Origin of the sequence: Mesorhizobium sp. M1409 (assembly GCF_040317535.1) — a bacterium.
In the GTDB taxonomy this organism is placed as follows: Bacteria; Pseudomonadota; Alphaproteobacteria; order Rhizobiales; family Rhizobiaceae; genus Mesorhizobium.
Genome location: NZ_JAMYKV010000047.1, coordinates 1 through 55,344, shown reverse-complemented (window position 1 = coordinate 55,344; position 55,344 = coordinate 1). Strand labels below are relative to the sequence as shown.

The window sequence follows — 55,344 nt, the reverse complement described above, 5'->3', positions numbered from 1 at the left end:
GGCCTCAGCCAGAGCGCCCTAGCGTTATTTTAATTCGGCTACTGCGCGTCTTCGCGAAACAGAATGGCCGGTTTGCTCAATATTCTGGCAGAAAATCCCAGGAAATTGAGCTTTCTGCATATGTTTTGGCAGGTTTGTGCTTACCCGTGCCCAAATCGGCGGCAGATTTGCGCGGCTTATAATTGGAATTTTTACTTCTAATTTGGCGGGCAACGCAAAAAATATATCCTGCTCTCAAGCAGACAGCCAGACATCGAAGGAATGTGGATTGCCGACGACAGGTTCGACATACAGGGGAAGGGTTTGACCATGAAACAGGTGAAAGTCTCGACGAATTCACTGACCAGAAGAAAGTTTCTTAAAGGTAGCGCGGCCGCTGCTGGGGCTGCCGTCGGATCGTGTGCGATCGGCGGGTTTCCAACGATCTGGGCCCAGGAGATTAAGGATATTGAATTGCGCCATCTCGGCGTTTCGTACTCGGTGGTGAAGGCCATCGGTGACCAGGCCGCCAAGGACCTCGGCTTCAAGGTGACGATGCAGAATCTCGACACCTCGGCAGCCATCAATCGTTTTATCACCCAGCCGAATTCGGTCGACATTGCCGATCTCGAAGGCTGGCAGGCCAAGCTCGCTGCCAAGCGCGGCGTGATCCAGGGCATCGAAGCCAAGAGGATCAAGGAATTCGACAACTTCCTGCCGATCTTCACCAAAGGTGAACTCGACGGGCACAAAATCCCGCGCCAGGGTATCTCTCCCTATGAGGCGCTCTACATCGAGAAACCGGGCTCGACCGAACTGCATGACGGCGTCACCGAATGGCTGACGAATGTCCCGCAGGTCTACAATGCCGATTCCGTCGGCTACCGTCCCGATCTGGTCGGCCATCCGGTCACCGAATGGAAGGAATTGATCGACCCGAAGTTCAAGGGCAAAGCGGCGATCCTCGACGTGCCGGCGATCGGCATCATGGACGCCGCTCTTTGTTTTGAGAGCGCCGACCTGATAAAATACGGCAACAAGGGAAACATGACCAAGGCCGAGATCGACTTCACCATCGACAAGCTGATCGAACTGAAGAAGTCGGGCCACTTCCGGGCCACCTGGACCACATTCGACCAATCGGTGCAGTTGATGGCGGCTGGCGAGGTGATCATCCAGTCGATGTGGTCGCCAGCCGTCGCCGCTGTGAGGGTCAAGGAAATTCCTTGCGTCTATGCCCCGGTAAACAAGAAGGGCGACAAGGAAGGCTATCGCGGCTGGTGCAACGGCATGGGCCTGATGAAACATCTTACCGGAAAGAAGCTCGACGCAGCTTATGAATATATGAACTGGTACATGTCGGGCTGGCAGGGTGCCTTCGTCAGCCGCTACGGCTATTACAGTCCGGTCCCGTCCACTGCGAAGAAGTTCATGACGCCAGCCGAATACACCTTCTGGTACGAGGGCAAACCGGCACCGGAAGAGGTCAAGGATCCCTATGGTGTGCCAATGGAGAAGGTGGGCACCGTGCGCGACGGCGGCTCCTTCGTCGAGCGCGTAACCAATATCTCGTGCTGGAACACGCTGATGGACGAGGCGGCCTACATGAACAAGCGCTGGAACGACTTCAAGGTCGCCTGAGGCGCTAGCCGTAACCGGGCACGCCGTGCCCGGTCGTACCTTCATCCGAAATCTTCGGAGTTCCGCGATGGCGCAAAGCGCTGCGTTGAAGCAAAATCTGGCCGGATGGGCTTACGTGGCTCCACTGGTCGTCGTGCTGATCCCCTTCTTCGTGCTGCCACTGATCGCCGTGGTGGCCGCGAGCTTCTTTGACACCGACGGGTTCGGGGGATTGTTGCCGGCCTTCAACCTCGACAACTACACCGAGATCCTGACCTCGGGACTGACGTTCAATCTCTATTACGAGACGATCAAGTTCACCGTGCTGACCTGGTTCTTCAGTCTCCTCATCGGCTTCTTCGTTGCCTATTTCCTCGTCTTCCATGTCAGAAACCAATTGCTCGCGCTTGGGCTGTTCCTGCTCTGCACGGTGCCGTTCTGGACCTCGAACATCATCCGGATGATTTCCTGGATCCCCTTGCTTGGCAAGGAAGGGCTGGTCAACGAGGCCTTGCTCAAGCTCGACTTGATCGACCAGCCGCTCGAATTCCTGCTGTTTTCGAGCTTCGCGGTGGTGGTCGCCTATGTCCACCAACTGACCATCTTCATGATCGTGCCAATCTTCAATGCCATGGGGCGGATCGACAAACGCATCGTCGAGGCCGCGCTGGACGCCGGCGCCAGTCGTTTCGACATCATGCGGCTGATCATCGTGCCGCTGTCGAAGAGTGGTATCGCGCTGGGCTCGATCTTCGTCATCTCGATCGTCATGGGCGATTTCTTCGTGGTCAAGGTGATGTCGGGCGGCGGTTCGGCCTCGGTCGTCGGCGCCTTCTACGAGGACATCTCTGTGCTGCAGTATCCGACCGCAGCCGCAAGTGCGGTTCTGCTGACGACAATCCTCGTTGTCACGGTCGGCCTGATCCTGCGCTTGGTCGACATTCGCAAGGAGATCACGCGATGAGCCTGGCCCGTGTCTCGGACGCAACCGTCGCCAGCGCACCGGCGCGCAGAAGCAGGGCGATCGCGCCGGCCAGTGGACGCCGGCCGTGGACCTTCTACGTGCTTGCCACCCTGTTCACCCTCTATTTGATGGCGCTCTACGGTCCAATGGCCTGCATCTATATTCTTTCCTTCCAGGATCTGCGCGGCGGGCTGGTCTTCCCGATGAAGGGCCTGTCGCTGCACTGGTTCGTCGACCTCTTCACGCAAGTTCGCACCGGCGATGTCAAAGGCTCCTTCGAGCGCTCGTTCGAGCTTGCGATCGTGGTCACGGTGCTGACGGTGGCCGTGTCCTTCTTGGCCGGGCTCGGCTTCCGCAAGCGCTTCGCTGGCGACACGATCATCTTCTACCTGATGATCGGCAGCCTGGTTGCTCCTGGCCTGGTGCTCGGCATCGGCGTCGGGCTCATCTTCAACGCGGTCGGCGTCGAGGCAAGCCTGTTCACATCGGCGCTTGGCGCGCAGCTTTCATGGACGCTACCTTTCGGGGTGCTTGTCATGTTCGCTGTCATGTCGCGGTTCGACCATGCCTGGGAGGAGGCCGCGCGCGATCTCGGCGCCTCGCCCTGGCAGACGATCCGCCTCGTTGTGATCCCGGTGCTGGCGCCCGGCATTGTCGCTGTCGCGCTGTTCGGCTTCACGCTGTCTTACGATGAATTTGCCCGGACGCTGCAGACGGCCGGCTCGCTCAACACGCTGCCCCTGGAGATCTGGAGCATGACGTTGAACATCACCTCACCGGCGCTCTATGCGCTCGGCACTGTCACAACGATCGTCTCCTTTGTTGTCATTGCTGCGAGCCTGGGCACGATCGCCTCCATGCGGAATCGGCGCGAGTCGCGCCCGTCTGGCCAGTTGGGAGGCGCGGCATGAGCCTCGGCAAGGGCCATATCGAAATCGCCGGGGTCGCCAAGAGCTATGACGGCTTCACCTATGCGGTCGACGGCGTCAATCTGAAGATCCCGGACGGCGCCTATTGCTGCATTCTCGGCCCGTCAGGCTGCGGCAAGACCACGATCCTGCGCATGATCGCGGGCCATGAGGATCCGACCGTCGGCGAGATCCTGATTGGCGGCGAGAATGTCGTCGGCCTGCCGCCGGTCGAGCGCCGCACGGCGATGATGTTCCAGTCCTACGCGCTGTTTCCGCATCTCACGGTGCGCGACAACATCGCCTTCACGCTCAGGGTTCGCGGGCTTTCGAAGACGGAGCGCTACGCCAAGACCGACGCCATGATCGAGAAGGTGCGGATGGCCGAGTTTTCCGACCGCCTCCCGGCGCAGCTGTCTGGTGGCCAGCAGCAACGCGTTGCGCTGGCCCGCGCCGCCATCACCGAGCCGCGGGTGCTGCTGCTCGACGAGCCGCTGTCGGCGCTCGACGAGCATTTGCGCATCAGGATGCGCGCCGAGCTGAGACGCATGCAGCGCGAACTCGGTATCACCTTCGTTCATGTCACGCACACCCAGCTCGAGGCGATTGCGCTCGCCGACATGGTCGTCGTCATGGAGAACGGCAAGATCAAGCAGTCGGGTCCGGCCCGCGAAATCTATGCCGCACCGAAGGATCGCTACGTCGCGGAGTTTCTTGGCGGGCAGAATGTCCTGAGCGGCAAGGTCGGCAAGATCAACGGCACGCGGGCGATGATCGCGAGCCCCGAGATCGCCGGCATTCAGATTCCAGTGCACGCTGGTGCCCGGCTTGAGGCCGGCCAGGCAATCGACATCGCGGTGCGGCGCGACGATGTCGAGCTCTTCCGCCAGGATACGGTACTCTCCGAGGACATGGCATCGGTGCCGGCGACGATCCTCGGCATCGAGTACCAGGGAAACTTCGTCAAGGTGATGCTTGACGCGGCCGGCGAGACGGAATTCGTCGCCTATGTGCCGGAGCGCCGTTTTTTCAAGAATCCGTTCGATGTGGGCGACAACGTCCTTGCCGCATGGCTGATCGACCGCGCACATTTGCTTGCCTAGCCCGGAGCCCGTGATGGAAATCAATCTTACACTCAACACACGCCCGATCAGCGTCTCGGTGGATCCGGCGACGCTCCTGGTTGAGCTTCTGCGCGAGCAGCTCTCGCTCACGGGAACTCATGTCGGTTGCGACACCAGTCAATGCGGTGCCTGCCTCGTGCATTTCAACGGCGAGTCCGTGAAGAGTTGCACCATGCTGGCTGTCTCGGCCGATGGTGGCTCGGTGATGACGGTCGAAGGCCTGTCGGTTGCCGGGCGTGCCAGTCTGCATCCGATGCAACAGGCCTTTCATGAAAACCATGGGCTGCAATGCGGCTTCTGCACGCCGGGCATGTTGATGAGCGCGGTCGATCTCGTCGGACGCGATCCCGACCCGACCGAGACGAAGGTGCGCGATTGGTTGGAGGGCAATCTCTGCCGCTGCACCGGCTACCACAACATCGTCAAATCGGTGATCGCCGGCGCTGCCGCCATGCGCGATGCGAAGTGAGGGGCTTATGAACATGTCAAACGTGGTCGGTATCGGCGCGTCGCCAAAGCGCAAGGAGGATCTGCGCTTCGTTACCGGGCGCGGCAACTACGTCGCGGACATGAGGCGGCCGGGCATGTTGTACGGCGCGTTCCTGCGCTCGCCGCATGCGCATGCCCGGCTTGGAGCGATCGATGCGACGGCAGCGCGGGCCATGCCGGGCGTGGCGGCGATCTATACCGGCGAAGATCTTAAAGCCGACAATGTCGGCGGACTACCGGTCGGCTGGGGCATCCACGGCAAGGACGGCAACCCGATGAAGGAGCCGCCACACCCGCCGATCGCGCATGGCAAGGTGCGCCACGTCGGCGACGCCGTCGCCTTTGTGGTGGCGGAATCGGTCGAGCAGGCGCGGAGCGCCGTGGAGGCGATCGAAGTCCAGTACGAGGTCCTGCCCGCCGTGGTCGGCGTCGTCGAGGCCCTGCAGGCGGGGGCGCCCGCCGTCCACGACGAGATCCCAGATAATCTTTGTTGCGACTGGGAACTGGGCGACGCCGCCGCCGTGGAGGCGGCTTTTACTGACGCCGCGCATATCGCCAGCATCGAACTCGTCAACAACCGCCTCATAGGCAATCCGATGGAGCCGCGCGCGGCCATCGGTGAATATGATTTCGCCACTGGCCAGCATACGCTGTGGACCACCAGCCAGTTTCCGCATGTGGTGCGCTTCTTGATGGGCGAGTTCGTGCTTCATATCCCCCAGCACAAATTGCGCGTCGTGGCGCCAGACGTCGGCGGCGGCTTCGGCGTCAAGCAGTTCCACTATGCCGAGGAAGCCGTCGTCACCTGGGCAGCCGCCAAGCTCGGCCTACCGGTCAAGTGGGTATGCGAGCGGTCGGAAGGCTTCATCTCCGACGCCCATGGCCGCGACCATTTCACCGAGGCCGATCTGGCCCTCGATGAGAGCGGCAAGTTCCTGGGTTTGAGGGTGCGCACCCTCGCCAATATGGGGGGCTACCTCTCGACCTTCGGACCCAATATCCCGACCAATCTTTATGCACCGCTGCTATCGGGGGTGTACCGGATGCCGGCCATCCACTGCTCGGTCAAGGTGGTCTTCACCAACACCGTTCCCGTCGATGCCTATCGCGGTGCCGGGCGGCCGGAAGCAACCTTCGTGTTGGAGCGTCTGGTCGACGTGGCGGCGATCGAGATGGGTATTGATAAGCGCGCCATCCGACGTCTCAACATGATCCCGACAGAGGCCTATCCCTATCAGACGCCGGTCATCGTCGAGTATGACAGCGGCGACCCGATGGGTTGCCTCGACCGGGCCGAGAAGCTCGCCGATGTGGAAGGATTCGAGCAGCGGCGGCTGGAATCGGCGCGCCGCGGCAAATATCGCGGCCTTGGGCTCTCCACCTACGTGGAAGCCTGTGGGCTTGCGCCATCGCGGCTCGCCGGTAGTCTCGGCGCGCGCGGCGGCCTCTATGAAAGTGCCACGGTGCGCGTGCATCCGACCGGTGCCGTCACCGTGCTGATCGGCACTCACAATCACGGCCAGGGCCATGAAACGACGTTCGCGCAGATCGTCTCGGATCGCCTTGGGGTACCCTTCGAGGATATCGACATCGTCTGCGGCGACACCGCCAAGGTGCAGTTCGGCATGGGCACCTACGGCTCGCGCTCGCTCGTGGTCGGCGGCGCGGCACTTTCGAAGGCGGCCGACAAGGTGATCTTGAAGGGGAGGAAGATCGCGGCCCACCAACTCGAGGCCGATCTAGGGGATATCATCTTCGACGCGGGGGAGTTTTCCGTCGCCGGCACGGACCGCAAGAAGAAGTTCACCGAGATCGCCGGCGCGGCCTATGTACCGTTCGATTATCCGTTGGAAACGCTCGAACCCGGGCTCGAGGAGCAATCCTTCTACGACCCGGTCAATTTCACCTATCCCGGCGGCGCGCATTTCGCCGAAGTCGAAATCGACCCCGACACCGGCACGGTGACGCTCGAGCGCTATACCGCCGTCGATGATGTCGGCACGATCATCAATCCGATGATTGTCGAGGGCCAGTTGCAAGGCGGCATCGCCCAGGGTGTCGGTCAGGCGCTGTTTGAGCACGGGGTCTATGACGAAAGCTCCGGACAACTGCTCTCCGGGTCCTTCATGGATTATTGCATGCCGCGCGCCGACAATTTTCCGTCGATCATCGTGGCGCCGCATTCGACGACCTGTACCCATACGCCGATGGGCGTGAAAGGTTGCGGCGAATGCGGCACCATCGGTTCGCCGGCTGCCGTCATCAATGCCGTGGTCGACGCCCTGCAGCCACTGGGCATCACCCATGTCGACATGCCGGCAACGCCCAACCGGATCTGGAACATCATCCGCAATTCACGCGCCGCGCTTGCAGCCGAATGAGGGGGCTTCGATGAAATCCTTCGCCTATCTGAAGCCCGAGACGACCGTTGCGGCAGCCGATCTGCTTTCCGAGCATGACGACGCCAAGATCCTGGCCGGCGGCATGACGCTGCTACCCACGATGAAGCAAGGCCTGGCCGCGCCGGCAGCGATCATCGATCTCTCAGCGGTAGCGGCACTTCGCGAGATAGCATTCGAGGAGGGTGCCCTGGTCGTCGGCGCAATGGCTCGTCACTACGACGTGGCGGTCTCCGTTCTGGTGCAGACGCATATCCCCGGCCTGGCCTTGCTCGCCGGGCAGATCGGCGACCCGCAAGTGCGCCATCGCGGCACGATCGGCGGCTCTGTAGCCAACAACGATCCAGCCGCCGACTATCCGGCGGCGATCCTCGCGCTCGATGCGACTGTGGTCACGACCAGACGGACCGTTGCCGCCGACGCGTTCTTCGTCGATATGTTCGAGACGGCGCTCGAGCCTGGGGAAATCGTCACCGCTTTCCGAATCCCGGTTCCGGACATGGCAGCCTATGCGAAATTCCGCAGCCCGGCGTCGCGCTATGCGCTTGTCGGCGTGTTCGTCGCACGGACGGCCGGAAAGGTGCGTGTCGCCGTCACCGGTGCGGCCTCGTCGGTTTTCAGGGCGCTCGACGTCGAGGCGGCGCTGCAGGAGCGGTTCGATCCGGATGCGCTCAACCGCGTCTCGATGGATCCATCGGGACTGAATTCCGATATCCACTCGGATCGCGACTATCGCGCCAATCTGGTGATGGTCATGGCACGCCGAGCGGTAGCGGCTGCGCTTCGAAACGCCGGCCAGGGTGCAACAAAAGGACAATAGCGGCCGGCCGGCGCGGTTCGGCCGCGCGAGTCCGGCCCGGGAGGGCTTATGACCGTCAATCCAGCCAATTTCGGCGCGGCCAGCGCGCCGGGCGACCTTGCGCGTCTTTCCGCCGCCGACATGGTCGCCGGCTACAGAGCAGGGCGTTTCGACGCTGTCGACGTGATCGACGATACGGTGTCGGCACTGCGCCGCGCGGACGCTGTCTGTGACATCGTGGTGACCGACCTTTATGACGAGGCTGTTTCCGCCGCCAAGGTGATAGCACAACGCTACCGAAAGGGCATTGAGAACCGTGCGCTGGCGGGCGTTCCTGTTACTGTCAAGGATCTCGTCTTCGTCGCCGGCAAACCGGCGAAAGCGGGCGCACCTTCGCTCGCCGGTTTCGTGCCTGAGGTCGACGCGCATGTCGTGCGCCGCCTCCGTGACGCCGGCGCCATCGTAACCTGCAAAACGACCACCTGTGAATCCGGCTACAAGCTCACCGCCGACAGTCCGGTCAGCGGCATTACCCGCAATCCCTGGTCACCGGACCGCACCAGTGGCGGCTCAAGCGGCGGTGCCGCCGCCGGTGTCGCCGCCGGCTGCGGCCCGCTGGCGATTGGCACCGACGGCGTCGGTTCAATCCGCGTCCCGGCTTCGTTCTGCGGGGTCTTTGGTCTGAAGCCGACCTTTGGCCTCGTTTCGCGCGCGCCCGGCTTCTTCCCGCCGTCATGGGGATCGCTCGCGCATACCGGCCCCATTGCTCGAACGGTCACCGATGCGGCCCTGCTGCTCGAGACAATTGCGGGCTACGACGTGCGCGACGCCGCCTCGCTCGCCCTGAAGCCACAGGAATATTCGAGGATACCGCCGTCAGCGAAGGGCCTGCGCGTCGCCTTCTCGGCCGATTTCGGCTACGCGCCGATCGACCCGCAAGTCCGGGCGGCGTTTGCCACCGCAGTGGATATCCTGGCTTCCGCCGGCGCCGAACTCGTCGAGTTCCCTTTTACCCTCGACCCGCAGATGCTGGACAAGGTGCTCAAGCCGATCGCCTTCACCGAACAAGCGGCATCGGTCGGCGACCGCGGTGAAGAGGCGTTTGTCGGTTCGGACGATGCGTTCCGCGCGGTTCTTCAAAAAGGCCTTGGCTACAGTGGCGCGGACTACATGGCGGCAACGCATCTGCGCACAAGGCTGAGGAGCCAGTTCGTCGAACTGTTCGGCACCGTCGACATATTGCTGACGCCGACGGTCGCAGTCACCGCCTTCGCCGCCGGCACGCTTGGCGCATCCTGCGTCGACGGGCGTCAGGTCGACGCGCATCTGGGCTGGTCGCCCTTCACCTGGCCGGTCAATCTGTGCGGCCTGCCGGCCGCGACGGTTCCTTGCGGGCGCGATTCCTCGGGTCTGCCGATTGGCCTGCAGATGATCGCGCCATGGATGCGGGAGAGCTCCGTCATTGCGCTGGCGGGAGCCTTCGAGCAGGCACGGCCTTGGGCTCTGGAATGGCCGCCGCTCAACTTCCAGTGAGGGGTTCTTCGCTTTCAGCTTCACGCATGTCCGGCATCAGCACACCGCCGATCTCGCGGCTGATATCGAGATAGTGCGAAAGATAGTCGTACAGTGCCTTGGCGGCCGGCGTGGTCGCGCCTTGCGCCTTGTAGAGCAGCAGGTCCACCTTCGGCAGTGTCGGAAATTCGCCGCTAGCGACGATCTCGCGCATGCCCGAAACGAGCGCGCTGCGGCCGAGCACTGTGATGGCCATACCCGAAAACACCGCGGCCTGGAGCCCGCTGACGCTTTCACTGACGCAGGCGATGCGCCAGGGGCGGCCCGCCATTTCTAGGTGCTCGATGGCGTGGTCGCGATAGATATTGCCAGGCGGCAGCAGTGCCAGCGGCAAGGGTGTCTCGATATGCGCCGTTGAGTGTTCCCCGGTGATCCAGACGAGCTGTTCCTGACGCACGACCCGCCCGCCGACGAAGTCGTTCATCCGCGTTACCAGCGCGATGTCGATTTCGCCGCGATGGACCTGCGCGACCAGCGGCGTCGACAGCGAACATTGAAGCTGGACCTGGACACGCGGGAAGGCGCGCTGGAATACAGCCAGGATCGACGGCAGCAGATAGGCCGCGTAGAGATCGGGCGTACCGAGAATGACCTGGCCTTCGATGTCGGGCGACGAGAGGCGCGACAGCAGCTCGTCGTGCAGGCGCAGGATCGAATTTGCATAGGAAAGCACCAGCCTGCCATCGGAAGTGAGCACCATCTTGCGTCCGTCATGACGGAACAGGTTGCAGCCGCAAATGTCGTCGAGTCGCTGAAGTTGCAGGGTAATGGCCGGCTGTGAGCGGCTGAGGCGCCGCGCCGTCTCCGTAATGCTGCCGGTTTCCGCGACACATTGCAGCGATCGGAGCATTCGTATGTCGACGCTGATGAGGTTCATATTCGTGCCCGAGCCAGATCCAATGCGCCCAGCCAATTTCAAGCAAGATTCATTCCAAATCTGATGCGCATGCATATGGCTTCCACCCACGAATATGAACGCCGAGATGCGGCCGGGTCTGACTGCGAAGAAGCAGATGGCCGCAGCCCGATCACCGTGCATGACGGCTACTAGCGAGCGGTCGGCTGGTCGATCGCCACGGGGCTTGCGGGCTGGACCAGATCTGCGAACGCAGGGTAGCAATTTGATCCCAGTCAATGCGAGGTGCCGGGTATTCGGGGTTAGAGTCGGGGAGTCGGGAGAGCGCTACCGCCTTTCCCCCCACTCGGAGAGCATGCGATATGTTCCACAGTGTCGGGCGTGATGGGCCTGTCTCGGTGCTGCAAAGACCGGTAGGGAACGGGAGAGTCTGACCCGAAAGCTATCCACGACGCGAACGGCAACTTCGCGCCTGATTTCGGTCGTAGAGGCAAACTTTGCCTTCGACGAAGCTGCGCGTCTTGGACGGCCGCGTGAGATTGCCTGAGAAGCAGACGACGGTGGGATTTGTCATGGCAGTCACCGGGGTTGCGGGTCCAGTATGACCGGGCAGCTTTCGTCTTTCGCCCAGTCGGCGAAGCTCAGATAGTAGGCGCGGACGTCGTCATATCCGGCTCGGACCGCGGCGGCGGCCGCGAGTGCCGCCCGGCCACCACCGTCGCAATGGGTGATCACGTGACCCCCGGCCTGGAAGCCGGCCTTGGAGAGGAGATCGCGAAGAGCGCTGGGCGACTTCAGGCGGCGATCGTCGAGCAGGTCCGCATGCGGAAGCGAGCGCGCGCCCGGCAAATGGCCGCCCCGAGCGTTACGCCGCAAGTCGGTGCCGGCAAACTCGTCCGCCGTTCGAGCGTCGAGAAGTTGGACGCTGTCCAGGTCGGCCTTCAGCATGTGCCGATCGACCAGCCCAACCGATCCGGCTCCCGGTCGAGCTTGGAACGCCGCTACTTCCGAAGCTTCGCGTGCCTTTGCCAGAAGTTCCGCGCGTTCGCGGATCGCAGGCCATCCGCCGTTCACGATCAGCGCCTCGGCGCCGAAATACTGCAGGACGAACCAGACGCGGGCGGCCTCCGTCATGCGCCCGTCGTCATAGATCACAGCGGGCCGTGGGCCGCCGACGCCGAGATCGGTGATCGCCTGCTCCCAGTAGGCGACGTTCTCAAAGGAGGTCTCGCCCGACTTCGCGGCGGCCTCCCATTCTTCGATTGGCACGCGAACGGCCATCGCCGGGTGATCGGCCTCGAAGGACGCAGGCTCACGTACGTCCAGCAGACGAAACTCGCCAATTGATGGCAGCGCGTCGGGCTCGATGATGGGATCGTGTGGCATCAGATTCTCTCTGACAGGAGGCGCGGCGCCGAATTGTGCCGCAACTGCATTTTGGGCGAGTACTGGCATGGATGCGCTAGACCTCGACCTTGGTGCCGTCGAAACGGGCGAAGCTGAACCCCTCGAACGGCTCGCGATATGTTTGCCGCTCGTTGCGGAGAATGCTGATCGCGAGCTCTTCGCCGAGCGCCAGCGACGCCGAGAAATCCGAGCGCCAATGGATGCCGGCCCAGTCGCGGCCGACGCCGTAGTTCCAGGCAAGCTTGTTGAGCTCGCCTCCGACAGTGAGCGGCCCACCCCGGTAGGGGATGAGCTTAGTCGGATCCTTGGGATCAGTCTGAACCGGGTTCGAAATCACGGCGTCCTCATCGAAGAGCGCCTTGAGGATCGTCACGTTGGACGCGGCGATCTGGGCGGCTCCGCCGGGATAGCTCGAGTGGATCGGCGCGCCCTCGGGGTAGACGTGCGACAGGAGATGTCTGCCGAACTTGCCGACGCTTCGCGCCAACGCAGCCGAGTTCAGGACGTCGCTGTGGACCGGATAGACGTCCACCTTGTTGGCGATACGGTGATGGATCAGACCGCCATACGCTTCCGGCCGTAAAGTGCGGTGGACATAGAACTTCTGCCAGTACGCAACGCGAATGGCCAGCGAGGCGGTGATCGGCAGCAGGCTCTGCGCGTAGGGCAGCCCGAACGTGCCGTAACCGCCGGTCTGCGTCTTCGACTTCACATACGGATTGGATTTGCTGAAGGGGATTCCAAAACCGCCATAGTCCGGATTGGCCTTGTCGGGTGCTACACCAAGGAGCAGGGCTGCCGACCAGAAGGCGGCCGGGTTGTTGTGGACGTATTCCGCGAGATCGCGGCCGGTTGCGATGTAGCGCGGCGTCGGGTCGAAGCTGGTCGGCTTGGCGGGCGGATTGCCGTTCTGGATGGCGAGCCACTCGTCGTAGCCGGTGAGGAAATCGGTCCCGGCCGCGGCGGTGCGAATGCGGGCGGAGATGAGTTGGCTGCCGTAAGGAGCGTCCTTGAGCAGGAATTGCGAGATGTAGGGACCCTGAAGTGTGCCGGGCGGCGTCACATAGCGACCGGTTCGCCGCGACGGATCAGCCACGTCGACGTAAAGCGCCGTCCCACGAAACAGCGACTGTGGAGTAATGCTTCCGTTCCTGCGCGGCCCCTTGAAGGCAGCGAGCTTGCTCAACTCTTCAACCGCGGCGAGCACGTCCTTGCTGCTGGTGTCGTCCGTCAGCTCCGACAGCGGAACGTCGCGCAGGATCGACTGCCAGTAGAGTTCGACAGCCTCGCTGGCCCGCGCCACGCTGTCGAGCGCAGGTGCCGGCGGGATCGCGAACTGCGGACCGACGCAGCCCGTCAGGTTCACGGCAAGGGAGCCGATCGGATTGAGCTGCTTGCGCTTGCCGCCGAGCGGTATCGCCTCGAAGTCGGCCGGATCACCCGAGGCGTAGGCCTTCAGCGTCGCGTCGAAGGCTGGTCTGTCGACTTCACCGCGTTTGTCGTGCGGCAGGCCGCGCGTATCGGAACCGATGAGAGTTGGGTATTTCTCTTCGTCGCCACTGACCGGATGCGGCACGACCGCCACCGCGAAATCCGTGTCCGCCGCGGCGCTCCGCACGACAAAGGCGTGTTTGCGGAAAACAAGGTGGGCGTCCGTCGTCTCCTCGCCGGCATGCGCCCTGGCCGAGCGGACGACCGCAAGGGAAGGCAAGCCTGTGACCGCTATCGCCGCGACGCCTCCGGCTGCTCCAAGAAAGCGGCGGCGGCCGCCGTTGTGGACATCTGCCCTATCCGGTGCGGATGCCTCACGGCCGGTCTGGCCGTCGCCTTCTGATCCGTGATCCCAGTGCGTCATTGCGATCTCCTTGTTTCGCCGAAGCGCTGCATTGATCGAAGGTGTGCCGCGCCTAAACCTCTTCGAGAATTCGCGCTTGCAGGGCGACGGCCGACGTGTCCGCGGCCTCGCGTCGAGGGCGAGGGAGATCGACCGGATTGTCGAGCGCTATGGCGCCGTCGCGGATGACAATCACCCTGTCGGCAAGGGCCACCGCCTCGGCGACATCGTGAGTGATGAGAACCGTCGTGAAACCGTGCTCGCGCCAGATGCGCTCGAGCAGACGATGCATCTCCATGCGCGTCAACGCGTCAAGAGCCCCGAACGGCTCATCGAGGAGAAGAACACCGGGCCGACTCACCAGGGCACGGGCAAGGGCGACGCGCTGACACTGGCCCCCCGACAAGACCGCGGGCCAATCGTTTGCCCGGTCCGCAAGCCCGACATCGGCGAGCGCTGCCGTGGCGGTCTCGCGCCAGCCATTCGCCCGTGCGATTCCGACATTGCCGAGAACACGATGCCAAGGGAGAAGCCGCGCGTCCTGGAAGAGCAGCCGGACGTTCGACTGCAGCGATTGGACCTTCGCGCCGCCGACCGAGACGGTCCCGCTCGTGGGGCGGTCGAGGCCGGCGATCAGGCGAAGGAGCGTGGACTTGCCGCAGCCGGAGCGACCGACAATCGCCAGCAGTTGCCCCGCCGGAATACTCAGACCGAACTCGGACAGCACCCGCCTTTCTCCGAACGACTTGGACAAGCCGTCGAGCAGCACGGCTTCTCCGTTCGCTGAGCGCTCTTCAAGACCACGCTCTGCGAATTCGCGGAGCGTCTCGGTACGAACCAGGACGGAATCCGTTTCCTGGAATACTGTGGGGCCGCCTTCGCGCAGCCGGAGCGCGGTTGCAACTTCTCTCATGGTGCTGCCCTGGTGGCGGCGGGTTGGTACGCCGGATGCCAGGCGAGAGCGCGCGCCTCGATCAGCCGGGTGATCGCGTCGGCGAGCTTGCCGAGCAGCGCGTAGACGATGATGCCGAGGACAACGATGTCGGTCTGAAGGAATTCCCGCGCATTCATTGTCATGTAGCCGATGCCCGAGGAGGCCGAGATCGTCTCGGCGACGATCAGCGTCAGCCACATGATGCCGAGCGAGAAGCGCAGGCCGACAAGAATCGACGGCAACGCACCCGGCAAGATCACCCGCCAGAACAGCGCTAGGCGGCCGAGCCCATAGACGCGCGCCATCTCGATCAGCTTGACGTCGATGGTGCGGATGCCGTGAAAAGTATTCAGGTAGATCGGAAACGCGGTCCCGACCGCCACCAGAAAGATCTTCGCCTCCTCACCGATCCCGAACCAGAGGATGACGAGGGGAATCATGGCCAGGTGCGGCACGTTGCGCAACATCTGCATCGACGAGTCGAACACGGTCTCGGCCGGCCGCGAAATTCCGGCCAGAACGCCGAGGACGAAACCGATACTGCCGCCGATAGCAAGCCCCTTCAGCGCCCGTTCCGTCGAGATGGCGGCATGGGTGAGAAGCGTCCCATTGCGCAGGCCTTCCCAAAAAGCGGCGGCCACCGCGCTCGGAGCTGGCAGCAGGCGGGTCGACATTATTCCGCTGCGCGAAGCAATTTCCCATACGACCACAGTGCCGATCGGCAACGCCCAGGACGCGAGGATCTGCAGTGCCGCTGCGCCTGCGTTTCGAAGCTGCGTCGGGTGAGCCACGGTCAGGATGCCCTTGGCGGCGCCGGGCGCAGATACGGCAGGTCTGTGGCACGCCCGTCAGTCGCTGTGCCGAGGTACCTGCCGTCTCCATGAGACGGCAGGAACCACAGCACGTTGACGCGGTCGGGAAAAAGCTCGTCGGCGACGTTCACGACTGTGGCTTCCTCACGGCATCGGCGATCGAGATCGCGGTCGGGATCAGGCCGAGTTCATGGAACACATCGGCGATCTTCTGCTGCGCGGCCACCACGTCCGGTGTGATCGGTTTCACGCCATAGGAGCGCCGCTGGACTGCGACTTCGAGAATGTCGGCAGGAATGCCGAGTGCCGGCGAAAACTGTTCGGCCACATCGCCGCGATTGGCGTTGATCCATGTGTCGATCTCGCCGAGGGATACCACGATGGTGTCGACGACCTCGGGGTGAGTGTCGACGAAGCCGCGCGAGGCGAGATAGAATTCGTGGTTGTCCACCACGTCGCTGCCGTTCGCCAATTGGCGGGCACCGGTGGCTGCTTCCGCGGCCGCCAGAAATGGTTCCCAGATCACCCAGGCATCGACAGCCTGCTTCTCGAATGCGGCGCGTGCGTCGGCAGGCGGCAAAAATGAGACTTCCACGTCAGAATAGGCCAGCCCGGCTTTCTCCAGCGCCTTGACGAGAAGGTAATGGACATTCGAGCCTTTGTTCAGCGCGACCTTCTTTCCCTTCAGGTCGGCGACGGTCTTGAGCGGGCTATCCTTGGGGACCAGGATCGCCTCGGCTTCAGGCGCCGGAGGTTCATAACCCACATAGACGAGGGGAGCACCGGCAGCCTGCGCGAAGATAGGCGGCGCTTCGCCAGTCGTGCCGAAATCAATGGACCCGATGTTGAGCGCCTCAAGCAGTTGCGGCCCCGCCGGGAACTCGGTCCACTCGACCGTGTAGCCCTGCGGTTTCAGCTTTTCCTCAAGGAGCCCCTTTGTCTTCAGTAGAATGAGTGTGCCGTACTTTTGGAACCCTATTCGGACGATTTTGTCATCCGCATGAGTTGCGGTGGCGGCGGCCAGCGCAATGGTGCCGGCGAGAGCGAGCTTCGCAAGGTAGCTTATGAAGGCATTCATCAATCGGACTCCTCTTCCCAACGTCAGTACAGGACTTTGAAATCAGCTGGCATGAAGCATGCCGCAGTGCTCTGCGCCCGCAATTCAGGAGCGCAGTCGGGGATGCCCGATTTCGTTGAGCGTAACGGGCGGGAGGAGCCCTCACAAAGGATATTCTACTAATCTGATAGAATTTATTGAGAAAGGTTTTCCTTTGGAGGAGAGGACCGACAAAGCACCGGCCCGTGGCCCGAACAAGAAGGCGCCACCTGGCGTCACGTCGACGAAGGCTGGCTGAGCAATGCGGTCGCGAGGCGCTGGCATTGAACGCGGATGTGGGATCGCTTCGATCTCGAAAAAGGTGCCGCGGGTAAGCGCACTGCTGAAATGCGATCTCTGCGGATACGTGAAGCAGCGACGATTTGGCCGTGGTGCCCGGCGAGCATCAGAGACAGGCATGTATCGACCATGCTGAGGCCGCTGCCGATGATGAGGACTTGATCGGCTGGATCGGGCAGGGCGGCGTCATCTGCCCCCTGACTGCGCAAGCAAGGACTGACTGCGGCTCGCCTTCTGATCGTGTCCCGTCGCCAGAACGCATCGCTGCGTCACAACACTTGAACCATCGGCCAGCTCCAAATACTCATCGCGCTCAACGATTCCGACGCATTCCTCGTCGATTATGCGCAATCTTCCATATGAGCCGTTCTCTTTCGAAGTCTCATGCAGCAGCTGCCCGAGATATCTGCCATACAGGCGGCGGGGAGCGAAATAGGTCGTCGGATCATCGATCTGGATATTGCGAGCCCGCAGCCAATGCACGAATGGTCGGGATCATCGGCGAAGGCCTCATATTCGAGGCCGGACATTGAGAAGGTGATCCGGGAGGTCGGTTGAATAGGCTAAGCCTCGTCCAAGCAAGGTCCGCTTTTCGAGGATGACGATGTCAAGGTCGGAATCTCGATTGCGCAGAAGCTGGTCGTCATCAGCACGCCGCTTGCACCGCCGCCGATGATTGCAATCGAGCTCGCCGATACCGTGGGGGCGGCCAAATTCCATTTTCGGCGATGGGCGACCGTCATCAACGAGCGATCTCCGTGCGGCTCGCGAGCGCGGGGCGCGACCCGGGAGGGGGGTATAAGGAGAAATCCGACACGCTCCAGTTAGATGTGATTACTAGGCGGCGTCGAGATTGCGTAGACGCTCGACACAGAGCGCCCGCAACACGCGCGCGGCATCCTGGATGGGCCGCCTCCGCCTGCGAGTAGGCGAGCGCCATAGCCAGGAGATTCTCGATCCCAACCGAGCCTTTGCCGAGGGCGCTCGTCTGCATCATTTCATAGCCGGTGAGCGGAAACCGAGAGCGGCAGAAATTCGCTGGGCGGCTTTGGCCACCATTTCACCGAGTTCGCATATGCGTTCTTCTGGTACGCGGTTTTCCGGGGCGGCGATGTTCAGTGCTGCGACTATCTTGCCAGGCGAAGCGAACACAGGCGCGGTGATCGAAATCAGATCGTCGTTGATCTCACCGCGACTGACGAAAAACTTGGCCTTGCGGATTTGCTCGAGCCCGCCCCTTAGAAGCCGAGGATCGGTCACAGTTTTCTTGGTGAAGCGCTTCAAGGGGCCGGAAAGAATGGCCTCGCGCTCCTCGTCATCCATATGGGCCAGGAATGCCTTACTCGAACCAGCATGTAGTGGGCGCCGTCGGCCGACAATCGCGTTGACGCGAAGATCTCGCTTCGGCTCCCATTTGGCGACGCAGAGGCTTTCCTGGTCATCGCGGATTCGCAGTTGTGTGGTTTCGCCGATCTCCTGACCGAGTTCTTCCAGAACAGGGTTTGCAATGCGGATCAGGTCCATCTGTTCGCTAGCGGCGTGGCCGAGCATCAGCGCGGCGAGGCCGAGACGATAGCCCTTTCCATCCGATGACCGCGCCAGCAAGCCGCGCTTCACCAGCGTCTGCAAAAGCCGGAAAGCTCGTGCCTTGCTGTCACCAGAACGCCGCGCGATTTCGGAAACACCAAGATCTGCCTCGCCGGCCACAGTGTGCAACAAACTGATCGCGCGATCGACGGAATCGACCGTGTATCGGGTGTCTGCCTGATCGGTCATTTCTCACTCCCTCCCCAAAACATCTGATTCCGAAGGTTAAATGAGGAATTTCGTTTCGTCCAGTGAAACAACGGTTTATCTGCGTTGACAAACGGAGAAGCTTTCTTTTCAACTCGCTGTCAGGAAGGAGGCCGGCACCGTAAGCGAACCCCCCAACAGGGTCGATGATGGCAAGCGGCAGCGGAAAAGAACTCCTCCGATGGAACTATCCAGAGTGGACACGGAGAAAACCAATGAAGAACCGGACAATATCGCGCCGTGCGCTGATGCAATGGGCGCTCGGCAGTGCCGCCGTCTTGCAAGGCGCCAACTGGACGGGAGTGGGGATGGCCCAAGCTGCGGCGGCAAGCGGCCAGTTGCGGATCGGCATGGCTGCTCCGCCGACGACGCTGGACCCGCATCTGAAGAGCAACGCGCCGAACAACGCGCTTGCCACCCACATCTACGACACGCTTGTCACCAATGACGAAAAATCCGTCTCGAGACCGGGGCTCGCGACGGCCTGGCGCGTGGTCGACGACACCCATTGGGAGTTCGACCTGCGGCCGGACGTGCGCTTCAGCGACGGCGAGCCGCTCACGGTAGACGACATCGTCGTCTCATTCGACCGGGCCAACACAATCGAAAGCACCGCGTCCTTCCGGACCTACACGCGCAACATCAAGTCGATCACCTCACCCCAACCCGGCAAGCTTCTCATCGAAACCAAGCAGCCGGAGCCGCTTTTGCCCAATTCCCTCAGTCGCATTCGCATCATCCGCGCCAAGTTCAAGGATACCGCGAGCGATCAGTTCAACAACGGCACCGCGGCGATCGGCACCGGCCCGTATGTGCTGAAGGAATATGTTTCCGGCAACCGTGTCGCGCTTTCCGCCAATCCCAACTACTGGGGACCGAAGCCTGCCTTGCCGGACGTCGAGCTTCGCATCGTCACCGATGCCGGCGCGCGGCTTGCGAACCTGCTCGCCGGCGATCTCGATCTGGTCGAACAGGTGCCCTATGAAGGCGTTGCTCGCGTCGAAGAGGACGAACGTTTTCATATCATCCGCGGCGTCTCGAGCCGGGTCGTCTTCTTTTCCCTGGACACGTTCCGAGACGTCACGCCCTTCATCACTGGCAAGGACGGCAAGCCGCTCGACCGCAACCCGCTGAAGGATCTGCGCGTGCGGCAGGCGCTGTCCATGGCGATCGACCGCGGCGCCATTGTGGAGCGCTTGATGCAGGGCAATGCCATTGTCGCTTCGCAGTTCCTGCCTGCCGGCGCCCCGGGCACTTCGGCTGCTATCAAACCCGTTCCATTCGACACTGCAAAAGCCAAGGCCCTGCTCGCCGAAGCTGGCTACCCCGAGGGCTTCCGACTGACTATCCACGGGCCCAACGATCGTATCGTCAACGACTCCAAGATCGTGCAGGTGGTGGCCCAGATGCTCACCCGCATCGGCTTGAAGGTCAGCGTGGACGTCATGCCCTGGTCGGTTTATGCCGACAAAGCGGATGCGCATACGTTCAGCTTCAATCTGGATTCTTGGGGCGTAAACACAGGCGAGACTTCGAACCCGCTGACGGCGCTGATTGCGACGCAAAATTCCGACGCTGGTCTGGGCATCGCCAATTCGGGCCGCTACTCCAATCCCGACGTTGATGCCAAGCTCGCCGTGGCCAAGCGGACGCTCGATGATGCCAAGCGCGAAAAGATGCTGTCGGAAATTAGCGAGATTGTCTTCAACGATGTCGCCCTGATCCCGATGCACCACGAGGTTCTCGTGGTGGCTGCCCGCAAGGATATTCAGTTCACGACGCGGGCCGATCAGTACACGCTGGCCATGAACGCCAAGACTGCCTGAGGAGTTGTCGACTTGACGAGCATTACCACTGGGTTCGTTGCAGATCGCGGTCGCGCTATCTATGATCTTGGCGCGACCGCAATCTTTGCTTCCAAATCAGATCCGCGCTTTCACTATTGTCTCTATGTACCGCGCTCGGTCGGAGACGGCGCCAAGGTCGATCTGCTGGTTGCCATGCACGGCACCGGCCGAACCTCCTTCCTGGACTTCCGAGACGGTTTCGCTGAGTTCGGGCGCTGGAATGACTGCGCCATTTTGTGCCCGGTATTTCCAATGGGCGTTCTGGGCGATGGTGCCCGCAGTGGTTACAAATACATGCTGGAGGGCGAGATCCGCTACGATCAGGCGCTGCTCGCCATCGTCGAGGAAGTCAGTGTCAAATACCGTCAGGACTGGAGCCACTTCGCTATGTTCGGCTTTTCCGGCGGCGGGCATTTCACGCATCGTTTCGCCATTCTGCATCCCTATCGGCTGTGGGCGGCTTCGATCGGCGCGCCCGGCTCGGTGACCCTGCTCGACCCGACCCGGGACTGGTGGGTAGGCATTCGCGATCTTCCAGAGAAGTTCGGTATCACCTTCAACGCCGCCGCACTGGCCAACGTGCCTGTCCAGATGATTGTCGGCGACGCTGATCTGGAGACTTGGGAAATCACGCATCGTGAAGGCGGGCCCCACTGGCTACCCGGAGCCAACGATGCCGGCCGCACGAGGCCGGAACGCCTCAGGGCATTGTGTCAATCGTTCGAGCAAGTGGGCGTGCGCGTCCGCTTCGATTTGCTGCCGGGGGTCTCGCACGACCGATTGGAGGTTCTTGATCCCGTCCAGGATTTCCTCGCAGAAGAACTCAAGCAACGACGGAACGCGTCGTGATGAATGCAATGATCGTTGCCCCACAGCCCGAAGCGGTGGAGGCAGGCGCCCTTGTGCTCAAGCGCGGCGGCAACGCCGTCGATGCGGCGATTGCCTGCGCTTTCATGCAGGGCGTCGTGGATCCACAAATGTCCGGCCTTGGGGGCTTTGGCTCGATGCAGGTCTATATGCCACGGCGCGGCGTGCACGAGGTGCTTGAGTTCTATGCAAGGGCGCCGCTCAAGGCCTCCCCGGATATGTGGAGCGAACTGCTGGTCGGCCAATCGCGTGACGGTTTCGCTTTTCTGCTGGAAGGCGGCATCAGCGAGGTCGGCTATCTCGCCGTTTGCACTCCGGGCAGCGTCAAGGGTTACGCCGAGGCGCTGGAGAGATACGGCACCTTCGATTGGGCCGACGTCATCGCACCCGCGGCCGGGCAGGCGAGGCGAGGTTTCATGGTCCGTCCGCATGTCCATTGGTATTGGGCGCAGGACGGAGTCGATACCGGCGAAGTGCGGACCCTCGACAAGCTGGGTTTCAGCAAGACCGGACGCGCCATTTATTTCCGCGCCGACGGCACGGTGAAGCTGCCGGGCGACATCGTCGTCAACGCCGACCTCGCGCACACGTTGGAGCGCATCGCTGCAGCTGGCCCTGATATCTTCTACAAGGGCGAGATCGCCGACGAAATCGCAGCCGACATGGCCGCGAATGGAGGCCTGATCGAGAAAGACGACCTGGCTAACTATCAGCTCTCTATCGCCGAGCCACTCTGGGGGGAGTATCGCGGCTACGGCATCGCGACCAGCCCGCCGCCCGCCAGCGGCATATCCATGCTGCAACTGCTCCATACCCTTGAGCATTTTGACATCGGTGCCCTGGGCCACGGCAGCACCGAGCATGTCATCGTACTGGCAGAAGCGATGAAACGCATGACCAACGACAAGGATCGACACCTCGGCGATCCAGCCTATGTCGATGTGCCGGTCGGGCGTCTTTTGTCCCGGGAGTATTGCGGTCAAATGGCCGACGAGATCAAGGCTGGGGTTCGGGCCCAAGTCCAGCGAGTGGAGGACCGGTCGCCGCGCGAGACGACGCATATCTCGGTGATTGACCGGGAAGGGAATGCCGTCGCATTGACCCACACGCTGGGCAGTCCGTCGGGAGCGATCACCGATGGCTTGGGTTTCATGTATAACGGAACGATGAGCCGCTTCGATCCGAGGCCGGGCAGGGCAGGATCGCTGGCTCCTGGCAAACGGCGAGCCAGCTCAGCGGCGCCCACTATTGTCTTCAAGGATGACCGGCCGGTAATTGTGATGGGAGCGCCGGGCGGCAGCTATATCGCGCCATCGATGGCCCAAGGCCTGATGAACATCATTGATTTCGGCATGAGCATGCCGGAAGCGGTGGCCGCCCCGCGGATCGTGGCGGTGTCGAACACGATCGACGTCTCCAACCGCGTTCCACGCTATGTCACCGACGAAATCGAGGGCAAGGGCTACGAGGTGAAGCGCTCCTGGCAAAGTTACGCCTTTGCCGCTCTTCACGGAATCCAGATCGAGGACGGAGTTTGTCGCGGCGGCGCCGATCCGCAACGCGATGGCATGGCTATGGCGGTGCCGGCGTGACGCGTTTCGTACACGCGACCTGCAACAGTTCCCGGCAGGCAAGCTGGGGTAGGTCGTCATGATCGCCGCCATCGTGCGTCGTCTGTTCCAGGCCGCATTGGTCATGTTTGCCATGACCGTCATCGTCTTCATCGCGGTCAATGTCATCGGCGATCCGGTCGATATCCTGATCTCGCCTGACGCCGACCAGATCGAGCGAGCGCGCGTCGTCCAGGCCCTTGGCCTCGACCTGCCGCTTTGGCAGCAATATTTCCGCTTCCTCCAAGCCGCGCTGCATGGCGATCTCGGCCAGAGCTACGTCTACAACGAACCGGCGATCAGGGTGATCTTGGAGCGGCTGCCGGCAACGCTTGAACTGGCCGTTTCGGCGATACTCATAGCGACCGTCGTCGGCGTGCCGCTCGGCCTCTATGCCGGGCTGCGGCCGGATGGCATCGTTAGTCGCATCATCATGACGGTCAGCATTCTTGGTTTCTCGCTGCCGACCTTCTGGGTCGGGCTGGTGCTGATCATGCTTTTTGGCGTGCAGCTCGGATGGCTGCCGAGCGGCGGACGCGGGCAGACCGCCGAGCTGTTCGGCGTCCAGTGGGCATTCCTGACAAAAGACGGGCTTGCCCATCTGGTCCTGCCGGCGGTCAACCTCGCTCTGTTCGATGCCTGCCTCATCCTGCGCCTGACACGCGCCGGTGTCGCCGAAGTCCTGCCGCTCGACTACATCAAGTTTGCACGAGCCAAGGGCCTCAAGGAATCGCGCGTCATCGGCGTCCATGTCTCGAAGAACATCATGATCCCGGTGGTGACCATCGTCGGCCTGGAATTCGGTTCGATCGTCGCCTTCTCGGTCGTTACCGAAAGTGTGTTCAGTTGGCCCGGAATGGGCAAGCTGATCATCGACAGCATCAACGTGCTCGATCGCCCCATCATCACGGCCTACCTGATGGCAATCGTCGTCTTCTTCGTCATCATCAATCTCGTCGTCGATCTCACTTACACCGCGCTCGACCCTCGGGTGCGGCTTCAGGGCGAGGGGTCGTGAGATGAGCATCGACACCTTGCCGCCGCCACTGCCGACCGAGGTTGAAAAAGGTGAGGAGCCGCCGTTCCGGCTCCTCGTGCGGGCATTCTTCCGCTCGCCTATGGCTGTCGTCGGTCTGGTGCTGCTGACGGCGATCGTTCTGCTGGCGCTTTTCGCGCCGCTCATAGCGCCGCAGAACCCCTATGACCTCAGTCAACTGGATATCATGGACAGCCGCCTGCCGCCCGGCTCGCAATCGATGGCCGGCATGACCTACTGGCTCGGCACCGACGACCAAGGCCGCGATATGCTTTCCGGCATCATCTACGGCTTGCGCATATCCCTCGGTGTCGGCGTCAGTTCAGCGCTCTTCGCAGCGCTGTTCGGCGCTTCGCTCGGTCTGCTCGCCGCCTATATCGGCGGCCGCACCGAGACGGTGATCATGCGCATCGTCGACCTGCAACTCTCCTTCCCGTCCATCCTCGTCGCCCTGATGATCCTTGCCTTTCTCGGCAAGGGGGTGCTCAACGTCGTACTCGCTTTGGTGATTGTCGAATGGGCGACCTATGCGCGCGCCGCGCGCGGCACCGCATTGACGGAGCGGCGCAAGGAATACATGGAAGCCGCGGAATCGCTGGCCATTCCGCGATGGCGTATCCTGTTCGTCCATCTGCTGCCGAACTGCTTGCCGCCGCTGATCGTGATCGCGACGGTGCAGGTGGCGCGCGCCATCGCCTTGGAGGCGACCTTGTCCTTTCTCGGTCTCGGCGTGCCGATCACCGAGCCGAGCCTTGGTCTGTTGGTCTCCAACGGTTACCAGTACATGCTCTCCGGCATGACATGGATCAGCTTCTATCCAGGGGTGGCGCTTTTGGTAACCGTGGTGGCGATCAACCTCGTCGGCGATCGGCTTCGCGACGTGCTCAATCCGCGGGGGCGAGCATGAGTGGGGCACTGCTGGAAGTTCGCGATCTGCGGACCCATTTCGGATCGGCAAAAGCCGTCGACGGCGTCTCCTTCAGCGTCGCGCGCGGCGAGGTTCTGGGTCTCGTCGGCGAAAGCGGCTCGGGCAAGTCGGTCACTGGCTTTTCGATCATCGGTCTGGTTGATCCGCCTGGGACGATTGTCGGTGGCCAGATCGTGTTCGCCGGACGCGACATCACCCGCTCCAGCCGCGAGGAGATGCGTGCGCTGCGCGGGCGCCGCATGGCCATGATCTTCCAGGATCCGATGATGACCCTGAACCCGGTCCTGCGCATCGATACGCAGATGATCGAAGCGGTGCAGGCGCATGAAGATGTCTCACGAGCCGACGCCAGGGCGCGGGCCCGCGATGCGCTGGGTATGGTGGGAATTCCGAGCCCGGATGAGCGGTTGCAGGCCTATCCCCATCAGTTTTCCGGCGGCATGCGTCAGCGCGTCGTCATCGCTATCGCGCTGCTGCACCGGCCGGACTTCATCATCGCCGACGAGCCCACCACGGCGCTCGACGTGACGATCCAGGCGCAGATCCTGGCCGAGATGCAAAAGCTCGTGGCGCAGAACAACACGTCGCTGATATGGATCACGCATGATCTCGCCGTCGTCTCGCGGCTCGCCGACCGGATCGCCGTGATGTATGCGGGCCGCATCGTCGAATCCGGCCCGGTGTCGGACGTTCTCGCCCGTCCGCTGCACCCTTATACCGCCGGTCTGATCGACTCCGTTCCCAGCCGCAACCAGCGCGGCGAGCGGCTTCGGCAGATCCCCGGAATGGCGCCCAGTGTTGCGCGGCTGCCGACTGGATGCGCTTTCGCCCCGCGCTGCGCCCGTGCCGAGGCGATGTGTGCCGAGGCGGTGCCACTGTTCACTGCTGGCACACGCGAGCACCGCTGCGTTCATCCCTTACCGGAGCTCCGCATATGATCTCCTCCACTCCGGTTGCGGCAAATGTCCAAAGCGCCTCGGCCGGTTCTGCCGAGGCGGTGCCGCTGATCGAGCTGAACGACATTTTCCACAGCTTCGGCACGCGGCCAGACCTCGCCGCCCGTCTGGCAATCTCGCTCAAACTCGCCAAACCGGCAGCAAGGGTGCAGGCGGTCGATAGCGTCAGCCTCACCGTTCGCAGGGGCGAGGTTCTGGGCCTCGTCGGCGAATCGGGATGCGGCAAGTCCACCCTCGGGCGGATCGTCGCCGGCATCGTATCGCCCACCAGGGGATCGGTATCGTGGCGCGGCAAGGATATGAGGGCGCTCCCGCCTTCCGAGCGGCGTGAAGCCAAACTGCGCGTGCAGATGATATTCCAGAACCCCTATGCGTCGCTCAATCCGCGCCGCAAAGCGGCCGATATCGTCGGCGAGGCGCCGCGCGTTCACGGGCTGGTCAAGGGCGATCTCGGCACCTTTGTCGATGAACAGTTCCGACGTGCCGGCCTCGATCCGGCGCTGAAGCACCGCTTTCCGCATCAGTTCAGCGGCGGTCAGCGCCAGCGGATCGGCATCGCGCGCGCTCTGGCCGTGCAGCCGGAATTTCTCGTCTGCGATGAGGCCGTTGCCGCTCTGGACGTCTCGATCCAGGCGCAAATCCTCAATCTCTTCATGGACCTGCGCGAGAGGCTGAACCTTACCTACCTGTTCATCAGCCACGATCTCGGGGTGGTCGAGCACATCTCCGATCGCGTGGCGATCATGTATCTCGGCCGCATCGTCGAAGAGGCTCCGGCCGAGGAGATCTTTGCACGGGCCAACCACCCCTACACGCAGGCGCTTCTCGCCGAGGTGCCGCGGATCGAAACCACCAAACGCAGCTTTGCCGCGATCAACGGTGAATTGCCGAGCCCGCTGTCGCCGCCGAGCGGATGTCATTTCCACCCGCGCTGCCCGCACGCGATGCCTCGCTGCCGGACCGAAGCGCCCCGCCTGAAGGTGGTTGCTGCCGGACACAAGAGCGCATGCCACCTCAATGACGCTGCTGCCTGAACGCCTTGGAATTTTTAGATGACCGACCTCCAGGCACTCCAGTCCGTGACCGATGACATGGTCCTCTGCCGCGACGTCATGGTGACGATGCGCGATGGCGTAAGACTGGCGACCGACATCTACCGACCGGCAAGGGGAGGCCGCGCGCTGGACCGGTCAGCTCCCGTCATCATCGAACGGACGCCTTATGGCAAGGCGATGGCGTCGCGCGCCGAGCTCGAAGTCGGCATGACCGAACCGATGGATCGCGCGACAGTCGCCGAGCATTTCGTGCGCCATGGTTACATCGTCATCTATCAGGACTGCCGCGGCCGCTACGGCTCGGAAGGAGAGTTCGTCAAATATCTCTCAGAAGGTCCGGACGGCTACGACACGCTCGCATGGATCGCGGCCCAGCCCTGGTGCAACGGCCGGATCGGTACCATGGGCCTTTCCTACGCCGCGCATACCCAAATGGCGGCGGCGTGCCTTGCGCCGCCCGCTCTTGCAACCATGATCCTCGATTCCGGCGGGTTCTCGAACGCCTTCACCTGCGGCATCCGCCAAGGCGGCGCGTTCGAGCTGAAACAGGCGACTTGGGCCTACCGGGAAGCCCGCGAGAGCGCCGTTGCCGCCGGCGACGAGTTGGCCCGAAAGGCGATCGACGCCGAGAACCTGCATCGCTGGTTTGGCAAAATGCCCTGGTCGGAGGGCCGTTCCCCGCTCCGCTGGGCTCCGGACTACGAGGCTTATCTGCTGGAGCAGTGGCGGCACGAGACCTTCGACGATTTCTGGAAGCAGGCCGGCATTCATGCGGCGGGCTTCTACGACGCCATCCCCGACATTCCGATCGCCCTGATGTCGAGCTGGTTCGACGTCTATGTCTCGACGACGTTCGAGAATCTGGCAGGCCTTGCCAGCAATGGCAAACGGCCGCTCTCCATGATCATGGGTCCGGGCTTGCATGGCGACCGGAATCTGACCTTTGCCGGCGACGTCGACTTCGGACCGAACGCTCCGCTCGGCGGCAATGTGGCAGCAAGCTGGCTGGAGTTTCGTCGCCGCTGGTTCGATCGCTGGCTGAAGTGTGGGCCGCAGAACGATCTCGACAAGGAGCCGATCCGTCTTTTTGTCATGGGCGGGGGAAAGGGCACGAAAAATGAAGCGGGCCGTCTCGATCACGGCGGGCGCTGGATCAGGGCTCAAAAATGGCCGCTGCCCAATGTGGAGGAGCTAAGCTACTACTTGCATCGCGAGGGCAGGCTCTCGAAGTCCCTTCCTGCGCCCGACGACCCGCCGCTGAGCTATGATTTCGATCCCGCCGATCCAGTCCCGACCATAGGCGGCGCGCTGACAAGCGGCCAACCGATCTTCGCTGGCGGCGGCTTCGACCAGAGGGAGGACGAGAGGTTCTTCGGCTGCCGAAATTTCGGCCTGCCGCTTTCTGCCCGCCTCGACGTCCTTTCGTTCGAGACAGAGCCGCTGGTCAACGATCTGACCGTGCTTGGCAAGGTGGCAGTGGAGCTCTGGGCGGCGACCGATGCGCCTGACACCGATTTTACGGCGAAGCTGATCGACGTTCATCCACCGAGCGCGGACTATCCGACGGGCTTTGCCTTGAACCTGACCGACGGGATTTTCCGATGCCGGTTCCGGCATTCATTCGAAAGAGCCGAGCTGGTGAGGCCAGGTGAGATCATGCGGCTTCGCATCGAGCTGTTTGCAACCGCCAACCTGTTTCGTGCCGGCCACCGGCTACGGCTGGACATATCCTCGAGCAATTTTCCAAAGTTCGACGTCAATCCGAATACCGGTGAACCAGCTGGCTTCGGTCGTAGCCGTCAGGCGGCGCGCAATACGGTTTTTCTCGATGAGATGCGACCCTCGCGGTTGATCATGGATAAGATTGACATCAACTAACGGCACGCGTTTGGGCGCGACCGCTACTGTCGAACCTTCGACCGGACACGTCCTTGACCGGATCGCATCTGGTCATGAAATTTTGCCGGGCGGCGCGGATGTTGTCTTCGAATGCGGTCCTCCAGGGAACCGTGGGGCGGGCCGTTTTTGACGAGCCGTGACGTGGATTTGGTGGGCGGCTGATGGTCAGCCCTTCTGCGAAGAGATGGGCAAAGGCGGCGTGCATCGGCTTGCCTGTTGGCTTGTAGGTTCCGGAGTAGACCCCGAAGGCGGCGACACGGTCGCCGTCTTCGAGATAGATGTGAACGTCGGCGCGATAGCCGATCCATTCCGTGGCGAGGCGCCGGAAGACGCCGGCGATGATCTTTTCCGCGCCGACATATGTCCCGGCGTATGGGAAACCCTCGGCTTCGGTCCACCGCGCGTCGGGGGCGAGAGCGGCCAGCAGGTTGCGTCCGTTGTCTTCCGAGGCCCCCTCATAGGTGGCGCGGATCAGATCGAGATTGGCTCCCATCTCAGCCCCACTTCATTTCGCCGGTGGCAACCTTGGAGCCGATGTCGAGCGCGACCCCCATGCCGAGGCCGGGGAAGCGGGCTTCCATAGCGCTCTTGAGCGCGGCCGCGTCCTTGGCCTTGGCCAGTTCTTCCTCGAATGCAATGAGATAGGTCTTGGTGTGCTCAACGCCCGAGAGGTCGGTAGGGGTCTGTGGCGTCATATGACCGGCAACCACTATCGCCGGCTTGCGCGCCGCGATCTTTTCGAGATTGGCGATCCATGCCGCACGCTGTTCCTTAGTCGGCGTGTCGGCGGTCCAGACATGTACGCCGCCAAAGATCATGACGCCGCCGCACACCGCGTTCAGCGACGGCACGAAGAGATAGCGCCGATTGGCGAGGCCTTCGGCGCTGACGATCTCGATGGTCTCGCCATCGACGGTGAGCGTCTTGTCGTCGAACGCTTCGGGGATGACGACATCGGCGAGCGCCTGCGGGCCGTTCTCCTTGAGCTGCGGCCCCCAGACGGCGAGCTTCTTGTCGACACTGCCCTTGATGGCGGTCACCGTCTCGGAGGCAGCGATCACGCGTGCGTCGGGGAAAGCCTCCTTGATCGGCTTCAGGCTGAAATAGTAGTCCGGGTCGGACTGGCTGATATAGATGGTGGTGAGCTTCTTTCCCGTCGCCTTGATCGCCTCGGCCAGGGCCTTGCCATCGGGGAATGTGAAGCCGCCGTCGATCAGCACGGCTTCAGTGGCTCCGGAGACCAGAACAGGGGCCCGGAAGAAGCCGTTTTCCCCGGCGGGAAAATGCTTCCAGGAAAGTCGTGCGGCAGCATGGCCAAGCCCTGCGGGAGCAAACACGGCAGCGGCGCCGGCGGCGAGGGTCGTTTTCAAGATGGTTCTCCTGGTAAACATGGATGTCTCCTTGATTTTGGTTTCAGGGCATGGATTTCAGATATGGCGGGGTGCTAGGGAAGCAGGCCTTTGCACCGGCATTCGCAACGGCGCCGTCATCCGGCAGCATGCCGCCACTGGCGCCGATCGCTCCGACGACCTTGTTGTCGACGATCAGCGGTACGCCGCCTTCGACCGGAAAGGCGCCCGGCACCCCAAGCAAACTGATCTGGTTTTGAGTGACGATCAGATCCTGGATGGCCTTGGTCGGAGACCTGATCCCGTTGGCCGCCTTGGCCTTTCCAATCGCCGCATCGATCGTGCCGATGCCGGCCTGGTTGCCGCGTTCCAGATAGACAAGGTTGCTCCCGGAATCGACGATGGCAATGGTCATGTCGAGGTTGCGCTTGCGCATCTCCGTCGCGGCGGCTTGCGCCGCCTGCTTGGCCAGCTCGATGCTGATGGGAGCGCCATAGGGCAGGTTCTGGGCAAAGCCGGGTGTGCCGGTCAGAAGAACCGAAAGGGCAAGAACTACGCACGGGATTTGTTTGGTCGTCATCTCACGGCCTGTGCTGGTCTGGGGTAACGCGAGCGAACGTCTTGATGGGCGAAAATATGCCACGCGCGCATCGATTGATAAGACCAACAAAATAGACATAATGTATGCTATGGCCATACAATACGGCTGGAGCCGATCTGCTTTGGGCTATGCATGAACCTCAATAGGCTGGCGTACTTCGCGGCGGTCGTCGATGCCGGCTCCTTCACCCAGGCCGCCGAGCGGCTGGGCATCACCAAGGCGGTTGTGAGCCAGCAGGTCGCGCGGCTGGAGCGCGATGTGGGAACGACGCTGCTGATCCGCACGACGCGACGAGTCCAACCGACAGAGGCGGGTCGGGCATTGCATGCCCGTTGCCTCCTGATCCTGCGCGAGGCGGAGGATGCCTTTGGCGAGCTTGAGCAGGCCGCCGCCGAGCCGGCCGGCACGCTGCGGATCGCAGCACCAAACGACTACGGCACGTGTGCGGTCGTCCCGGTGGTGACCGCCTTCAGCGCGCGTTACCCCGCCTGTCGCGTGGAATTGGAACTTGATGACGAGATGATCAACCTCGTTTCCGGCAGGATGGACTTAGCGATCCGCGTCGGCTGGCTTGCCGATTCCAGCCTCCAGGCGCGACGGATCGGCACCTTCCGGCAACTCTTGGTATGCGGCGCGGGCTTCGCTGGGCAGATGGCGACTACCGAACCGGAAGGTCTTGCCCGGCTGCCCTTCGTCGCCAACACGGCGCTGCGTGAGCCGCTGCTGTGGCAATTTTCGCGTGGCGACCTCGAACATCACGCCGTGCACATGCAGGCAACAATCTCGATCAATGCCACACCGGCAGTGCTGTCGGCCGTCCGCACCGGCGGTGGCCTGTCGGTTCTGCCGGATTTCCTGGTGAGCGATGACTTGGCCGCGGGCCGCCTCGTCCACGTCTTGCCCGAATGGGTGCTGCCCTCCGGAGGCATCTACACGGTCTACCCCGCTGCGCGGTTCCGGCCACCCAAGGTAACCAGTTTCGTCGAGATGCTCATGGCGGCTGAGCGGCAGACGGGTTCAGGTCCGCAGGGTCGGGCACACGCGCCCTAGCAAGCTGTTGGAGAATCCCTTTGCAGACAACGACTCATCGTTGCAGACCTGTGGCGAGTTCATTCTAAACTTCACTGGTTCGGCCAAAGTAAGATATGCGTACGCCCGCTTTGCCCATCGGCGCGGCCCATCTGGTCTCAGATTGCCGGGACAAAGTGCCCGAGAACTCCTCCCCGGCCATGCGGCTCGACACCCAACGCCAACGAGGTGCCGGGCCTAACCGACGAGCTGTCTGTGAACTAGCCCGCCGGTGATGCGCTGGTCGGTCACGCCCCGGACGAACTCGTCGAGCTGCAGGCGTATTCGCTGGCCTTCCGCGAAGGCTAGGGCGAGCGATTCCAGGTCGAATGATCGAGTTAGTCCCTGATCTTCCTCGACCACACGGACGAACCATTCGCCACAGGCTTCGACCACTTCGATGCAAGGATGACCCTTGCCGTTGGCTATGTCACTATCCATCGCATTGCCTCCCGCAATATGAGGACAATCGCGAATTTATATGAGTGCTCAAATCGACCACAAGGCTTGGTACAGATCGTACAAATCGCAAGGAGCGCAACCTGGTTGGAAGCCTGATCGATCGACGGTGAAGATGGTCTAGTCGTTATAGCCTAGATATGCCTTCACCCGCCCCAGATCGCGCCCATCCGAATTTCTGGAGCTGTAGTCCCAGTCGATCTCCCAAAACCCTGTTTTCTCCATGGCCTCGGTTGCCCGGACCCGCTCCGACATGTCGGGAAATAGCTCTTTCAGAAGTGCATTGACAGCTTCGACTCCGCCCTCGCGGTAGGCCTGCTTATAGATATCGTCGGTCATTTGCGCGCCTTCCCAAAAAACAGCAATCGCGCCAGGTGAGCACTAAAGACGACCGGCTTGTGTCTGATGACGGCGAGAGTGAAACCACGACATCGTCATACATTGGGTGTTGCGACCCCCTCAAGCGCAATGATCCTGGTGTTGGCGCAACGCTTGCGAATTTCGATAAGGCGGGCGTATTCCGGCGAATTATACCAGCCCATCAATGACGCCATGTCGGGGAATTCGATAATAACCAAACGGTGTGGCTCCCAATCGCCTTCCAAAACCTTAGTCGCACCGCCACGACCCAGGTATCGACCACCGTAACGCTCTTCGGTGGCAGGCACATCCCGCCGGTATTCCTCGAACTCGGCAGCGTCTTTTATGTCTACATCCGCGATCAAATAGGCCGCCATTTGTGCTCCCTCACTCTAGCAGGGGCGAACCTTGCGCGCTCCCAGCTTAGCCCTAGGATGCCAGCCGCGCATGGCGTTTTCACGTTTCGCTTACATTAGCACGAATGCATATTTATGCTAGCCGAGTGCGCGGTTGGCGCCGCTCTCCTGTTCTCTTCAGGTGACGAGCGAACGCAGCATTCCGGACCTCACCGAAGGGGATGAAGCGGTCGGCGACGCGATGCGTCAATGTCGACGCGTGAAGCGCACGCGGCGAGGAAGATTTGCGGCACGCCTCGCAGCAAGATTTCAGTGAAGAACCGTAAGGGCCGACTTGCCGGCTAGCCCGAGATCAGGAATATAATCCTCTAGTTGCGGCGAAACCCTTCAACGGAGATCGCTACTATGGCCAGGACCAAACCATCCAAACACCTCTCACAGGCTGAAATCGAGTGCTTTCTGGTGGCAGCGGAAGCGCTGCACAAGAGCATCGTGAAGCCGCTTCTATCGCCTATGAGCGAGCATTACCGGGCGCTGCACAACACGCATGAGGCGCTGCTGAAGACGGTCAAGGACATCACCGGCAAGAATGCGCCGTTCATACAATGGAACACCACAGGACCGGTGCGGCCAGCGCCGACCAAACCGGCTTGACGGAACATTAGCGATCTCTAACTAATTTGTGCTATGGCAGACGATGCTCACCCCATTGCTGCTGATGATTGGGATCTTCACCGGCTCCCGATCGGCCCGCGCCTCCCGCAAGTGGCGCGGGCTTCAATTGTGCAGGAGATGCGAGATCGACCAGCCGGCCACACTTATGTCGTGAGCGTCTTCGACAAACCGTACTGGCGCACCACGGCGCTAGTCTCGGGGCCTGCTGGGTGGGAGGAGCACCTTCAAGGGAAGGGATGGATTTGCGGTGCTGGCCTGAGGCTGCGGGTTCGTTGCCTGCGCAATCTGTTGTCTTTGGTAAGCAACAATTGTGACGTAGCCCGCGATCGAGGCAACGATCGCGAATAGCAGAAGCATCGTGGCGATGACGAGCCCGCGCCGTCCCGGTCGCGACTTTGGGAGGTCCGCTGCTGCTTCGGAATAATTCGAGACGGGCTCGTTTGGCTGCGGCAGGTGGGCAGGCTCAGGATCGGGAAACTTACGATCGAGCGCGGCCTGCTTCCGACGCGTTTCCTCGTCAAATTGATATTTGCGTGCACCACGCCAGTTTGCCTGGAACTCTTCTTTTGCCATCGTCTCCAACTAGCCGCCGCTGTCTATGCCGCCGCCCTTCCGCAATCTTAAGAAGTGCTAGAACAGCAGGTAGGCGCCCATTCCGGCCATCAGCAGGCAAGCGGCCATGCCCAGCAAATCCCGCTGCCGGTAGCGCCAGACGGCGCCGGCAAGCACCGATGCGGTGATGGCGGCGATGTAGAGCGCTACCACCAGCCCCACGCTGTGCCGAAAGGATAGATGCCTGCGAGCAGCGCACCGAAAGCAGCGATGGTGGCGAGAAACGTCTGATACCAATCAAGGGTCAGCTTGCGTTCAAGCACAACGCCCTTGCCCATCCAATAGAGCCGGCCGTCAATGTCGTCGACTTCAAGCGCGTCGAATTGGTCAATGGTGATCGGCTTGCGCATCAGTTGACGGTCCGCTCGATCGTTTCTTTCTTGCCTCGCGACAACAGTACTAGCAACACGAGAATGATATCGCCGAACACCCAGATCCAAAGCAAGACGCCGACGGCAATGGTGCCGCCGATCGCGGTGCCGACGTGAGATGCGGCGTCGGTGGTCGCCTGATATTGTTCGCTCGCCCCCTTTATGCCGGCAAAGATCCACAGCCCCATCAGGGCATTGAAGGCAAGGAACATCCACCAGAAGATCATTCCGAAGAACCCGCGCTTCCTAGTCTCTACGCGTTCTATGTGCGGCATAGTAAAAACCCCTCCCTTTGTTTCCCCCGCCGTCAGCATTGCGCAAGTAGTGTGCGCGCGCAAGCGGGCTCCCCAAAAGGGAGCGGCTTGACGATTTCAGCCAATGGGCCGCGCCGACGTCGTGCGGGCAAAGTTGCGGAAGCAATAGGGCGCGCGTTACTCTGCGGCACCTTTCGACAGAAAGCCCTTGGCCTCCAAGTCATCGACGATCAGTTTTTCGACATAGGCAGCGACCGTACGCCTGTCCGCCTTGGCGGCGTTCTCCAGAGCCTCTTTCACGACGGGCTCGATCCGAAGTCCCAGTGCCGCAGTCCGTGCCATGCAGTCCTCTTGTATGCGATTGTTAGCAGATGCTAGTTGACGATTACCATAGCCGGCGCCTTGCCGCTGGCGGTGCAGGGGCAACTGCGGCGACGGAAACCATCGAGGATCGCATCAGGCGCCTTTCCAGCGGTTTATCTGAGGCCATGGACGAGTGGGCCGCAGCTCCCGGCAACAATGCAGAAACCAAACGTCTATGGCTGGCCAGGGCAAAGCCATGAGCGCACATCTGTCGGCACTGAAGCCCTTTGGGATGCCGAGAGGTATGAACCCGCGTGAATGGCGCCAGTCTGTCGAGAAGCGGCTCAACGACCTCCTAGACCGCGCCATGAGCCTGATAACGGTACTGGATCTCATGGAGGCCGATTGCGATCTGGAGGAAACCGCAGACGATGAGCCTTCTCTTGGCTGTCTCGATGATCTGGAGCTAGACAACGCGAACGACGGCGACGCCGAACCATGCCCGGACACCTACGGCGAAAGCGTCATGTGGCCCGAAGATATGAAGTCGCAGGAAGTGCTGGTGTCGCTATGACCAACCGTGACAGCCTTGGTGTCTTCAACCGCATAGCGACCGATGCCGAGACGCAGGCGAGATCAACGGTGGAAGAGGTCGAAGTGCTGGCCCGCATCATCATGGAGAAAATGCAGAGCCTTCACGGTGACAGCTATCGGATCGACGTCAACCAGCGCTGCGGTTACGTCCTGGTAACGAAGCACAACCGCTGACATACGCGACCGTCGCATTTGGCCCGCTGCCTCACGGTGGCGGGCTTTTTTCGCTGACAGGAACCTTACGCGGCGGCCAGCCGTTGAGCATGACAATCAAGGGAGGTTGAAAATGGCCGCCGACCAAAACGAAGCCGCGACACCGAGACCGACGCAGCGCGAAGCTCAGGAAGCCTTGGAGAAGCAGGTCGCTCAGCTGAAGCGGGAAATCAACAAGATCAATCGGACGCTGGCAGAGCGCGCCGAAGAGGCCATCGAGGAAGCCACAGGCTGGTATGACAGCGCTGCCGATCGCGCTGGCCGTACAGCCAAGGCGCTCCGGACTGGGGCTCAATCTGTTTCCGGTGCCGTCCAAGACAATCCGGGTACGGTGTCGACCGCCTTCATTCTCGGCGCCGCATTAGGTCTGCTGATGGGCCTCACCCTCAACACTACTGGGCCTAGTCAGGATCGCTGGTTCTATAAGTGATCATCAGGCTGCGCTGGATATGCCAAACAAAGTCCAAGATCCGGCAAACCAAACGGCGATAAGAATTCCAATCGCAGGGGCGCGACGAGCCCGTTGCCTCACGGTGGCGGGCTTTCTTTCTTGTGGCAGAAAAGTCACGCAGCTTGAATATCCAGAGATGCAACCGGCGCGAGCTTATTATCCAGCTAAGCGAGGCGTACCGCGGTTTCATTTCCTCCCGAACTAGCGCCCGCTGCCTCACGGTGGCGGGCTTTTTGCCAACGCGACACGGCGCTGACAACGAACGATTTTGCCCTCGGGTGCTTTCGGTGGAGCGCCCTCATATTAGCAATAAACGATATATTAACAGCCGTGATGCATGGACCAAGGCAGCTTCTCGTTACCGGAAAAGTGCGTTCGCGAAACGAAGGTGGCCCTCCTTGGCGACGAAGTTAGTGCGGAGGCGAATTGCAGTAAGGGCACCCTTAGGTAGGGGAGATGACCTACAAAATGCCGGTTGACGAGAACTGTGCATCCGGGGGCATCTTCGCCGCGCCAGCTTTCAAAATGCTCTGCCCTAGCTATCGAGGCAGGGTGGGGCATCCGTGAGGATGCTATTGCGACATTGCCCCCCTGAAGGTAGTTGCACGTTAGATATATACAACTCTTGATTGTCGAACGTATTTCCTTCAAATGGCGGCGCGCCGCCTGATCCTGAGCTATGGCGTCGTCGACCGGATGCCTGATATTCCGGGCTTTGCCGAAGGCTGGGGCACATCCATCGTGCCCTGTCCCTACTGCGACGGCTTTGAAGTCACCGGCCAGCACTGGGGCCTCGTCTGGTCCGGCCCGCAGTCGCACAATTCTGTCAGGCTGTTCCACGATTGGACCGACACGCTGACGCTCTTCGCCGATGGTCACGACCTTCCGCCCGATATCCGGGCCGATCTGGCGCGCCGCAACATACCTGTCGTCGATGGCCGGATCACCGAGATCGCCCATCACGGGGGCCATAACGCCACCGTCAAGCTCGATACCGGCCCCAATGTCGCGATCGACATCCTGTTCGCGCATCCGCGCAACAAGCCGTCCGCAAGCCTGCATGAATCACTGGGTCTCGCCACGGTCGATACGCCCCTCGGCATCGCCCTCAAGGTCGACGAGCGCCGCGAAACCAGCATGCCCGGCATCTACGCCGCCGGCGACCTCGCCAACCCCCTCATGGCCTCGGTCACCCTGGCATCATCGCACGGCGCGACGGCGGGTATCTCCGCCCAGCAGTCGATGCTGGTTTGAGAGCATAGATTCCTTCTCCGGTGGCCGCGCGCTTTCATATTCTGAAGGTTGCGGGCCGGTGTCACGGAAAACCGACTGGCCGGCTGACCCCGCAGTACACCCGGCGCCTGAGGAGACGCACATGTCCAAAACCAGAGACACCGAAGCCAGCATCAGCATCTCTCGTCCGACCGCTCTTGGAAAAGCCTGACACACATGAAGTTCGAACACGTCACGTTCGACCTGCCACACGGCACCTTTCACGCGCTGCAGGGTGGTGATCCCGATGGCCAACCGACGCTCGTCTTGCACGGCTTCCCGGACCATCCGCCGACCGCGATGCCCTTCCTTGCCGAGCTCGGCCGCCGCGGACGTCACGTCGTCGCACCCTGGCTTCGCGGTTACGCGCAGTCCCCGACCGCGGAGCCGTTCGACTTCGCAGCCCTCACCAGCGACGTGCTCGCGTTGATCGACCGCTGGTCTCCCGGGCGAGCCGTGGAGTTGGTTGGCCACGACTGGGGCGGCGCGATCATATACGATGCCTGCGTCACCGCGCCGGAGCGGATCGAACGCGCGGTCACGCTCGCTTTCCCCACCCACTCACGTTCCTGAGCCGGCCGCGCCTCGCTCAGCTACGCCCGAGCTGGTACATGGGGCTCTTTCAACTGCCGGGAAGCGGCTGGATGGTCAGGATGTTGAAGAGGCCCGCGACGCCTTGCTCGTCGCGGCAGATGTGCCCACACCGGCCCTGCTGCTCAGCCTCAAGGGAATAGGTCCGGAGTTCGCGGCCGTCCTGTGGTCTGAGGGATTGTCGCGCCGGCAATCCTAGGCTCCGGTCGACGCTTGTCCAGGTTGCGTGGCTCTGGGCGCCATCAACCCAATTCGGCACATTGTGGATCAAAACACTTAGACTGAAATCGTTATATGTACCAGATGGTTGTGCGACTCTTTTGAAAAGTTGGGGTCGTTAACTGGGGCGTGTATTGAGTGACCACTTGTGATCTTCCACGCTTGGGCATGATCGCATTTGCTCAGTACCCTGACGTCCCGATCAACCACGGATTCCGAACGCTCATCTTTCTCGCTAGTGCCACTCGGGACGGCTGAACGGGCTTTCTCTCCTCTGGTGGAGAGGCCTTTTCGAACGGCAGTTTGCACGTGGGCCTGCAGACAACAAGGATCGATTTGTCCCAGCGATCGAGCTCGCTGCTCGGGTAGAGGATGCTTTGCCGATCTTGAGGAACGACGGCCCGATGCGCATGCAGCGCCAGTTGCGAAGCGTCCTTTCGCTCAGCTGTCCGCGGTAGCGAGCGATGACTTCTTCAGGAGTGAGGTAGTTCGGGTCAGACACTGGAGCTATAGATAGCAGGCTTTGGCGCCACCGGCGGCAGGCGAGGAGACCGGCATCGGCGACCGCCGGAGGAACACAAAGGTCGTTGCAAGTCGAGCTTCTGCTAGAGGCCTGGGTGCGAAGCTTCGAACTCGGCGGACTTTTGGAGCGCGCGCACATAGGGTAGCACCCCGCCGTAAGGCTTGGCGGTTTCTTCAAGCGCAGAACGAATTCTGCGATCTTTCGCAAACTCCAAGAGTTCTTGTGACCGCCGCTTCGCGATCAGTTCCCGGTCCCCGGGGTCTACTCCCTGCGACCCAAGTGCAACAATGTGTTCGCTTATCCATTCGCGTAAAATCGCGTTTGCATTTTGGTTCATCGTCCTTCCTCAATGAGGCGGACAGCAAAGCACTGAAAGTCTTGTCTCACAACCGATCAGGCTAGCCATATCCTCAGCTGTCCGCGGTAGCGAGCGATGACTTCTTCAGGAGTGAGGTAGTTCGGGTCAGACACGGACGCTATAGATAGCAGAGGTGTGCAACAGCTTGTTGCACACCTGCGGCCCATCGGATCGAGACCTGCGGAGAATGCCGGTGCCGCACCGCAGACTTCTCGTCGTGACCGATGCTGCCGTTGAAGGGCTCAGGCGATGATGACCGCTTTGCGCCGCAGCCATTGAGGTCAGGTTTGGTGCCTCCTGAAAGCAGACATTGCGCGTGGCCAAGCTTGAGGTCTGGTAGCGCCATAACTCTCCAGCCAATTGCCGACCTGGTCTCGCACCACGGATTGTTCCAGGACGCTGGCGTTTGGCAGATACGAGGAGCATTGTGGTAACGGTTAATGTCAGCCGCCGCCGAAAGTGGGGGCGAGGAGTCGGCGACGGGGTGGAGAGTAAATAGGAGGTGGGATGCTGGAATCCCTCTATCTCAACCTCGGGCAGCACGACTCGCTCTCTGACACAGAGAAGGCGCTTTTGAAGGGCGCCATGTCATTTGAAAAAGAGTACGCGACCGGGCAGGATCTGGTGTCGGAGGGGTCAAGGCCCACTTATAGCACGCTTATTCTAGATGGCTTGGCTGCTCGGTACAAAGTGCTGGACGACGGCGGACGTCAGTTCACCTCCTTGCAGGTGCCTGGCGATTTCGTCGATCTCCACGCCTTCCTCTTAAAGACCATGGACCATGGGATCATCGCGCTGTCGCCTTGCCATGTGGTCGTTGCCGAGCACAGCCGCTTGCGTGTCATTACGGAGGAAGCCCCCCACCTGACGCGCCTGCTTTGGCTGGACACTCTCGTTGACGGAGCCATCCATAGGGAGTGGATTGTCGCCATGGGAAGGCGGTCAAAGACTTCCCATCTTGCGCATCTTGTTTGCGAACTTTTCGTTCGGCTTCAAGTTGTGAAGCGCACCAACGGCATGAGTTTTCGCCTCCCAATTTCACAAGTCGAGCTCGCTGACGTGCTCGGGCTGTCTGTAGTGCATATGAACCGGGTTCTCGGGGCCTTGCGGAGGGCCGGTGTCATAGGCTGGGCGAACCACATAGTGACTGTTTTGGATTGGGATCGATTGGTGGACATCGCCGAATTCGATCCCACCTACCTCAGCATGAATCATGAACCGCGATGAGAGCCATTCAAAGGAGCGTCGAGACCCAGACTCTAGGGCCGAGTAGGTGAATTGACCTGCCGGAGGCGCCGGTTCCTGGTTCAACGCCCTGCCGGCCGGTCAGGCGATGCTTGTGGTGTTGGAAAATAGCGTGCCTGCCGACGTTGCGGCCCGCCTTACGGCGGCACGGCCGCTAGCCGAACAGGAGGACGGCCGGATCGTCGGCGATGCGCCACCGCCGGAAGCGCTGAAGGCGATGCTGGGCGGAACGACAGATGCACCCTGAAAGGGCTCGTGGTGCAACCTTTTGAGAAACGAGAAATGGGGACTGGAAAGCAAATGCTGATCGCCCTGCGGCGGCTAGTTTTCGCGGCGATGGAATGTCGCTTCGGATTATTTAACAGCCACGGGTGGCGCGCAATGCTGGCATCTTGTCGTCCCGCCACGCAAACGTCAGCTTTTCGCTCTAGCACGGCCTTTGACTGTAATGCTGATCAAGGTTCGTTCCTGGCGCGCGAACGGTCATTCACGTCCACCTTTAACGGCGGCCAATTGGGCAGGGAAGGCGGGTATCTCTGCCGCCAAACAGCCTGCCCAAGACGACCGGCAAAATTGATTTTTATCGCCCGTCGCATGGTAGTGGGGGATGGTATGGGAGATTGGTAAGTCCCTAGTCTCAAAGGGAGTTCAGATCGAAACGTGACACGTCGTGATCCAGAGTTCCGGATGGGTATCGAGCGGGATCATTGTGGATCAGACCACTGTGGACATATTCACGTTATTTATCAATCACTTGTAACTTTCTTCTGGAAAGGTGGTGCCGTTAACTGGGGCATGTATCGAGGGACCACTTGTGATCTTCTACGCTTGGGCATGATCGCGTTTGCTCAGCACTCTGACGTCCCGATCAACCACGGATTCCGAACGCATATTTCTCTAACCAACGCCTCTCGGGCCGAATGAACCGCCTCTCTGCGACTCTGGCGGTGCCGTCTCTTCCCGCGGCAGTTCGCGTGTGGGTTTGCAGGCGACGAGGATCGATCTCTCCCAGCGATCCAACTCACCGCTCGGATAGAGGATTGCTTTGCCGATCTTGAGGAAGGATGGCCCGATCCGCAAGCAACGCCAGTTTCGAAGAGTCCCGTCGCTTACCTGTCCGCGATAGCGAGCGATGACTTCTTCAGGGGTGAGGAAGTTCGGGTCAGGCATGGGCGTTACAAATAGCAGAGTTGTGCAACAGATTGTTGCACCCGCGACCCCGTCGATAAAGACCTGAGGAGAAATGCCGGCGGCGTCACCGCGGACTTCTCGTCGTGACCCGAAGCTGTCAATAGAGTTCAATGACCGCTTTGCGCCCAAAATCGGCCGTTAGGGGCGGTCCTATCCGCGCCGATAAGCGGACGTCGCCACGAACGGCTTGCGCCATCAGGGGTCACCTGAGGTAGATTGTGGGGCGCCGATATCGGGCGAGTTGATATTAGATCCGGCGTATTGCCCGATTTAAAATGGAAGCTTGATATCGGTTACCCGGAGAGGGCTACCAGCCGCTATGAGCGCGGCAACCGTCTCTCTGTCCTGTTGCCGGTGCTTCATGAATCCATTCAGGACCCAATCGAGGGATACCGTCCCGGCGCCGGCGACTGCCAGGACGAACATTCCGCCGGCTATGGCGAGATCCTTTTCGAAATGCAGCAGTTCATTTTGACTGGCAAAATTGGTGTGGAACAGCGCTGCCGTTGCCAGACAGAACAGTCCGAGCGAAACCGCGCCCAGGCGCGTCAGCAAGCCGAGGCCGACAGAAAGCCCTGCACCCAGCTGCAGCCCTATGGTGGCCACGAGAAGCGGCAGGCTCACGCCGAGTGCCGCCATGGCTTTCGCGGCGCCGTCGAAATGGATCGCCAGATAAAGGCCTTCATGCACGAAGAGCAATGAGAGCAGCAGGCGACCCGTCAGCAGGATCAGGTCGCGGAGGTGGAATTTAGAGGCGATTTGTGTCGGTGTCACGGGTTGGCTCCAGGCAATAGGGAAGGGGCAGGCGCCCTGCGGCGCCTGCCTGGCTTCATTTGGTCACTTTGGTGTCGATGGCCTTTTGCAGGTCGGCGCGTTCCTCGCAGCCTGCCGGGCAGAGCTGCGTCAGCGAAGCCAGCTGCTCTTTGGCCTTGGCCATGTCGCCGGTTTCGACATAGAGCTCACCCAGATATTCGCGCGCGGCCTTGTGGTCCGGTTTCAGTTCGAGCGCCTTGCTGTAGTAGGTCAGCGCCGTCGTGTAGTCGCCGGTCTTGCGCAGCGTGAAGCCAAGCAGATTATAGACGTCGGCCTGCTGCGTATCCTGCGCCAGGTCGCGAAGTTCGGCCAGCGCGCCGGTATAGTCCTTGGCGGCGATCTTGGCTTTGACCGCCGTGAGATCCGGTGCGTCGTCGCCTTCGATGTTGTCGACGGCATAGGCCGGCACGGTGACGGCGGCCGGAACCGTGGTCAGCACGGCAACGGCGCCAAGCAGGCCGAACAGGGCCTGCTTGCCGAAAGGTGAATGTTTCATTGTCGTTCTCGCTCTCTTGATTTTCTCAAATCTGCACGGGGGTGAAGCCGTATGCGTTGCCGTCCTTGACGAAGACGCCGGTGCCGGGGAACGGGAAGTGCGAACCGGAAATGCGGATGTTGTCGGCAATCACCCGGTCGATGAACTTGTGGCGCGTGGCGATCGCCGTCGGCCCGTCCTGGTCGTAGCTGCCCTGCCACTCCGGATGCGGCGCCAGAAGGGCCGGCACATACATCGTGTCGGCCGAGATCATGAGCTGCTCGTTGCCGGAGTTCGCCAGATACACCGAGTGGCCGGGCGTGTGGCCGGGGGCGGCGATGATCTGGATGCCGGGCGCCACCTCGGCGCCGTCCGCCACCAGCTTCCAGTTTTTCCATTTCGGGAAGTTTTCGGCGATGCGCTTGCCTGCCGGCTTGCGGCCCTCGGGCAGCTTGGCCAGCCGGCCGGGGTCGGTCCACCAGTTGTATTCGGTGGCGTTGACGATCAGCTCGGCATTGGGGAACACCGGCGCGTTGGTGCCCTTCTCCATCAGGCCCCAGACATGGTCGGGGTGGAAATGCGAGATCATGATGGTGTCGATCGCCTTGTAATCGATGCCGGCAGCGGCCATGTTGGCCGGCAGATGCGTGGCATTGGTCTGCCACTGGCCGACGCCCGAGCCGGCATCCATCATGATTAGCTTGCCGTTCATTTTGAGCACGACGACGGTGAGCGGAATGGGCATGAAATCGGTGGTCAGCCCCGCTTTGGCGAGCGCCGCCTTGGTGTCGTCGACGGAGACATGCTTGATGAAGGCCGGGTCGTGGGGCTTGCGCCAGATGCCGTCATAGATGGCGGTGACCTCGATATCGCCGACCTTGTATTTGTAGAAGCCGACGCTGGGTTCGACCGGCGTGTCGGCAAAGGCAGGCCGGGTGAATTCCAGCCTGCCGGCAAGGCCGAAGGCAGCGGCGGCGGCGGCGGATCCAAGCAATGTGCGACGTGTCATGCTGAACATGGGTGTTCTCCTCAGTTGAGTGGTGGCTAAAAGTCGCGAAAGGCCAAAAATCCCGGCAGGCCAAAGTCAGGGAAGAGATGACGGAGGGCCAAGCCCCTGGCCCTCCGTCCTGATGCGGTTGAGGCGAGCACCGTCGGGGTCCGGTGCCGACCCCGTGAACTCAGTGGCCCCAGATGCCCTGGCCGGGTTCCCCCGCATCAGATTGCATCGCCGCCTGGACGCCGTGCCGGGCCATGTCCGTCTTGCGGATCGAGGCGGTGTAGGTGTTGTCGATGGTGGCAGTCGTCTGGTTGGCGGTGCGCGCGCCAAAATGGTCGCTACCGGCAAAGGCGCTGGTCGTGGCGACGAGGATGGCGGCGGCGGTGAGAGCAAGGGTTTTCATGTCGATGGTTCCTGTTTGTGAGGGTGAAGGGTCGAGCATTGGGAGCGCGTTCAGCCGCCCCAGATGCCGTCGTTGTTGTGCCGGATGATGATGTCCTGCACCGACCCCTTGCTCGGCCCTGTCGTCACCTTGGTGTCGACGCCGTCCTGGCGCGGGGTGTAGGGAATGGAAGCAGTGGCATTGGTGTCGACGGTAGCGACCGGCTGGTTGGAATTGTTGGCGCCATGGTCGCTGCCGGCAAAGGCAGCGCTCGAGGCAAGCAGCATTGCAGCCACGCTGAGAGCGATCTTGGTCATTTTGATAAGTCCTTGTTTCTTTTCTTGGTTGCGTGCCAGGAAATTGGCCCCGCTGATAACAAGACCCGGGAGGGCTTCGCTTTATTCCCGGGTGTCGCGAAATTCTTTTGGAAGTCCCGAAATCAGGGGTTGGCGGCCGGCTGGAACTGGGCCAGCCGACGCTGCACGAGCAGAGAGATGGCAGCTCCAACGAAGGAAGGAGTGGCGGGAATTACGGACGCGCTCGGGAGCCCGCGTGTGGACTTGCCCGTGGTCAAGTCGATAAGTCAAAGCGAGCACGCGCGTCGCGTCCGAAGTCGGCACGATGCGGCCGTCACGGCCTGTCAGCCCATGCGCACGCAGGTCTGCAGCTAGCGGTGGCGTCGCATTTGATGTCGCTGCCGATGTCCGGAACGACGGATATCAGCCGGTCACGACGGTGGCGCGGAAGCGTGCCACGAAATCGTCGAGCTCCGGCCGCTCCATGTCGGAAATCGCCCAATAGGAGAAGGCGCCGTCGCTCCATTGCACCAGTGAGAAGCCGCCCTCCGAGAGATCGACGGGGTCGGTAACCGTCCCGGCGTTTTGAGGCTCGGCGACAAGGGTGATCAGATGTTCGCGGTGGCGATACACCAGCGCCGGCACCGCTCGACCGCCGATGACCTCGACCCTGCCACCGATGAGTGCAAATCCGTCCTTCGCCATATCTGGCGCGGGTGGCGAAAGGCCGAGCCTTGCATCCAGCCAGGGCTTTACCGTGTGCCGGTCCGACGAGACGACATCCACCGGGCTCGTCGCCAGCAGGCTGCGCTGGTGGCCGCTGGCCACCCCTGCGGCAAAGCTGTCGACTACGCCAGGCTGCATCACCCATTGCGTCGCGCCGCTGGCCAGCACCGCACTGATCATGATCGACGCCGCCATCGCGCGCCAATCGAATGATGCGAAGTTGCGCGCCGACCATCTCGTCCGAGTGGGCTTCGCTTGCGCCGCCGGCGCTCTGGGGCGCAGCTCCTCGAGGTTGCCGGCTGCGGCCATGGCTGCGATGCGCGCGCTGAACGCTTCGCTGACTTGCGGCTTTGGAAGTCTGGTCACAGCCCTTTGCAAGGCCATGATGCGGGCATGTTCGGCCGCCAGCTGGGGATCGGCGGCTATGCGCCGCTCGACGGCCATTGCCGCGGCGGCATCGAGCTCGCCATCGACCAGTGCGTGCAGCATCAGATTCATGCCTTCGGCTTCCTCGGGCAATCCGTCATTGTGCGCGTTCATTGCGCCCTCCCAAGGTCAGAGATCAGCAGACCGCGCGCCCGCGCCACCCGTGACATCACCGTGCCGATCGGCACGCCCAGCATGGCCGCGATATCGCGGTAGGCGAGGCCATTAATGTCGCGCAGCACGAGCGTCTCGCGAAACGGCTGCGGCAAGGCGGCGATCGCCGCCTCCAGGGCCGCCGTGTCTGCTTTGGCGATCAGGCTCGCTTCCGGGCTTTCGCTGTCAGGTAGATCGGCTGCGTGAGCGGCGCTCACCTCGTCGAGATCGCTGAGATCGCCCACCGAGACAATGCTGCGCGGGCGGTTGCGCGCCAGCCATGTGTAGCACGCGTTGCGGACGATGGTGAGCAGCCAGGCTCGCGCATTGCCGCCGGCATAGCCGGCGATGTTGGCATGTGCCTTCATGCAGGCGTCCTGCACGACATCCTCCGCGTCGGTGGCATTCCCGGTCAGCCAGCGGGCCAGCGAAAGCGCGTCAGCGAGATGAGGCATTACCACTTCGCGGAAGCGGTCGGCCTGCGCATTGCTGCTCAGCATCGGTACACCGTCATATGCGCCTTGCCTTGAGCTCGCGTGCTCACGGGGCAAGGAGGGTTCTACCTTGCGAGCGAACCCGGCAGGAATATGCCGGGTCGCCAGCTGCGGTGAATGGGAAGGCATATGTCTCATCGATGTCTATCACACTGGACCACAATGATGCATCCACCCGAATCCGCTCTGGAGCACAAACTTTGCCGCATTCATGGTTAGGACCTTGACTGCGGCGCCAAGGCTTTCTCGATCCGCCCGGCGCAAGATCTTACAAAGGACAGGCGCGGAGCGAGCCGGCCACGGAGCGAAACCCCATTGCGCTCCAGGCATCTCGGGAATGGTTTGGCCGCTGCCGTCGTGCTCGTCAATGTAGGGGTTTGCAGTGTAGTGTTCCTTCAAGGTCAATCAGCAGCGTATGCATGAAAGACCAGGGCAGGCGCCGGTTTATTCCCGCAAATTTTTTCACGGCAATGTGATTGGCCGGAGCGAATCCAGCCTTGAAGGCACTCTGCCCGGCAGTCCGGCCCAGACTGCCAAAATTGGGATATCTTGGAGCGCTAGCACGGGCGCCGCCACTTGATCGTTCTGGCTGTTGAGCCGAAAGCCAAGTCTCTGCTCATCTCGGCCATTGGCGGCAGCCAGCCGATAGACGCGACCTCTACAACGCGAGGAGAGTTCGTCGCCGCCCATACGGTGAGCCGACGATGCCCATGCCGTCAAGAGTCTGTTGGACCCTAGCACTCCCTCGACGGATACGGGCCAGGCTCATGCCGTCAGCGGCTTCAGGCACCGATGACGTGACTGCTGATGTCCGGTCCAAATGCCGACAGACCGCTTTCCCGATGAGTTTCGGGCGCCGGCAGGCGTACGAAAGACCCCGAGGAAGGGACCCGCAGGCCACAGGCGATGGCTATGCGGATTTTCGATTTCGGCCCAAAGCTGTCGGACGGCAATGCGCCTCATCCCGGCCATTCCGACGAATGGTTCCTAGGTTCCAAAGCAGACATTGCAGCAGACGTCGCCTCGGCCGAGACGTTGCTGCGCCGCGCCACACGTCTCGATCCCGACTATGCTCGCGCCGACAGTCTGCTGGGCGGAGGCAGGCAGCCCGTATGCAGCGAGGCCTCGACGAGTGCACTGGCCTGGCCGAGAAGCTCATCCGCAACCATGTGACAGACCTTGTGCTGCGGCATGTCGACTCCTGCGATGCAGCTTAGTTTGCGGTCCCTTTCTCGCATTCTGGCAATCGCTGAGGCTTGGCGAACTTCGCCAGCGCCTCGGGGCTCGCACAGGTCGGGAAGCCGGCCTTGCGCATGGTCTCGATGAAGCGCTGATGCTCGGCGTCGCTGAGGCCCGGCTCGTTGGCCATGGCTTCGATGGTGAGGTCGGGGAAGCGTTTGAGCGCCTCTGCGACACAGGCTTTCGCGTCTTCCGTTCGACCAAGATCGGCGAACGAACCGCACCGCATCGACCACTTGGGTAGGTTGTAGGTTTCCAGCGTCATGCGCGCCTGCATCTTCAGCGCATCCTCATAGCGGCCGACCATGAAGTAGGCATAGGAGAAGACGCCTGTGGCCCACAATGGGTAGTTCGGATCGAGTCGGATCACCTGGTCGACCAGTTCCACGCCGCGTTCGGGTTCCCCGAAGGTGGACGCCCAGCCGACATAGAAGGTCAGGATTTCAGCTGAACCCGGAGCCATGCGCAAGGCGGTGTCCAACTCGATCTTGGCGCGCGCCAAGTCGCCCCTTTCGCCAAAACTCATGCCGAGCACGGCATGCGCCTCGGCGTCGCTCGGATCAAGCCTGACGGCACGCTCGGCCGCTTCGACAGCCACCTTCCGCTCGCTCTCAGGGTTGACGCCGAAGCTCGCTAAGAGACTGTGCGAATGATAAAGCTCGACCCAGGCGCGGGCGAGGCCGGGGTCCAGCTCGACGGCGCGGGTGAGCAAACGAATGGCCTCCTCGATATCGGCTTTGGTCATCTGCTCGAGCTTTTCGGTGCCGAGTAGATAATACTCATACGCGTTCAGGTTTTCTGGCCGCTTGCGTTTCGCCGCCGTCCGTCCGGTCTCCTGGATCAGGCCGGCGCCGCCGCCGAGCCTGTTGGTGACCTGCTCGGCGATCTCGGTTTGGACAGCGAACACGTCTTGATCCGGCCGGTCCCAGCGATCCGACCATAGATGGTTGCCGGACGCCGCCTCGATCAGCTGCGCATTGATCCGCACACGGGTACCCTGGCGCTGGATGGAGCCTTCGAGCACATATCCGACGTGTAGCGCTGCGGCGATCTGGCGGACGTCCACCGGCTTACCCTTGTAGGCATCCGTCGAATTGCGAGCGACGACTTCGAATTCGGGGAAACGTGCAAGGTCGGTGATGATGTCTTCGGTAATGCCGTCGGCAAGGCGCCCGGTGGCCTCGTCGCCGCCATAGTTGCTGAAAGGCAGCACCGCTATCGAAGGCTTGGCGGTGGCAGTATCAACCGGCCTCAGCCACGACCAAGCTCCAGCAGCCACAAGCGCAAGCAAAACAAGGGATGCAGCCGCCGTCGGCAGAAAGCGCCGGATGCGGCGAGTGCGCGGGCTCCACCCACGCTTTGCCCCTTGCATTCTGACACTGTAGGTGCGAACCGGCTCGGCGATATTCTTGACCTTTTGAGCGCCGGCGAAGTCGATTGGCAGGCTGAGCTTGCCCTTCATGTGATCGTAGGCAGTGCCCGAGATGAGAACGCCGCCCGGCGGGCAAAGCTGCTCAAGGCGCGCCGCCACGTTCACGCCGTCGCCGAAGAGATCATCGCCTTCGACCACCACGTCGCCGAGGTTGATGCCGATACGAAATACTATGCGGCGCTCGGCAAAAGCCTCGCTCTGATGCGCGGCGACCCTGGTCTGAATGGCCACGGCGCAAGCAACGGCATCGACGACGGAGTGGAACTCAACCAGGGCGCCATCGCCCATGAGCTTGACGACGCGTCCCTTATGCTCGTTGAGTAGTGGATCGATCACCTCCACCCGGAGCGCCTTGATCGCTCCGAGCGTCGCCGCCTCGTCGGCCTCCATGAGCCGCGAGTAGCCGACGATGTCGGCGGCCATAATGGCCGCCAGCCGCCGCTCCGCTCGAGTGGTCACCACGCTGGCGTGCTCCCACAGCCAAAGGTGTGCGCTCGCATCTGGCTCGCTTCGATCTTTGCAGGTCTCGATTCAAACCGCAAGGCGAATGGGGCCCATTCGCCCCGGCGAATGGGCTACGGGTAGTGGGTCAGTTTGAAATCTATTGCTCGGCAAAGAGGCCTGATCATCCCGAAGGCCGCAGGTCGGGCTAAACGAGCACTGAAGTCGCGTCAGATTTGGGCCATCCGCTTTGTCCTCGATCGCGAATTACTTTGCCTTCCCGAGCAGGATCAATCGTTCAGGCCCTATGAGCACGCGGCAGTATGCCCGCCTCGTTGATGGGTGGGTATCGGCGATTGGACTGCGCCGTGCAGAATACGGCACACACTCGCTTCGGCGAACCAAGGCCTCGATCATCTACAAGGCGACGGGAAATCTTAGAGCTATCCAGATCCTGCTTGGCCACACCAAGATCGAGAACACGGTCCGTTATCTCGGTGTTGACGTCGAGGATTCCCTTGAACTTGCCGAGGCGACGGAGGTCTGACCAAGAGCGGCTCCACTTCCCGATTGGAGCCGCGAATGCTTTGCGCCGCATGTCGGCCATAGAGGCGAACTTTGCCTCCGCCCGGAAGCAGACACTGCAATTGACCACGCTGAAGGTCGTGGTCGCGCCAGAGCCTGCAAAGGCGCAACTCGGTACAAGGGCGAACATTCCGCAGCGGAAACAACTTGAAGAAACGCTTCGCGACCCATAGCATGCCCCGCCATGGTGAAATCTGATCGGGAGGTCAGTGAGATCGGTCGGGTTTTTGAGCCAGTGCAAGGTAGGGAGGACAATAATTATGGCTTCCGAAGTACAGGCAAACAACGGCGTTAACGTAGAGGCGCTGCTCGGCGCACGCGAAGCGCTTACCAACGCCCCGGAGGCCGCGCAGTTCAAGTGGCGCGCGGCCTGCGAGTGGAAGGATGGGACCCACAGCCACTCGACGGTCGAAAGTTTCTACGGTCTCGGCCAGGACCAGCATCGTAAGACCACCTTCACATTCGATGCCGACCATCCCGAAGTCTTCGCTTCCTTGGATCAGGGCGCCACGCCTGTCGAATACGTGCTGGTCGGGCTGGCAAGTTGCCTGACCGCAGGCATCGCCGCGGTTGCCCAGCACCGGAACATCCAGTTGAAGTCGGTGAAGGCGACCATCGAAGGCGACATGGATATCGCGGGCATACTCGGCATCGACAGCGACGTCCGCAACGGCTTCAGCGGCATCACGGTGAAGTACAACATCGACGCCGACGCCAAGCGCGAGGACATCGAGGCTATCGTCGCTCAGTCGCAGAAGCGATCGGCGGTCTTCGACATTGTCACCAATCCGACGAACGTCACGGTCGTGGTGAATTGAAACGAGTTTCAAGCCGTAGACTTTCCTGATGTGAGGGCGCGATTAGTTCCGTCACAACCGTGATCGTCGGCGCAGGGCACGCGGGGCTCGCAATGAGCCGCTGCCTCGCGGAGCGCTCTATCGACCATGTGCTGCTGGAGCGCGGCGAGATCGCCCATAGCTGGCGCACCGAGCGATGGGATTCGCTGCGGCTGCTCACCCCGAACTGGCAGAGCCGGCTGCCGGGCTTCTGCTATGATGGCGACGACCCCGACGGCTACCGGACGATGCCTGAGGTGATCGACTTCCTCGGCCACTATGCCAAGGCGATCTCGGCCCCGGTCAGGACCTACACGACCGTTACCTCGGTTCGCAGCGACGGGGCGGAATATCTCGTGCGCACGCACCGCGGCGAGTGGCGGTGCCGGACCGTGGTGCTGGCGTCGGGCGCGTGCAACGTCGTGCGCCTGCCCGATTTCGCTGTTCGCGTGCCGCCGTCGGTCGCCATGCTGACGGCGCAGTCCTACCGCAATCCGGGTCAGGTCGCCGACGGTGGCGTGCTGGTGGCGGGCGCCTCGGCCAGCGGCACCCAGATCGCACAAGAATTGCAGCGTGCAGGGCGCCAAGTGACCCTCTCGGTGGGCGAGCACATCCGGGCGCCTCGCGTCTATCGCGGCAAGGACCTGGAATGGTGGATGGACGCCGCCGGCGTGCTCGACGAGCGCTACGACGAGGTGGACGACATCCGGCGGGCGCGACGGGTTCCTTCGCTGCAGCTTGCCGGCACACCCGACCGCACGACTCTCGACCTCAATGCGCTGGTCGACCTCGGCGTCAGGCTCATCGGCCGTCTCGCCGGCATCACCGAAGACGGCAAGGCCCAATTTGCGGGGTCATTGCGCAACATGTGCGCGCTTTCCGATCTCAAGATGGCCCGGCTGCTCGACCTCATCGACGAATGGGCGCGCGCCAACGGCCTGGACGCTACGGTCGAGCCGCCGGATCGCCTGCCGCCGACCCGTGTCGAGGACCACCCGGCGCTCGGCCTCGACCTCGCCGGAGGCGCGATCAGGACGATCATCTGGGCGACCGGCTACCGGCCGGACTACTCCTGGCTGGAGCTGCCGGTCCTCGACCGCAAGGGCTACGTCCGTCACGATGGCGGGGTTGCTGAACATCCGGGCATGTACCTGATGGGGATGCAGTTTCTGCGCCGCCGCAAGTCTTCGTTGATCGACGGCGCCGGCGACGACGCGCGTGATCTCAGTGACCATCTGGCATCGTACCTCAGGCAAGATTCAATGTGACTGGTTCAGTTGAGCGATACTTCGGTTCTGTGACCGAGCAATCATATTCCAAGGTGCAGCTTCGGCTTCCAGAAGGGGCGGAACAACTCAATCTTGGGACAGCGGTTCATCACCACTTTCAAGCCCGCTTCCTCCGCCAACCGGGCGGCAGCGTCGTCGCGCACCCCAATCTGACCCCACAGAACCTTGGCATGAATTGCGATGGCTTCCTGTGCAACTTCCAACAGATCTTCGGCGCGGCGAAAAACCTCGACCATATCCACAGGCCGGTCGATGGCCGCCAGTGACACGTACACCTTGAGCCCGCGAATTTCATCCAGACCGGGACTGGGGTTGACGGGGATCATGTCATAGCCGATTTCGTGGAGCACTCTGAGTACACCATAGGAAAACTTGGTCTTGTCGGGGCTGGCCCCCACCATCGCGATGGTTTTGACCGATTTCAGAATGCCTTGCAGATAGGCCTCAGGATAGGGCTCATCATGGTTCATAAGGGTCATTTCTTTGCTTCCAACGGGGTCGCAATATCGGCTTTCAATTCATGCGGAGCCAGGGGGTCGAGGAAGGGGTTGCGATAGAGCTTGTCATGGCTTTCAACGCCGACCTCCAGCGTGCAGTCGCTCATCGGGCGGGCGACGCACAGGATTATGTAGCCATTGTTGATCTGGCGGTTGTTCAACGCCCGCTGCGCTTTTTGATCGACCTTGCCGCTGATTATTTTGGCCGCACAGCTTATGCAGCCGCCATACTTGCACCCGTAGGGCAGATCCACGCCCTGCTCGCGCAAGCTTTGCAAGAGGGGCTCACGGTGATCGACGTCAAAGGCCGCACCGCCTTGATTGGCGAGAGTGATGGTAAAGCTGGTCATACCCAGATGTCACTCGTGCAATCGCCGCCGGGATAACGGGTTTCGTGGCAGCGGCTTGGTCCATTTGGTTCCTTGCCAAAATCGACGACGAACAGCGGATCAATTTCCATGCCGCCGTTTTCCGTATCGCAATTGACCATCAGCATGCATCCGCCATTGGTGCGGATTTCCGGATAGAACTGGTTGTCCCAGGTCGAGAAGAGCGAGGTCGTCACATAAAGTCGCCTGCCGTCGAGGCTGAGCTGTATCATCTGAGGTCCGCCGGTCACTTTCACGCCATTGACCTCAGGCGCACGGCCGAGAAGTCCGCCCATCCACACTTGTCCGGTGAGCTTGGCGTTATGAGGGTCCGACACGTCATACTGGCGGATATCGCCATGCAACCAGTTGCAGAGATAGAGGTATCGATCGTCCATACTGAGCAGAATGACCGAGATCACGCCGGGTATTGGGATCGGCCATTCGGGATGCGGCTCATTGCCAACATCGACGATTTTTTCCCATTGCCAATCACCCGCCGCATCCTTCCACCAATGGATGATGTTTGCAGAAAGCGCTGCGCCAACAAAGCCGTGACTGCTGTCGGGATTATGATGGAACCGCACTTCCAGCGGGAGCAAGCCATCTTCACCGAGATAGAATGTTTGCTTTGGCTCCTTCTTTTCAAAATCCCAGAAATGGATCTCTCGGCCATATTTCAGATGGCCAACCTCTTCCAAGTCAAAACCAGGCATGAAGGTATTGGGCGCGGCCCACTCCGAGCTGACCATTACGTTGTGTCGCGGCTGGTACCAGAAATCATAACCAAACTTGATACCGCCCATGGAGTTTTCCCAGCGTCCGACAATCTCGAACTCCTTGCTGAGCTGCAAATAGCCGCCGGGGGCATTGCCTTGAGCGTCGCCAAGCATGGAAATGATGATGTCCGAGCCGAAGCAATGTACTGTGTGCGGCGCCGACAGATTGGTCCTGGTTTTGATTTCAGCGCCGTCTATGACCTTGAACAATGTCGGATTGCGGGGATCGGTACCGCTATCGACAATATGCAGGTTGGACGAGCGCACACCGGGCACAATCAGATATTTGCGCTCCATGCTCGCATCGCCATGGCACGACGAACAGGCATTCCAGCCCATGTGATGAAGTTCATCGCCAATACCTGGCATTTGCAAACGTGAAATCACCTGGCTGTAGGTCGAACTCTCTGGGTCGACATCAATGGTACACAAATAGTCTGGCTTCTGAATGCCCGTGCCCGTGTAGATGGCAATCGAATAGAGCAGCTTTTCGCGAGGTGCCCTCATCGCCTCGGCTGGAGAAGCATAGCCCGGTCCGCAGCAATGATTGGTCATGGGTACTTCCCCAATTTGAACAGATCACCGGTCGGCCCCAACGGGGTCGAGCTGGAATGTTAGTATATGCTTGGCATTGGCGCTACGGCCGGGGTGGCTGGTGAAGCGCGCACCGTGACGTTCGGCTTGGCGACAGAGCCCCCGTGGGACGCCACGTATTAACCGCCCGAGGGTTATTGAGAACCCTTGCAGCGGCCCAATCATCATCGGAGCGTATGGCAGCGAACCATAACCAGGTCAGCAACTGGTCAGGTCACGTCGATAAACGCACGGCGCTTAACGGTCCGCTTCTGGCCTTCCGAGCCTCGAAGCCGCCATTCCCCTTGCGTGAAGAGTTTCGGGCGCCGGCAGGCGTACGAAAGTCCCCGAGGAAGGAACCCGCGGGCCACAGTCGATGGCTATGGGGATTTC

Annotated in this window: 60 protein-coding genes and 3 pseudogenes; 30 read left to right on the top strand and 33 right to left on the bottom strand. The window is 61.6% G+C overall.

Annotated elements, in window-relative coordinates:
- The first annotated feature begins 309 nt into the window (after positions 1–309).
- From NKG99_RS27995 to NKG99_RS27960, 8 genes are all read left to right on the top strand, one after another.
- Positions 310–1,620, top strand: a complete 1,311-nt coding sequence (locus NKG99_RS27995; protein ID WP_352872300.1) for an ABC transporter substrate-binding protein — start codon at positions 310–312, stop codon at positions 1,618–1,620.
- Between the two features lie 67 nt (positions 1,621–1,687).
- A complete protein-coding gene (locus NKG99_RS27990) occupies positions 1,688–2,563 on the top strand; it encodes an ABC transporter permease (RefSeq protein ID WP_352872298.1) in 876 nt (291 codons plus the stop codon).
- The gene (locus NKG99_RS27985) at positions 2,560–3,474 is read left to right on the top strand and encodes an ABC transporter permease (RefSeq protein WP_352872296.1); all 915 of its coding nucleotides are present in this window, start codon (positions 2,560–2,562) and stop codon (positions 3,472–3,474) included. Before NKG99_RS27990 ends, NKG99_RS27985 begins: the two co-directional genes overlap by 4 nt.
- A complete protein-coding gene (locus NKG99_RS27980; protein ID WP_352872294.1) occupies positions 3,471–4,574 on the top strand; it encodes an ABC transporter ATP-binding protein in 1,104 nt (367 codons plus the stop codon). The genes NKG99_RS27985 and NKG99_RS27980 overlap by 4 nt, the downstream gene beginning before the upstream one ends.
- 13 nt (positions 4,575–4,587) lie before the next feature.
- The gene (locus NKG99_RS27975; RefSeq protein WP_352872292.1) at positions 4,588–5,064 is read left to right on the top strand and encodes a (2Fe-2S)-binding protein; all 477 of its coding nucleotides are present in this window, start codon (positions 4,588–4,590) and stop codon (positions 5,062–5,064) included.
- Between the two features lie 13 nt (positions 5,065–5,077).
- Positions 5,078–7,465 carry a xanthine dehydrogenase family protein molybdopterin-binding subunit gene (locus NKG99_RS27970; RefSeq protein WP_352872308.1) on the top strand — a complete coding sequence of 796 codons (2,388 nt, stop codon included), beginning with the start codon at positions 5,078–5,080 and terminating at the stop codon, positions 7,463–7,465.
- 10 nt (positions 7,466–7,475) lie between these two features.
- Positions 7,476–8,303: an FAD binding domain-containing protein gene (locus NKG99_RS27965; RefSeq protein ID WP_352872290.1), complete on the top strand. Its 828-nt coding sequence runs from the start codon at positions 7,476–7,478 to the stop codon at positions 8,301–8,303.
- Between the two features lie 48 nt (positions 8,304–8,351).
- Complete coding sequence (locus tag NKG99_RS27960; protein ID WP_352872288.1) at positions 8,352–9,815, top strand: amidase; 1,464 nt, start codon at positions 8,352–8,354, stop codon at positions 9,813–9,815.
- Here the strand turns inward: NKG99_RS27960 and NKG99_RS27955 are convergent.
- From NKG99_RS27955 to NKG99_RS27915, 9 genes are all read right to left on the bottom strand, one after another.
- Complete coding sequence (locus NKG99_RS27955; protein WP_352872287.1) at positions 9,802–10,731, bottom strand: LysR substrate-binding domain-containing protein; 930 nt, start codon at positions 10,729–10,731, stop codon at positions 9,802–9,804. The genes NKG99_RS27960 and NKG99_RS27955 overlap by 14 nt on opposite strands.
- Positions 10,732–11,289: 558 nt before the next feature.
- Positions 11,290–12,096 (bottom strand): sulfurtransferase, encoded by an 807-nt coding sequence (locus tag NKG99_RS27950; protein WP_352872286.1) that lies wholly within the window; start codon positions 12,094–12,096, stop codon positions 11,290–11,292.
- 76 nt (positions 12,097–12,172) lie between these two features.
- On the bottom strand, positions 12,173–13,972 hold the full coding sequence (locus tag NKG99_RS27945) for a vanadium-dependent haloperoxidase (RefSeq protein ID WP_352872284.1): 1,800 nt from the start codon (positions 13,970–13,972) through the stop codon (positions 12,173–12,175).
- A 52-nt stretch (positions 13,973–14,024) separates the two neighbouring features.
- Positions 14,025–14,720: an ATP-binding cassette domain-containing protein gene (locus tag NKG99_RS27940; RefSeq protein ID WP_502911026.1), complete on the bottom strand. Its 696-nt coding sequence runs from the start codon at positions 14,718–14,720 to the stop codon at positions 14,025–14,027.
- Between the two features lie 140 nt (positions 14,721–14,860).
- Complete coding sequence (gene ssuC, locus NKG99_RS27935) at positions 14,861–15,676, bottom strand: aliphatic sulfonate ABC transporter permease SsuC (protein ID WP_502911025.1); 816 nt, start codon at positions 15,674–15,676, stop codon at positions 14,861–14,863.
- 148 nt (positions 15,677–15,824) lie between these two features.
- On the bottom strand, positions 15,825–16,775 hold the full coding sequence (locus tag NKG99_RS27930; protein WP_352872282.1) for a sulfonate ABC transporter substrate-binding protein: 951 nt from the start codon (positions 16,773–16,775) through the stop codon (positions 15,825–15,827).
- Positions 16,776–17,279: 504 nt separating this feature from the next.
- Positions 17,280–17,576: an FAD/NAD(P)-binding protein gene (locus NKG99_RS27925; protein ID WP_352872280.1), complete on the bottom strand. Its 297-nt coding sequence runs from the start codon at positions 17,574–17,576 to the stop codon at positions 17,280–17,282.
- Positions 17,577–17,656: 80 nt separating this feature from the next.
- Positions 17,657–17,839 (bottom strand): hypothetical protein, encoded by a 183-nt coding sequence (locus NKG99_RS27920; RefSeq protein ID WP_352872278.1) that lies wholly within the window; start codon positions 17,837–17,839, stop codon positions 17,657–17,659.
- A gap of 247 nt (positions 17,840–18,086) precedes the next feature.
- A complete protein-coding gene (locus NKG99_RS27915) occupies positions 18,087–18,869 on the bottom strand; it encodes an IclR family transcriptional regulator (protein WP_352872276.1) in 783 nt (260 codons plus the stop codon).
- Positions 18,870–19,102: 233 nt separating this feature from the next.
- Here NKG99_RS27915 and NKG99_RS27910 point away from each other — a divergent pair, with 233 nt between their 5' ends.
- From NKG99_RS27910 to NKG99_RS27875, 8 genes are read left to right on the top strand one after another with little or no spacing between them, the layout of a single operon-like run.
- Complete coding sequence (locus tag NKG99_RS27910) at positions 19,103–20,713, top strand: ABC transporter substrate-binding protein (RefSeq protein WP_352872274.1); 1,611 nt, start codon at positions 19,103–19,105, stop codon at positions 20,711–20,713.
- Positions 20,714–20,725: 12 nt separating this feature from the next.
- Positions 20,726–21,583 (top strand): alpha/beta hydrolase, encoded by an 858-nt coding sequence (locus NKG99_RS27905; RefSeq protein ID WP_352872272.1) that lies wholly within the window; start codon positions 20,726–20,728, stop codon positions 21,581–21,583.
- On the top strand, positions 21,580–23,193 hold the full coding sequence (ggt, locus tag NKG99_RS27900; RefSeq protein WP_352872270.1) for a gamma-glutamyltransferase: 1,614 nt from the start codon (positions 21,580–21,582) through the stop codon (positions 23,191–23,193). Before NKG99_RS27905 ends, ggt begins: the two co-directional genes overlap by 4 nt.
- 58 nt (positions 23,194–23,251) lie before the next feature.
- The gene (locus tag NKG99_RS27895; RefSeq protein ID WP_352872268.1) at positions 23,252–24,229 is read left to right on the top strand and encodes an ABC transporter permease; all 978 of its coding nucleotides are present in this window, start codon (positions 23,252–23,254) and stop codon (positions 24,227–24,229) included.
- A 1-nt stretch (position 24,230) separates the two neighbouring features.
- The gene (locus NKG99_RS27890; protein WP_352872267.1) at positions 24,231–25,154 is read left to right on the top strand and encodes an ABC transporter permease; all 924 of its coding nucleotides are present in this window, start codon (positions 24,231–24,233) and stop codon (positions 25,152–25,154) included.
- Entirely contained in the window at positions 25,151–26,113 is a 963-nt protein-coding gene (locus NKG99_RS27885; RefSeq protein WP_352872265.1) for an ABC transporter ATP-binding protein, read from the top strand. The genes NKG99_RS27890 and NKG99_RS27885 overlap by 4 nt, the downstream gene beginning before the upstream one ends.
- On the top strand, positions 26,110–27,165 hold the full coding sequence (locus NKG99_RS27880; protein WP_352872263.1) for an ABC transporter ATP-binding protein: 1,056 nt from the start codon (positions 26,110–26,112) through the stop codon (positions 27,163–27,165). The genes NKG99_RS27885 and NKG99_RS27880 overlap by 4 nt, the downstream gene beginning before the upstream one ends.
- A gap of 18 nt (positions 27,166–27,183) precedes the next feature.
- Entirely contained in the window at positions 27,184–29,064 is a 1,881-nt protein-coding gene (locus NKG99_RS27875; protein WP_352872262.1) for a CocE/NonD family hydrolase, read from the top strand.
- Here NKG99_RS27875 and NKG99_RS27870 read toward each other — a convergent pair.
- The 3 genes from NKG99_RS27870 to NKG99_RS36015 are packed head-to-tail and all read right to left on the bottom strand — an operon-like array spanning position 29,057 to position 30,870.
- Positions 29,057–29,578, bottom strand: a complete 522-nt coding sequence (locus tag NKG99_RS27870) for a nuclear transport factor 2 family protein (RefSeq protein ID WP_352872260.1) — start codon at positions 29,576–29,578, stop codon at positions 29,057–29,059. The two genes, NKG99_RS27875 and NKG99_RS27870, sit on opposite strands and share 8 nt — an antisense overlap.
- Before the next feature lies 1 nt (position 29,579).
- Positions 29,580–30,476 (bottom strand): MBL fold metallo-hydrolase, encoded by an 897-nt coding sequence (locus tag NKG99_RS27865; protein ID WP_352872258.1) that lies wholly within the window; start codon positions 30,474–30,476, stop codon positions 29,580–29,582.
- 22 nt (positions 30,477–30,498) lie between these two features.
- A complete protein-coding gene (locus tag NKG99_RS36015) occupies positions 30,499–30,870 on the bottom strand; it encodes a GlcG/HbpS family heme-binding protein (RefSeq protein WP_502911024.1) in 372 nt (123 codons plus the stop codon).
- A 297-nt stretch (positions 30,871–31,167) separates the two neighbouring features.
- Here NKG99_RS36015 and NKG99_RS27855 point away from each other — a divergent pair, with 297 nt between their 5' ends.
- Positions 31,168–32,085, top strand: coding sequence for a LysR family transcriptional regulator (locus NKG99_RS27855; RefSeq protein WP_352872255.1), 918 nt, complete (start codon positions 31,168–31,170; stop codon positions 32,083–32,085).
- A 216-nt stretch (positions 32,086–32,301) separates the two neighbouring features.
- On the opposite strand, the gene NKG99_RS27850 is transcribed toward NKG99_RS27855, so the two are convergent.
- The 3 genes from NKG99_RS27850 to NKG99_RS27840 form a co-directional block, all read right to left on the bottom strand.
- Entirely contained in the window at positions 32,302–32,544 is a 243-nt protein-coding gene (locus NKG99_RS27850) for a hypothetical protein (RefSeq protein ID WP_352872254.1), read from the bottom strand.
- A gap of 138 nt (positions 32,545–32,682) precedes the next feature.
- Positions 32,683–32,901, bottom strand: coding sequence for a hypothetical protein (locus tag NKG99_RS27845; RefSeq protein ID WP_352872252.1), 219 nt, complete (start codon positions 32,899–32,901; stop codon positions 32,683–32,685).
- A 95-nt stretch (positions 32,902–32,996) separates the two neighbouring features.
- Positions 32,997–33,299 (bottom strand): DUF1330 domain-containing protein, encoded by a 303-nt coding sequence (locus NKG99_RS27840; RefSeq protein ID WP_352872250.1) that lies wholly within the window; start codon positions 33,297–33,299, stop codon positions 32,997–32,999.
- A 384-nt stretch (positions 33,300–33,683) separates the two neighbouring features.
- Here NKG99_RS27840 and NKG99_RS27835 point away from each other — a divergent pair, with 384 nt between their 5' ends.
- A complete protein-coding gene (locus tag NKG99_RS27835; RefSeq protein ID WP_352872248.1) occupies positions 33,684–33,932 on the top strand; it encodes a hypothetical protein in 249 nt (82 codons plus the stop codon).
- Between the two features lie 210 nt (positions 33,933–34,142).
- Here NKG99_RS27835 and NKG99_RS27830 read toward each other — a convergent pair whose 3' ends face one another.
- The 5 genes from NKG99_RS27830 to NKG99_RS27810 form a co-directional block, all read right to left on the bottom strand.
- Entirely contained in the window at positions 34,143–34,526 is a 384-nt protein-coding gene (locus tag NKG99_RS27830) for a hypothetical protein (RefSeq protein ID WP_352872247.1), read from the bottom strand.
- Between the two features lie 57 nt (positions 34,527–34,583).
- On the bottom strand, positions 34,584–34,718 hold the full coding sequence (locus NKG99_RS27825; RefSeq protein ID WP_352872245.1) for a hypothetical protein: 135 nt from the start codon (positions 34,716–34,718) through the stop codon (positions 34,584–34,586).
- Positions 34,712–34,915 (bottom strand): hypothetical protein, encoded by a 204-nt coding sequence (locus NKG99_RS27820; protein ID WP_352872244.1) that lies wholly within the window; start codon positions 34,913–34,915, stop codon positions 34,712–34,714. The genes NKG99_RS27825 and NKG99_RS27820 overlap by 7 nt, the downstream gene beginning before the upstream one ends.
- Positions 34,915–35,163: a hypothetical protein gene (locus NKG99_RS27815; protein WP_352872243.1), complete on the bottom strand. Its 249-nt coding sequence runs from the start codon at positions 35,161–35,163 to the stop codon at positions 34,915–34,917. Before NKG99_RS27815 ends, NKG99_RS27820 begins: the two co-directional genes overlap by 1 nt.
- Positions 35,164–35,367: 204 nt before the next feature.
- Positions 35,368–35,532 (bottom strand): hypothetical protein, encoded by a 165-nt coding sequence (locus tag NKG99_RS27810; RefSeq protein ID WP_352872241.1) that lies wholly within the window; start codon positions 35,530–35,532, stop codon positions 35,368–35,370.
- A 217-nt stretch (positions 35,533–35,749) separates the two neighbouring features.
- On the opposite strand from NKG99_RS27810, the gene NKG99_RS27805 reads away from it, so the two are divergent.
- The 6 genes and pseudogenes from NKG99_RS27805 to NKG99_RS36010 all read left to right on the top strand — a co-directional run.
- Positions 35,750–36,067, top strand: coding sequence for a hypothetical protein (locus NKG99_RS27805; protein ID WP_352872238.1), 318 nt, complete (start codon positions 35,750–35,752; stop codon positions 36,065–36,067).
- Positions 36,064–36,261 (top strand): hypothetical protein, encoded by a 198-nt coding sequence (locus NKG99_RS27800; protein WP_352872236.1) that lies wholly within the window; start codon positions 36,064–36,066, stop codon positions 36,259–36,261. The genes NKG99_RS27805 and NKG99_RS27800 overlap by 4 nt, the downstream gene beginning before the upstream one ends.
- Positions 36,262–36,373: 112 nt before the next feature.
- Positions 36,374–36,730 (top strand): hypothetical protein, encoded by a 357-nt coding sequence (locus NKG99_RS27795; protein ID WP_352872234.1) that lies wholly within the window; start codon positions 36,374–36,376, stop codon positions 36,728–36,730.
- A gap of 672 nt (positions 36,731–37,402) precedes the next feature.
- Positions 37,403–38,005 (top strand): annotated as a pseudogene (locus NKG99_RS27790) (FAD-dependent oxidoreductase); the annotation flags it as partial.
- 195 nt (positions 38,006–38,200) lie between these two features.
- Positions 38,201–38,596: an alpha/beta fold hydrolase gene (locus tag NKG99_RS27785; protein WP_352872232.1), complete on the top strand. Its 396-nt coding sequence runs from the start codon at positions 38,201–38,203 to the stop codon at positions 38,594–38,596.
- 76 nt (positions 38,597–38,672) lie between these two features.
- Positions 38,673–38,872 (top strand): annotated as a pseudogene (locus NKG99_RS36010) (IS110 family transposase); the annotation flags it as partial.
- A gap of 566 nt (positions 38,873–39,438) precedes the next feature.
- On the opposite strand, the gene NKG99_RS27770 reads toward NKG99_RS36010, so the two are convergent.
- Complete coding sequence (locus NKG99_RS27770) at positions 39,439–39,693, bottom strand: hypothetical protein (protein WP_352872231.1); 255 nt, start codon at positions 39,691–39,693, stop codon at positions 39,439–39,441.
- A gap of 528 nt (positions 39,694–40,221) precedes the next feature.
- Here NKG99_RS27770 and NKG99_RS27765 point away from each other — a divergent pair.
- Entirely contained in the window at positions 40,222–40,941 is a 720-nt protein-coding gene (locus NKG99_RS27765) for a Crp/Fnr family transcriptional regulator (RefSeq protein WP_352872229.1), read from the top strand.
- 130 nt (positions 40,942–41,071) lie between these two features.
- Positions 41,072–41,206, top strand: coding sequence for a hypothetical protein (locus NKG99_RS27760; protein WP_352872227.1), 135 nt, complete (start codon positions 41,072–41,074; stop codon positions 41,204–41,206).
- 650 nt (positions 41,207–41,856) lie between these two features.
- Here NKG99_RS27760 and NKG99_RS27755 read toward each other — a convergent pair.
- The 8 genes from NKG99_RS27755 to NKG99_RS27720 all read right to left on the bottom strand — a co-directional run bounded on the left by NKG99_RS27755 (position 41,857) and on the right by NKG99_RS27720 (position 46,915).
- Positions 41,857–42,129 (bottom strand): helix-turn-helix domain-containing protein, encoded by a 273-nt coding sequence (locus NKG99_RS27755; RefSeq protein WP_352872226.1) that lies wholly within the window; start codon positions 42,127–42,129, stop codon positions 41,857–41,859.
- A 291-nt stretch (positions 42,130–42,420) separates the two neighbouring features.
- A complete protein-coding gene (locus tag NKG99_RS27750) occupies positions 42,421–42,924 on the bottom strand; it encodes a DoxX family protein (RefSeq protein WP_352872224.1) in 504 nt (167 codons plus the stop codon).
- 55 nt (positions 42,925–42,979) lie between these two features.
- The gene (locus NKG99_RS27745) at positions 42,980–43,459 is read right to left on the bottom strand and encodes a tetratricopeptide repeat protein (RefSeq protein WP_352872222.1); all 480 of its coding nucleotides are present in this window, start codon (positions 43,457–43,459) and stop codon (positions 42,980–42,982) included.
- Positions 43,460–43,484: 25 nt separating this feature from the next.
- On the bottom strand, positions 43,485–44,456 hold the full coding sequence (locus NKG99_RS27740) for an MBL fold metallo-hydrolase (protein WP_352872220.1): 972 nt from the start codon (positions 44,454–44,456) through the stop codon (positions 43,485–43,487).
- A gap of 160 nt (positions 44,457–44,616) precedes the next feature.
- Positions 44,617–44,838, bottom strand: coding sequence for a DUF680 domain-containing protein (locus NKG99_RS27735; RefSeq protein WP_352872219.1), 222 nt, complete (start codon positions 44,836–44,838; stop codon positions 44,617–44,619).
- 50 nt (positions 44,839–44,888) lie between these two features.
- On the bottom strand, positions 44,889–45,134 hold the full coding sequence (locus NKG99_RS27730; protein ID WP_352872217.1) for a DUF680 domain-containing protein: 246 nt from the start codon (positions 45,132–45,134) through the stop codon (positions 44,889–44,891).
- Between the two features lie 402 nt (positions 45,135–45,536).
- Positions 45,537–46,379, bottom strand: a complete 843-nt coding sequence (locus NKG99_RS27725) for an anti-sigma factor family protein (RefSeq protein ID WP_352872215.1) — start codon at positions 46,377–46,379, stop codon at positions 45,537–45,539.
- Positions 46,376–46,915, bottom strand: coding sequence for a sigma-70 family RNA polymerase sigma factor (locus NKG99_RS27720; protein WP_502911027.1), 540 nt, complete (start codon positions 46,913–46,915; stop codon positions 46,376–46,378). Before NKG99_RS27720 ends, NKG99_RS27725 begins: the two co-directional genes overlap by 4 nt.
- A 909-nt stretch (positions 46,916–47,824) precedes the next feature.
- Between NKG99_RS27720 and NKG99_RS27715 the strand changes: the two genes are divergently transcribed.
- A complete protein-coding gene (locus tag NKG99_RS27715; RefSeq protein WP_352872211.1) occupies positions 47,825–48,085 on the top strand; it encodes a hypothetical protein in 261 nt (86 codons plus the stop codon).
- 40 nt (positions 48,086–48,125) lie between these two features.
- Here the strand turns inward: NKG99_RS27715 and NKG99_RS27710 are convergent, their stop codons facing one another.
- Entirely contained in the window at positions 48,126–50,045 is a 1,920-nt protein-coding gene (locus tag NKG99_RS27710; RefSeq protein WP_502911022.1) for an adenylate/guanylate cyclase domain-containing protein, read from the bottom strand.
- Between the two features lie 250 nt (positions 50,046–50,295).
- On the opposite strand from NKG99_RS27710, the pseudogene NKG99_RS27705 reads away from it, so the two are divergent.
- From NKG99_RS27705 to NKG99_RS27695, 3 genes and pseudogenes are all read left to right on the top strand, one after another.
- A pseudogene (locus tag NKG99_RS27705) lies at positions 50,296–50,571 on the top strand (tyrosine-type recombinase/integrase); the annotation flags it as partial.
- A gap of 298 nt (positions 50,572–50,869) precedes the next feature.
- On the top strand, positions 50,870–51,427 hold the full coding sequence (locus NKG99_RS27700; protein ID WP_352872209.1) for an OsmC family protein: 558 nt from the start codon (positions 50,870–50,872) through the stop codon (positions 51,425–51,427).
- 59 nt (positions 51,428–51,486) lie between these two features.
- Positions 51,487–52,713 (top strand): NAD(P)-binding domain-containing protein, encoded by a 1,227-nt coding sequence (locus NKG99_RS27695; protein ID WP_352872208.1) that lies wholly within the window; start codon positions 51,487–51,489, stop codon positions 52,711–52,713.
- Positions 52,714–52,754: 41 nt separating this feature from the next.
- Here the strand turns inward: NKG99_RS27695 and NKG99_RS27690 are convergent, their stop codons facing one another.
- The 3 genes from NKG99_RS27690 to NKG99_RS27680 are packed head-to-tail and all read right to left on the bottom strand — an operon-like array spanning position 52,755 to position 54,933.
- The gene (locus tag NKG99_RS27690; protein WP_352872302.1) at positions 52,755–53,204 is read right to left on the bottom strand and encodes a CoA-binding protein; all 450 of its coding nucleotides are present in this window, start codon (positions 53,202–53,204) and stop codon (positions 52,755–52,757) included.
- A gap of 5 nt (positions 53,205–53,209) precedes the next feature.
- Positions 53,210–53,581 (bottom strand): 2Fe-2S iron-sulfur cluster-binding protein, encoded by a 372-nt coding sequence (locus NKG99_RS27685; protein WP_352872206.1) that lies wholly within the window; start codon positions 53,579–53,581, stop codon positions 53,210–53,212.
- Entirely contained in the window at positions 53,578–54,933 is a 1,356-nt protein-coding gene (locus NKG99_RS27680; RefSeq protein WP_352872204.1) for a selenium-binding family protein, read from the bottom strand. Before NKG99_RS27680 ends, NKG99_RS27685 begins: the two co-directional genes overlap by 4 nt.
- Between the last annotated feature and the right edge of the window lie 411 nt (positions 54,934–55,344).

What these genes read in the sequence shown, in the direction of transcription:
- NKG99_RS27815 (WP_352872243.1), bottom strand. Translation starts at nt 35,163, where the DNA reads ATGATCTTCTGGTGGATGTTCCTTGCCTTCAATGCCCTGATGGGGCTG.
- NKG99_RS27995 (WP_352872300.1), top strand. Translation starts at nt 310, where the DNA reads ATGAAACAGGTGAAAGTCTCGACGAATTCACTGACCAGAAGAAAGTTT.
- NKG99_RS27885 (WP_352872265.1), top strand. Translation starts at nt 25,151, where the DNA reads ATGAGTGGGGCACTGCTGGAAGTTCGCGATCTGCGGACCCATTTCGGA.
- NKG99_RS27965 (WP_352872290.1), top strand. Translation starts at nt 7,476, where the DNA reads ATGAAATCCTTCGCCTATCTGAAGCCCGAGACGACCGTTGCGGCAGCC.
- NKG99_RS27810 (WP_352872241.1), bottom strand. Translation starts at nt 35,532, where the DNA reads ATGGCACGGACTGCGGCACTGGGACTTCGGATCGAGCCCGTCGTGAAA.
- NKG99_RS27865 (WP_352872258.1), bottom strand. Translation starts at nt 30,476, where the DNA reads ATGTTTACCAGGAGAACCATCTTGAAAACGACCCTCGCCGCCGGCGCC.
- NKG99_RS27960 (WP_352872288.1), top strand. Translation starts at nt 8,352, where the DNA reads ATGACCGTCAATCCAGCCAATTTCGGCGCGGCCAGCGCGCCGGGCGAC.
- NKG99_RS27680 (WP_352872204.1), bottom strand. Translation starts at nt 54,933, where the DNA reads ATGACCAATCATTGCTGCGGACCGGGCTATGCTTCTCCAGCCGAGGCG.
- NKG99_RS27850 (WP_352872254.1), bottom strand. Translation starts at nt 32,544, where the DNA reads ATGGATAGTGACATAGCCAACGGCAAGGGTCATCCTTGCATCGAAGTG.
- NKG99_RS27685 (WP_352872206.1), bottom strand. Translation starts at nt 53,581, where the DNA reads ATGACCAGCTTTACCATCACTCTCGCCAATCAAGGCGGTGCGGCCTTT.
- NKG99_RS27785 (WP_352872232.1), top strand. Translation starts at nt 38,201, where the DNA reads ATGAAGTTCGAACACGTCACGTTCGACCTGCCACACGGCACCTTTCAC.
- NKG99_RS27985 (WP_352872296.1), top strand. Translation starts at nt 2,560, where the DNA reads ATGAGCCTGGCCCGTGTCTCGGACGCAACCGTCGCCAGCGCACCGGCG.
- NKG99_RS27855 (WP_352872255.1), top strand. Translation starts at nt 31,168, where the DNA reads ATGAACCTCAATAGGCTGGCGTACTTCGCGGCGGTCGTCGATGCCGGC.
- NKG99_RS27735 (WP_352872219.1), bottom strand. Translation starts at nt 44,838, where the DNA reads ATGAAAACCCTTGCTCTCACCGCCGCCGCCATCCTCGTCGCCACGACC.
- NKG99_RS27715 (WP_352872211.1), top strand. Translation starts at nt 47,825, where the DNA reads ATGCGGATTTTCGATTTCGGCCCAAAGCTGTCGGACGGCAATGCGCCT.
- NKG99_RS27945 (WP_352872284.1), bottom strand. Translation starts at nt 13,972, where the DNA reads ATGACGCACTGGGATCACGGATCAGAAGGCGACGGCCAGACCGGCCGT.
- NKG99_RS27835 (WP_352872248.1), top strand. Translation starts at nt 33,684, where the DNA reads ATGGCCAGGACCAAACCATCCAAACACCTCTCACAGGCTGAAATCGAG.
- NKG99_RS27975 (WP_352872292.1), top strand. Translation starts at nt 4,588, where the DNA reads ATGGAAATCAATCTTACACTCAACACACGCCCGATCAGCGTCTCGGTG.
- NKG99_RS27820 (WP_352872244.1), bottom strand. Translation starts at nt 34,915, where the DNA reads ATGCGCAAGCCGATCACCATTGACCAATTCGACGCGCTTGAAGTCGAC.
- NKG99_RS36015 (WP_502911024.1), bottom strand. Translation starts at nt 30,870, where the DNA reads ATGCGCAAGCGCAACCTCGACATGACCATTGCCATCGTCGATTCCGGG.
- NKG99_RS27800 (WP_352872236.1), top strand. Translation starts at nt 36,064, where the DNA reads ATGACCAACCGTGACAGCCTTGGTGTCTTCAACCGCATAGCGACCGAT.
- NKG99_RS27725 (WP_352872215.1), bottom strand. Translation starts at nt 46,379, where the DNA reads ATGAACGCGCACAATGACGGATTGCCCGAGGAAGCCGAAGGCATGAAT.
- NKG99_RS27765 (WP_352872229.1), top strand. Translation starts at nt 40,222, where the DNA reads ATGCTGGAATCCCTCTATCTCAACCTCGGGCAGCACGACTCGCTCTCT.
- NKG99_RS27970 (WP_352872308.1), top strand. Translation starts at nt 5,078, where the DNA reads ATGTCAAACGTGGTCGGTATCGGCGCGTCGCCAAAGCGCAAGGAGGAT.
- NKG99_RS27805 (WP_352872238.1), top strand. Translation starts at nt 35,750, where the DNA reads ATGAGCGCACATCTGTCGGCACTGAAGCCCTTTGGGATGCCGAGAGGT.
- NKG99_RS27910 (WP_352872274.1), top strand. Translation starts at nt 19,103, where the DNA reads ATGAAGAACCGGACAATATCGCGCCGTGCGCTGATGCAATGGGCGCTC.
- NKG99_RS27845 (WP_352872252.1), bottom strand. Translation starts at nt 32,901, where the DNA reads ATGACCGACGATATCTATAAGCAGGCCTACCGCGAGGGCGGAGTCGAA.
- NKG99_RS27915 (WP_352872276.1), bottom strand. Translation starts at nt 18,869, where the DNA reads ATGACCGATCAGGCAGACACCCGATACACGGTCGATTCCGTCGATCGC.
- NKG99_RS27890 (WP_352872267.1), top strand. Translation starts at nt 24,231, where the DNA reads ATGAGCATCGACACCTTGCCGCCGCCACTGCCGACCGAGGTTGAAAAA.
- NKG99_RS27875 (WP_352872262.1), top strand. Translation starts at nt 27,184, where the DNA reads ATGACCGACCTCCAGGCACTCCAGTCCGTGACCGATGACATGGTCCTC.
- NKG99_RS27980 (WP_352872294.1), top strand. Translation starts at nt 3,471, where the DNA reads ATGAGCCTCGGCAAGGGCCATATCGAAATCGCCGGGGTCGCCAAGAGC.
- NKG99_RS27840 (WP_352872250.1), bottom strand. Translation starts at nt 33,299, where the DNA reads ATGGCGGCCTATTTGATCGCGGATGTAGACATAAAAGACGCTGCCGAG.
- NKG99_RS27730 (WP_352872217.1), bottom strand. Translation starts at nt 45,134, where the DNA reads ATGACCAAGATCGCTCTCAGCGTGGCTGCAATGCTGCTTGCCTCGAGC.
- NKG99_RS27700 (WP_352872209.1), top strand. Translation starts at nt 50,870, where the DNA reads ATGGCTTCCGAAGTACAGGCAAACAACGGCGTTAACGTAGAGGCGCTG.
- NKG99_RS27795 (WP_352872234.1), top strand. Translation starts at nt 36,374, where the DNA reads ATGGCCGCCGACCAAAACGAAGCCGCGACACCGAGACCGACGCAGCGC.
- NKG99_RS27830 (WP_352872247.1), bottom strand. Translation starts at nt 34,526, where the DNA reads ATGGCAAAAGAAGAGTTCCAGGCAAACTGGCGTGGTGCACGCAAATAT.
- NKG99_RS27930 (WP_352872282.1), bottom strand. Translation starts at nt 16,775, where the DNA reads ATGAATGCCTTCATAAGCTACCTTGCGAAGCTCGCTCTCGCCGGCACC.
- NKG99_RS27880 (WP_352872263.1), top strand. Translation starts at nt 26,110, where the DNA reads ATGATCTCCTCCACTCCGGTTGCGGCAAATGTCCAAAGCGCCTCGGCC.
- NKG99_RS27895 (WP_352872268.1), top strand. Translation starts at nt 23,252, where the DNA reads ATGATCGCCGCCATCGTGCGTCGTCTGTTCCAGGCCGCATTGGTCATG.
- NKG99_RS27770 (WP_352872231.1), bottom strand. Translation starts at nt 39,693, where the DNA reads ATGAACCAAAATGCAAACGCGATTTTACGCGAATGGATAAGCGAACAC.
- NKG99_RS27990 (WP_352872298.1), top strand. Translation starts at nt 1,688, where the DNA reads ATGGCGCAAAGCGCTGCGTTGAAGCAAAATCTGGCCGGATGGGCTTAC.
- NKG99_RS27740 (WP_352872220.1), bottom strand. Translation starts at nt 44,456, where the DNA reads ATGTTCAGCATGACACGTCGCACATTGCTTGGATCCGCCGCCGCCGCC.
- NKG99_RS27690 (WP_352872302.1), bottom strand. Translation starts at nt 53,204, where the DNA reads ATGAACCATGATGAGCCCTATCCTGAGGCCTATCTGCAAGGCATTCTG.
- NKG99_RS27955 (WP_352872287.1), bottom strand. Translation starts at nt 10,731, where the DNA reads ATGAACCTCATCAGCGTCGACATACGAATGCTCCGATCGCTGCAATGT.
- NKG99_RS27950 (WP_352872286.1), bottom strand. Translation starts at nt 12,096, where the DNA reads ATGCCACACGATCCCATCATCGAGCCCGACGCGCTGCCATCAATTGGC.
- NKG99_RS27870 (WP_352872260.1), bottom strand. Translation starts at nt 29,578, where the DNA reads ATGGGAGCCAATCTCGATCTGATCCGCGCCACCTATGAGGGGGCCTCG.
- NKG99_RS27755 (WP_352872226.1), bottom strand. Translation starts at nt 42,129, where the DNA reads ATGCCTGACCCGAACTTCCTCACCCCTGAAGAAGTCATCGCTCGCTAT.
- NKG99_RS27745 (WP_352872222.1), bottom strand. Translation starts at nt 43,459, where the DNA reads ATGAAACATTCACCTTTCGGCAAGCAGGCCCTGTTCGGCCTGCTTGGC.